The sequence below is a fragment of the Tateyamaria sp. genome, from assembly GCF_059783535.1.
Genome location: NZ_JBYNDP010000017.1, coordinates 1 through 45,798 on the forward strand (window position 1 = coordinate 1; position 45,798 = coordinate 45,798).

41 protein-coding genes are annotated in these 45,798 nt (G+C 58.7%); 27 read left to right on the forward strand and 14 right to left on the reverse strand.

Annotated features, from left to right (window positions below):
• From AC6RA8_RS05605 to AC6RA8_RS05630, 6 genes are all read right to left on the reverse strand, one after another.
• Nucleotides 1–1,270, reverse strand: a 1,270-nt coding sequence (locus AC6RA8_RS05605) for an NAD(P)/FAD-dependent oxidoreductase (RefSeq protein WP_500351138.1), incomplete at its 3' end; no start/stop codon positions are given.
• Nucleotides 1,271–1,403: 133 nt separating this feature from the next.
• Complete coding sequence (locus tag AC6RA8_RS05610) at nt 1,404–3,098, reverse strand: ABC transporter ATP-binding protein (RefSeq protein WP_500351139.1); 1,695 nt, start codon at nt 3,096–3,098, stop codon at nt 1,404–1,406.
• A gap of 5 nt (nt 3,099–3,103) precedes the next feature.
• Complete coding sequence (locus AC6RA8_RS05615; RefSeq protein WP_147112774.1) at nt 3,104–4,183, reverse strand: ABC transporter permease; 1,080 nt, start codon at nt 4,181–4,183, stop codon at nt 3,104–3,106.
• A gap of 246 nt (nt 4,184–4,429) precedes the next feature.
• Entirely contained in the window at nt 4,430–5,800 is a 1,371-nt protein-coding gene (locus AC6RA8_RS05620) for a CmpA/NrtA family ABC transporter substrate-binding protein (RefSeq protein WP_500351140.1), read from the reverse strand.
• Nucleotides 5,801–6,035: 235 nt separating this feature from the next.
• Entirely contained in the window at nt 6,036–7,214 is a 1,179-nt protein-coding gene (locus AC6RA8_RS05625) for a CmpA/NrtA family ABC transporter substrate-binding protein (RefSeq protein ID WP_500351141.1), read from the reverse strand.
• Complete coding sequence (locus tag AC6RA8_RS05630; protein ID WP_500351142.1) at nt 7,211–8,038, reverse strand: ANTAR domain-containing response regulator; 828 nt, start codon at nt 8,036–8,038, stop codon at nt 7,211–7,213. Before AC6RA8_RS05630 ends, AC6RA8_RS05625 begins: the two co-directional genes overlap by 4 nt.
• Between AC6RA8_RS05630 and AC6RA8_RS05635 the strand changes: the two genes are divergently transcribed.
• From AC6RA8_RS05635 to AC6RA8_RS05650, 4 genes are all read left to right on the forward strand, one after another.
• Nucleotides 7,998–9,206 (forward strand): NAD(P)/FAD-dependent oxidoreductase, encoded by a 1,209-nt coding sequence (locus tag AC6RA8_RS05635; RefSeq protein WP_500351143.1) that lies wholly within the window; start codon nt 7,998–8,000, stop codon nt 9,204–9,206. The two genes, AC6RA8_RS05630 and AC6RA8_RS05635, sit on opposite strands and share 41 nt — an antisense overlap.
• Before the next feature lie 23 nt (nt 9,207–9,229).
• Nucleotides 9,230–10,204 (forward strand): membrane dipeptidase, encoded by a 975-nt coding sequence (locus AC6RA8_RS05640; RefSeq protein ID WP_500351144.1) that lies wholly within the window; start codon nt 9,230–9,232, stop codon nt 10,202–10,204.
• A 63-nt stretch (nt 10,205–10,267) separates the two neighbouring features.
• Nucleotides 10,268–11,212, forward strand: coding sequence for an NAD(P)-dependent oxidoreductase (locus AC6RA8_RS05645; RefSeq protein WP_500351145.1), 945 nt, complete (start codon nt 10,268–10,270; stop codon nt 11,210–11,212).
• Nucleotides 11,213–11,252: 40 nt separating this feature from the next.
• Nucleotides 11,253–11,747, forward strand: a complete 495-nt coding sequence (locus AC6RA8_RS05650) for a hypothetical protein (RefSeq protein WP_500351146.1) — start codon at nt 11,253–11,255, stop codon at nt 11,745–11,747.
• Here the strand turns inward: AC6RA8_RS05650 and AC6RA8_RS05655 are convergent, their stop codons facing one another.
• Genes AC6RA8_RS05655 through AC6RA8_RS05665 form a run of 3 tightly spaced genes read right to left on the reverse strand, consistent with a single transcriptional unit; the run spans nt 11,748 to nt 14,160 of the window.
• Entirely contained in the window at nt 11,748–12,299 is a 552-nt protein-coding gene (locus AC6RA8_RS05655; RefSeq protein ID WP_500351147.1) for a TadE/TadG family type IV pilus assembly protein, read from the reverse strand.
• Nucleotides 12,299–12,835, reverse strand: coding sequence for a TadE/TadG family type IV pilus assembly protein (locus tag AC6RA8_RS05660; protein WP_500351148.1), 537 nt, complete (start codon nt 12,833–12,835; stop codon nt 12,299–12,301). The genes AC6RA8_RS05655 and AC6RA8_RS05660 overlap by 1 nt, the downstream gene beginning before the upstream one ends.
• A complete protein-coding gene (locus AC6RA8_RS05665) occupies nt 12,832–14,160 on the reverse strand; it encodes a pilus assembly protein TadG-related protein (protein WP_500351149.1) in 1,329 nt (442 codons plus the stop codon). Before AC6RA8_RS05665 ends, AC6RA8_RS05660 begins: the two co-directional genes overlap by 4 nt.
• A gap of 385 nt (nt 14,161–14,545) precedes the next feature.
• Between AC6RA8_RS05665 and AC6RA8_RS05670 the strand changes: the two genes are divergently transcribed.
• Nucleotides 14,546–15,976, forward strand: a complete 1,431-nt coding sequence (locus AC6RA8_RS05670; protein WP_500351150.1) for a Glu/Leu/Phe/Val family dehydrogenase — start codon at nt 14,546–14,548, stop codon at nt 15,974–15,976.
• 124 nt (nt 15,977–16,100) lie between these two features.
• On the opposite strand, the gene AC6RA8_RS05675 is transcribed toward AC6RA8_RS05670, so the two are convergent.
• The gene (locus AC6RA8_RS05675) at nt 16,101–16,994 is read right to left on the reverse strand and encodes an SGNH/GDSL hydrolase family protein (protein ID WP_500351151.1); all 894 of its coding nucleotides are present in this window, start codon (nt 16,992–16,994) and stop codon (nt 16,101–16,103) included.
• A 169-nt stretch (nt 16,995–17,163) separates the two neighbouring features.
• Here AC6RA8_RS05675 and AC6RA8_RS05680 point away from each other — a divergent pair, with 169 nt between their 5' ends.
• From AC6RA8_RS05680 to ribD, 13 genes are all read left to right on the forward strand, one after another.
• Nucleotides 17,164–18,417, forward strand: coding sequence for a sarcosine oxidase subunit beta family protein (locus AC6RA8_RS05680; RefSeq protein WP_500351152.1), 1,254 nt, complete (start codon nt 17,164–17,166; stop codon nt 18,415–18,417).
• An 85-nt stretch (nt 18,418–18,502) separates the two neighbouring features.
• A complete protein-coding gene (locus tag AC6RA8_RS05685; RefSeq protein ID WP_500351153.1) occupies nt 18,503–18,766 on the forward strand; it encodes a sarcosine oxidase subunit delta in 264 nt (87 codons plus the stop codon).
• Nucleotides 18,763–21,696, forward strand: a complete 2,934-nt coding sequence (locus tag AC6RA8_RS05690; protein ID WP_500351154.1) for a sarcosine oxidase subunit alpha family protein — start codon at nt 18,763–18,765, stop codon at nt 21,694–21,696. Before AC6RA8_RS05685 ends, AC6RA8_RS05690 begins: the two co-directional genes overlap by 4 nt.
• On the forward strand, nt 21,689–22,228 hold the full coding sequence (locus tag AC6RA8_RS05695; protein WP_500351155.1) for a sarcosine oxidase subunit gamma: 540 nt from the start codon (nt 21,689–21,691) through the stop codon (nt 22,226–22,228). Before AC6RA8_RS05690 ends, AC6RA8_RS05695 begins: the two co-directional genes overlap by 8 nt.
• A gap of 38 nt (nt 22,229–22,266) precedes the next feature.
• Complete coding sequence (locus AC6RA8_RS05700; RefSeq protein WP_500351156.1) at nt 22,267–22,569, forward strand: hypothetical protein; 303 nt, start codon at nt 22,267–22,269, stop codon at nt 22,567–22,569.
• Between the two features lie 36 nt (nt 22,570–22,605).
• Nucleotides 22,606–24,561, forward strand: coding sequence for a DNA primase (gene dnaG / locus AC6RA8_RS05705; RefSeq protein WP_500351157.1), 1,956 nt, complete (start codon nt 22,606–22,608; stop codon nt 24,559–24,561).
• A 128-nt stretch (nt 24,562–24,689) separates the two neighbouring features.
• A complete protein-coding gene (gene rpoD, locus AC6RA8_RS05710) occupies nt 24,690–26,675 on the forward strand; it encodes an RNA polymerase sigma factor RpoD (RefSeq protein WP_500351158.1) in 1,986 nt (661 codons plus the stop codon).
• Entirely contained in the window at nt 26,672–27,160 is a 489-nt protein-coding gene (locus AC6RA8_RS05715; RefSeq protein WP_500351159.1) for a hypothetical protein, read from the forward strand. The genes rpoD and AC6RA8_RS05715 overlap by 4 nt, the downstream gene beginning before the upstream one ends.
• A 10-nt stretch (nt 27,161–27,170) precedes the next feature.
• A complete protein-coding gene (locus AC6RA8_RS05720) occupies nt 27,171–27,581 on the forward strand; it encodes a secondary thiamine-phosphate synthase enzyme YjbQ (protein ID WP_500351160.1) in 411 nt (136 codons plus the stop codon).
• Nucleotides 27,582–27,645: 64 nt separating this feature from the next.
• Entirely contained in the window at nt 27,646–28,071 is a 426-nt protein-coding gene (locus AC6RA8_RS05725) for a hypothetical protein (protein ID WP_500351161.1), read from the forward strand.
• 208 nt (nt 28,072–28,279) lie between these two features.
• On the forward strand, nt 28,280–28,708 hold the full coding sequence (locus AC6RA8_RS05730; protein WP_500351162.1) for a hypothetical protein: 429 nt from the start codon (nt 28,280–28,282) through the stop codon (nt 28,706–28,708).
• A gap of 122 nt (nt 28,709–28,830) precedes the next feature.
• A complete protein-coding gene (nrdR, locus tag AC6RA8_RS05735; protein WP_500351163.1) occupies nt 28,831–29,298 on the forward strand; it encodes a transcriptional regulator NrdR in 468 nt (155 codons plus the stop codon).
• Nucleotides 29,295–30,392 (forward strand): bifunctional diaminohydroxyphosphoribosylaminopyrimidine deaminase/5-amino-6-(5-phosphoribosylamino)uracil reductase RibD, encoded by a 1,098-nt coding sequence (gene ribD / locus AC6RA8_RS05740; RefSeq protein ID WP_500351164.1) that lies wholly within the window; start codon nt 29,295–29,297, stop codon nt 30,390–30,392. Before nrdR ends, ribD begins: the two co-directional genes overlap by 4 nt.
• Here ribD and AC6RA8_RS05745 read toward each other — a convergent pair.
• The 3 genes from AC6RA8_RS05745 to AC6RA8_RS05755 all read right to left on the reverse strand — a co-directional run bounded on the left by AC6RA8_RS05745 (nt 30,389) and on the right by AC6RA8_RS05755 (nt 34,985).
• On the reverse strand, nt 30,389–32,401 hold the full coding sequence (locus AC6RA8_RS05745; protein WP_500351165.1) for a capsule polysaccharide biogenesis protein: 2,013 nt from the start codon (nt 32,399–32,401) through the stop codon (nt 30,389–30,391). The genes ribD and AC6RA8_RS05745 overlap by 4 nt on opposite strands.
• Nucleotides 32,402–32,406: 5 nt before the next feature.
• Nucleotides 32,407–33,543 (reverse strand): polysaccharide biosynthesis/export family protein, encoded by a 1,137-nt coding sequence (locus tag AC6RA8_RS05750; RefSeq protein ID WP_500351166.1) that lies wholly within the window; start codon nt 33,541–33,543, stop codon nt 32,407–32,409.
• Nucleotides 33,544–33,692: 149 nt separating this feature from the next.
• Entirely contained in the window at nt 33,693–34,985 is a 1,293-nt protein-coding gene (locus AC6RA8_RS05755; protein WP_500351167.1) for a capsule polysaccharide biogenesis protein, read from the reverse strand.
• Between the two features lie 153 nt (nt 34,986–35,138).
• Here AC6RA8_RS05755 and AC6RA8_RS05760 point away from each other — a divergent pair, with 153 nt between their 5' ends.
• From AC6RA8_RS05760 to plsY, 7 genes are all read left to right on the forward strand, one after another.
• Nucleotides 35,139–35,726 carry a riboflavin synthase gene (locus AC6RA8_RS05760; RefSeq protein ID WP_500351168.1) on the forward strand — a complete coding sequence of 196 codons (588 nt, stop codon included), beginning with the start codon at nt 35,139–35,141 and terminating at the stop codon, nt 35,724–35,726.
• A gap of 204 nt (nt 35,727–35,930) precedes the next feature.
• Nucleotides 35,931–37,052, forward strand: coding sequence for a 3,4-dihydroxy-2-butanone-4-phosphate synthase (gene ribB, locus AC6RA8_RS05765; RefSeq protein ID WP_500351169.1), 1,122 nt, complete (start codon nt 35,931–35,933; stop codon nt 37,050–37,052).
• Nucleotides 37,049–37,594, forward strand: a complete 546-nt coding sequence (locus AC6RA8_RS05770; RefSeq protein WP_500351170.1) for a 6,7-dimethyl-8-ribityllumazine synthase — start codon at nt 37,049–37,051, stop codon at nt 37,592–37,594. The genes ribB and AC6RA8_RS05770 overlap by 4 nt, the downstream gene beginning before the upstream one ends.
• Nucleotides 37,591–38,058 carry a transcription antitermination factor NusB gene (gene nusB / locus AC6RA8_RS05775; RefSeq protein WP_500351171.1) on the forward strand — a complete coding sequence of 156 codons (468 nt, stop codon included), beginning with the start codon at nt 37,591–37,593 and terminating at the stop codon, nt 38,056–38,058. Before AC6RA8_RS05770 ends, nusB begins: the two co-directional genes overlap by 4 nt.
• A 448-nt stretch (nt 38,059–38,506) precedes the next feature.
• The gene (locus AC6RA8_RS05780; protein ID WP_500351172.1) at nt 38,507–38,782 is read left to right on the forward strand and encodes an amphi-Trp domain-containing protein; all 276 of its coding nucleotides are present in this window, start codon (nt 38,507–38,509) and stop codon (nt 38,780–38,782) included.
• A gap of 411 nt (nt 38,783–39,193) precedes the next feature.
• Nucleotides 39,194–40,492, forward strand: coding sequence for a dihydroorotase (gene pyrC / locus AC6RA8_RS05785; protein ID WP_500351173.1), 1,299 nt, complete (start codon nt 39,194–39,196; stop codon nt 40,490–40,492).
• Complete coding sequence (gene plsY / locus AC6RA8_RS05790) at nt 40,493–41,107, forward strand: glycerol-3-phosphate 1-O-acyltransferase PlsY (RefSeq protein ID WP_500351174.1); 615 nt, start codon at nt 40,493–40,495, stop codon at nt 41,105–41,107. It abuts the gene before it with no gap.
• A gap of 92 nt (nt 41,108–41,199) precedes the next feature.
• Here plsY and putA read toward each other — a convergent pair whose 3' ends face one another.
• Entirely contained in the window at nt 41,200–44,613 is a 3,414-nt protein-coding gene (gene putA, locus AC6RA8_RS05795; protein WP_500351175.1) for a bifunctional proline dehydrogenase/L-glutamate gamma-semialdehyde dehydrogenase PutA, read from the reverse strand.
• Between the two features lie 82 nt (nt 44,614–44,695).
• Between putA and AC6RA8_RS05800 the strand changes: the two genes are divergently transcribed.
• Nucleotides 44,696–45,196, forward strand: coding sequence for an Lrp/AsnC family transcriptional regulator (locus AC6RA8_RS05800; protein WP_500351176.1), 501 nt, complete (start codon nt 44,696–44,698; stop codon nt 45,194–45,196).
• 43 nt (nt 45,197–45,239) lie between these two features.
• Nucleotides 45,240–45,794, forward strand: coding sequence for a tetratricopeptide repeat protein (locus tag AC6RA8_RS05805; protein ID WP_500351177.1), 555 nt, complete (start codon nt 45,240–45,242; stop codon nt 45,792–45,794).
• Nucleotides 45,795–45,798: the final 4 nt, after the last annotated feature.

Below are 45,798 nucleotides of genomic sequence, written 5' to 3' on the forward strand. Positions count from 1 at the left end.
TGCCGTTGCAGCCACAGATTTCCGCATCACGCGGTAAGGCTGCAACGGCTGCTAAAGGGTCCACGGGGGCACCCCCTTGGTAAGCAGGCCCAAAGATCACCGTATCGCGCATCTCGGCGATGTCGGTCTTGTCGCGGATCAGGCCAAAGAACCAGTTGCTGTCGGCGGTGTCGCCATACATGACGGTGCCGACAACTACGTTGTCCTCGATCACAAGCCTTCGATAGACCCCGCGCCCGGGATCTCGTAACACGATGTCCTCGCGCCCCTCGCCATTGGCAAAATCACCCGCGCTGAACAGATCACAGCCCGTGACCTTCAGCTTGGTGCTCAGTTCTTTCTGAACAAACGCGGCCTCTTCGCCCATGATTGTCTGAGCGGCGACTTTCGCCTGATCATAAAGCGGGGCGACAAGTCCAAAGATCGCGCCGTTGTGTTCGACGCATTCACCGACCGCGAGGATGTTTTGGTCCGAGGTCAGCATCTGGTCATCCACATGGATGCCCTTGCCCACGGCAAGACCAGCCTCTTGGGCCAGTTTCACATTGGGACGGATGCCCACTGCCATAACCAGCAGGTCGCACGGCAGTTCGGTGCCATCGTCCAAAAGTAGCGCCTTGACCTTGCCGTCTTGCCCAAGGATTTCCTTGGAGTTTGCCTGACACAGCACCGTAATGCCCTTGTCCACCAGCGCCTTGCGCAGCAGATAGCCAGCGGCCTCGTCCAGCTGACGCTCCATCAGGTGGCCCATGATGTGCACGACAGTGACGTCCACACCGCGCGCCGCCATACCAGCGGCCGCTTCGAGCCCGAGCAGACCGCCGCCAATGACCACAACCTTGTTCTGCGGCCCCATCGACATCATCAATTCGGTGTCTTCCAGATCGCGATAGGCGATCACGCCATCCAGATCATGGCCGGGCAGGGGGATCATGAATGGGTTCGAGCCCGTGCCAAAAATCAACTTGTCATAGGGAAGAACGTCGCCGTTCTCGGCGGTCACGGTCTTGGCCGCCCGATCCACCGCCATCACCCGTTCACCAAAGCGGCAGGTCACCCCGTTGTTTTCGTACCAGTCGGCATCGTGGGTCACGATCTCTTCGTAGGTCTTATCGCCCGCCAGAACGGGGCTCAGCATGATACGGTTGTAGTTCCCACGCGGCTCGGCGTTGAACAGGGTGACGTTCACGTCTGCGCCCGCATCAAACAGGTGCTCGAGCGCACGGCCCGAGGCCATACCAGCACCAATGACGATGATGTTCTGTGTCATATATCTGCTCCGCAATCTGCGTCCGAGGGAAGTCCCCGGCCTTGGGTGGGGGCGATAGCCCCCTTCCGTAGGAAGGGTTGGGGGCTGTCCGGCGATGCCAGGCGTGCCATGGGTATGAGGGCATGCATTGGCGTCACTCCGCTGCGATGGCTTTGCCACCATCAGCGGTCGATGATTTCGGCTTGGGTTTCGCGCCGTGCTCATATTCTTCAAGAAAATCAAGTACGTCCTGCCGGTAGGTGTAGTAGTCCGGATGCTCCAACAGCGCCTTGCGCGTGCGTGGTCGGGGCAGGTCCACATCCACGATCTTGCCAATGGTCGCCTGCGGTCCGTTGGTCATCATCACCACCCGATCCGCGAGCAGAATGGCCTCGTCCACGTCATGCGTCACACAGATTGCGGTCACCTTGGTACGCGACCACACCTCCATCAGTACTTCCTGCAATTCCCACCGGGTGAGCGAGTCGAGCATCCCAAACGGCTCATCCAAGAGCAGCAGTTTCGGCGACAGCGCAAACGCTCGCGCAATGCCCACCCGCTGCTTCATCCCGTTCGACAGGTCCGCGGCCTGCTTGTCCATCGCGTCAGCCAGCCCAACACGCTCAAGGTAGTACTCCACTACATCCTGGCGCTCCTGCCGCGACGCGCGGGGATAGACCTTGTCCACACCAATTGCGACGTTCTCCTTGGCGCTCAGCCACGGGAACAGGTTGGGGGACTGGAACACCACCGCACGCTCGGGATCGGCCCCCTCCACATGCCGACCATCCAGCTTGATAGCCCCTTTGGAGATCTCGTTCAGCCCCGCAGCCATGGTCAGCACGGTCGACTTGCCGCAGCCCGAGTGACCAATCAGCGAGATAAACTCGCCCTTGTTGATCTTGAGATCGAAATCCTCGACCACCGTGAGCGGCCCCTTCGGCGTCGGATACACCTTGTGCAACTGCGAGAAGTCGAGGAACCGGTTCTCGATCATCCCCTTCTGTGCATCGGCCACGGCAGAGGGCACACCGTGAATCGGGGTCACATCAGGCAAGGGCTTTGTGCCCTCGACCTTCGCCTCGATCCCCACATCCATCAGGTACTTGGTCACATCCGCTCGCAACCGCTTGAACTCGCTGTTGTGGTTCATCTCCATCCGGTCGCGCGGGCGGGGGATGGTGACTTTGAACTCCTCGCCCAAGGTCCCATCCGGGTTCAGCGCAATGATGCGGTCGGCTAGAATAATGGCCTCGTCGACATCATTGGTGATCAGCACACAGGTCTTCTTGTCGGCTTCCCAGATATGCTCGATCTCGTCTGCCAGATTGGCGCGGGTCAGCGCGTCCAGCGCAGACAACGGCTCGTCCAGCAACAGCACTTCCGGGTTCATCGCCAGCGCACGGGCCACATTCACCCGCTGCCGCATACCGCCCGACAACTCCGCCGGACGACGCGTTGTTGCGTGACCCAGGCCAACCATCTTCACATAGTGGTCCACCTTCTCGGCCCGCTCCGCCTTCGACAGGTTCGGGAAAATGGTATCGACCGCCAGACCCACATTCCCGTTTACCGTCAGCCACGGCATCAGCGAATAGCTCTGAAAGATCACCCCACGCTCCGGCCCCGGCCCGGTGATAGGCGCGCCCTTGAACGTCACCTCACCAGTCGAAGGGGTATCCAGACCCGCCATCAGGTTTATCAGGGTCGTCTTGCCAGTGCCCGAGAAGCCGAGGAGCACCAAAAACTCCCCCTCTTCCACGGACAGAGAGATGTCTTTCAGAACCTCCGTCCGCTCGGTGCCTGTCTCGAAATACTTCGATACGTTTTTGAACTCGATCATGCTCATTGGGATCACCGGTTGTTCGTGAAGGTGAACATGGACTGGATGGCGTACATCAGGCGGTCCAGCAGGAAGCCGATGATGCCGATGGTAAAGACAGCCACCATGATCTTGGCGAGGGATTGCGAAGACCCGTTCTGGAACTCATCCCAGACGAACTTGCCCAGACCGGGGTTCTGCGCCAGCATCTCGGCGGCGATCAGAACCATCCAACCAACACCCAAGCTCAGGCGCAGACCGGTAAAGATCAGCGGCAGGGCTGAGGGCAGGACTAGCTTGGTGATCTTGGTCCAGGTGTTCATTTTCAGAACTTTCGACACGCTCACCAAATCCTTGTCGATGCTAGCAACGCCAAGGGCTGTGTTGATCAGCGTCGGCCATAGCGAACACAGGGTCACGGTGATGGCCGAGGTGAGGAAGGATTTGGCGAAAAAGCCGTCCGCAGCATAGGTGGCAGACACAACCATGGTCACGATGGGCAACCACGCCAGCGGCGATACGGGCTTGAAGATTTGGATCAGTGGGTTGATGGCGGCATTGACCGTCGGACTCAAACCGGCAGCGATGCCCAAGGGGATGGCGACAACCGACGCGATCAGAAAGCCAAAGAACACGGTCTGGATCGAGGTCCAGATTTGATCGTAGTAAGTCGGCTTGCCGGTATAGACGCGCTCCTTCACGCGGTCGGCTTGACCATCCGCGATCAGCTTGGCGTTGCGTTCATCCTGCCGGACATAGAACGCCGCCTCTTTCTCCTTCTCGCGCTGCGCATCTTCATGCAGCTTTCCGACCTGCTCCCAAACCTGTGCGGGGCCGGGGATCGCACCCAGCGAAGTTTGCACCGTCGGTGCCAGCGAGGCCCATGCGACCAGGAAAAAACCGATGGCGACAAGCGGAACGCCCAGCAAGCGCCAGATTTCCTTGGTCTGCGCCTTGGGGTTGTCTCCTGCGGCGGCCTTCAGCACCGGGGTTAACCAGGCAAGGCCGAGAACCTGGAACCATTTGTCGGCGGCGTTGATGCGGGTGAATGTCCGCTGCTTGCGCTCTTCGCGCGCTGCGGCGTCCAGATCGGATGGGTCGATGGCGGTCATGTCAGGGCCTCCTCGGCGGGATCGGGCGGGGCGGTGAAAACCCCATATCTTGTGTCTGGCGGGCTATGCTGCACTGCGGCGGTGCATAGGGGGTGTACGGGGGGTGCACGCAGGGTGAGACCGGTATGTTGGGGGCTCTTGCGGCACAGCAGCGTGCCTGAGTTTTGAGCAAACGCCCCACCGTTGGGGCCGGATTGCTGCGAAGCAGCGTAGGGTGGGCATTGCTGCCCACCCCCGTCAGGGCTTTCAACCTTCGACTGCGTTGCCGATGACCTTCTGGTCACCCTTTAGGCCGATGGGCAGGCTATCGATGTAGGCGTTGGGAGTTTTGCCGTCATAGGCGATGCCATCGATGATGTCGGCGGCAGGCGTCGGTGCCTTGAACCCATCACTATCCCAGGGGAAGTCGGCTTCGTTCGCCAGGCCTTCGTCCACCAGCAGGCGGGCTGCTTCGAGGTAAATCTCGGGCTTGTAGACCTTCGCGGCCATGTCGAAATACCACTGGTCGGGCTTCGCTTCGGCGATCTGACCCCAGCGGCGCATCTGCGTCAGGTACCAGATGGCATCCGAATAAAACGGGTATGTCGCGTTGTAGCGGAAGAATACGTTGAAGTCGGGGGCCGGGCGGCGGTCGCCCTTCTCGAATTCAAAGAAACCGGTCATCGAGTTTGCAATCACGTCGTAGTCCGCGCCCACATATTCCGAGCGGCTCAGGATCTCGACCGCTTCCTCGCGGTTGGCGTTGTCGTTCTCGTCCAGCCAGATGGCCGCACGGATCAGCGCCTTAGTGATGGCCTTGGTCGTGTTCGGGTACTCTTCAGCAAACTCGTTGGTGATGCCGAACACCTTTTCAGGGTTGTTCTTCCACATGTCGTAGTCGGTGATAACCGGTACGCCGATGCCCTTGAACACGGCTTGCTGGTTCCATGGCTCACCGACGGCATAGCCATATATTGTGCCAGCTTCCATTGTGGCGGGCATTTGTGGGGGCGGGGTTACGCTCAGCAGCACGTCTGCGCCGATCTGGCCGGTGATATTGTCGGGGCTGTAGTAGCCCGGCTCCAGACCACCGGCGGCCAGCCAATAGCGGATTTCGTAGTTGTGGGTCGAGACGGGAAACACCATTCCCATGTTGAAGGGCAGGCCTTGGTCCTTGTAGTCCTCAACGACCGGCGCCAGGGCTTCAGCGCTGATCGGGTGCTGCGGGCGACCATCGTCCATCAGCGGGACGTGAGGCTTCATCTCTTCCCAGATTTCGTTTGAAACCGTGATGCCGTTGCCGTTCAGGTCCATGGAGAATGGAGTGATGATATGCGCCTCGGTGCCGTAGCCGATGGTGGCGGCAAGGGGCTGGCCCGCCAGCATGTGTGCGCCGTCCAGTTGGCCATCGATCACACCGTCCAGCAGCACTTTCCAGTTTGCTTGTGCCTCCAGAGTGACGAACAGCCCTTCGTCTTCGAAGTAGCCATTCTCGTAGGCAATGGCCAAAGGCGCCATGTCGGTCAGCTTGATGAAGCCGAACTTCAATTCATCCTTTTCCAGGTCAAGAAGTTCAGCGTGCGCCACGGTGCCTAGCAAGGCTGTCATGGCACCTGCAAAAGTAAAGAGACGGGTCATCCTGTCGGTCCTTTTTTAAACAAAAAAACCGCCCGTTCCACGATGCGCACGGGAGGAGGTGTACGCAGGCAGAACGAGCGGCTTTGCTCTTGATAGAGCCTCCGTCTTGGAGGCTGAGGGAAGCGTCTTTGCTTCGTTGAGAATGAATGTAGCGCTCGCGACCTTCAGCAAACAACAAGAAAGTGGCGATATGATCTTGAATCCTGCTGCGATGCAGCATCTGCCTAAAAACTAGTCAGTCAGACGGGGCGAAATCGAAAGTTTCGCCATCAAAAAAAGCATCCGGTCCAAGAATCATCTCGCCCCGAGTCGATGCAACAGCGGTTGGATGGGAGAGTGCGCCTTCGATCTTGGCGGATGCACCGGGCATATCGACGCCAATCGGGCCCAAGTGCTGGCGATAGCAATCTGGACGCATCGTGCGCTGCGCCACCGCAATGGCGTGCTTGCGATCAATACCGGCGAGACGGGCGATCTCTGCTCCGATCCAAGCAGCTTGGCTGCGCCAAGGGAAATTCGCTGCGCGGTTATGAAAGCGCAGGAATCCCGGTACTTCCACTGGCTCGGCGCCAAACTGCGTTGCGAAACTGCCCATTAATGCGTGATCCAACGCGGCATGCGGAAGGTCCAGATGCGCACTGCGGGCCAGGATTTCGATGGCGAGCGGGCGGTTTTTGGGCGTGTCCAGCCATGCTGCCGCGCGTGCCACCGCGCGCATCAGTGCGCCCACGGCATACGCGTTCTCTTCTATCCATTCGTGTCGGGCAGCCAGAACCTTTTCCGGGGCATTTGCCCATATTGCTGCGCCGGGCATGATCAGTTCGCCTACCTTGTCTGCCACGGCGACCGATCCCCACGGTTCACCCACGCAAAACACGTCAATCTCCCCCAGTGCCACGGCGTCGGCCATCAAAGGGGGCGGTGTTGTGATGATCCTTATGTTAGCGGATTGCAAAGCGCCGGTATGCGCAATCCAGTACTCGAATAGCAGGCGATGCATCGAGTACGGGAACGGCACACCGACCCGCAACGAACCATCAAGCGCCTTCGAAAGCGGAATAACGGTGTCATGCGGGGTTCCAAAGCCACCGGGCCATCCGCGGTCCCGCATGGCGGAAGCCGTTGCGTTCGACACACCGATGACGGTGCCGTTGACAGACAAGACCATGAGTGCGTCGATCCGAGCGACCGGTCCACTTAGGCCAAGTGACATGGCCGTCGGCATCGGGGCCAGCATATGTGCGGCATCAAGATGACCGAGGGCTAGCAAGTCGCGTAAGGCGGCCCACGAGGGTTGGCGCAACAGGTTGAGCGACAGGCCTTCATCCGCCGCAAAGTTGAGCTCTTGAGCGACGATCAACGGCGCACTGTCGACCAAGGGCACGTATCCCAGATTTAGCCGCGAGATGCTCATGTCAGAAGATCCGATGCGGTCAAAAGGGCTTGAGCCACGTCGATCACCTTACGGTTCTGCGACATCGCTGTTTTGCGGAGAAGGGCATAGGCTTCTTCCTCGCTCACACCACGGGCGCGCATGATCATGCCCTTGGCGCGATCGACGGTCTTACGGTCTGCCAGAGCCTGCTTGGCGGCTTCAAGCTCGTTGCGCATCTGGCTCATCATCTGGAACCGCGCGATGGCGGTTTGCAGCACAGGCTTGATACGTTCAGGCTGCAATTCGCCCACGACATAAGCGGACAACCCAGCGGCCACCGCCGCTTGGGTCATCTCGTCGTCAGAGCGATCAACAAACATGGCGACGGGGCGCGTTTGTGCTTCGGAAGCGACGCTGACCTGCTCCAATGCATCACGGCTCGGGTTGGCCAGATCGATTAGGACAAGGTCCGGGTCGAGGGCTGCCAGTTTGCGGGCAAGCCCCGTGACATCGCCCAGCACAACCACATCGGTCCAGCCGCCCTCCATCAGCGCGTCAATAATATCGCGAGCGCGGTCGGGGTCAGATTCAATGACGGCTATTTTCATGGTCTCGTTCACGGACCCCTCGTGGGTCAAGTCTTTGCTCTGATCCATTGACCGAGTGCTCAGACGCAGCGCCATGTCGCAGCCGATCAAGGCGTTATCCCAAGAGTTGGGCAATGCGATCAAAAAATGTGCAACCGTCAAACAAAGGTCTGGTGCGCTGTGCAATTCCGCCGCACAGTCGCCGTCGGTGGACTGAAAAGACGGAAACAGCCAGATGGCAAATGCACCGGAACACAGCAAATACGATGTGGTCATCGTCGGTGGCGCCATAATGGGCGCATCAACGGCATGGTTCCTGACAGACAATCCTGATTTCGATGGCCGCGTTCTCGTGGTTGAACGGGATCCGACCTATTCCGCGTGCTCGACCGCCCACACAAACAGCTGCATGCGGCAGCAGTTTTCCAGCGAACTGAATGTTCGTATCAGCCAATTCGCGGCCGATTTCGTAAAGAATATCCGCGAGTACATGGGAGGCGATGACCGTGTTCCAGACCTCGGGATCCGCAGCTTTGGCTATATGTACCTGGCTGATAACGCAGGATTCGCCGATACCCTGCGTGAAAACATCGAAGTACAGCGCGCAGCTGGGGCGGCAACGCAGTTGATGACACCGGATCAAATCAAGGCTGCTTATCCGTTCTATAACGTCGATGATATCGTGCTGGGGTCCATCAACACGGTGGATGAAGGGTATTGGGACGGTGCCGCTGTTTTTGACTGGTGGCGGAGGCTCAGTCGCGAACGCGGTGTTGAATACGTCGAAAACGAGGTTGTTGCGATGACCCGCAACACTGCGGGTACGCGCGTGGAAAGCGTCACGCTGGCCAGCGGAGAGGTCATCTCTTGCGGTCAGGTTGTCAACGCGTCTGGCCCACGGGCCGCGCGCACAGCACGTATGGCAGGGATTGATGTGCCAGTGGAACCGCGCAAACGCTATTCGTGGGTGTTCAAGGCTGAACAACCGCTGGACCGCGATCTGCCACTCACTATCGATCCTTCAGGCGTGCATGTGCGTGAAAACGGGGGTGGAACCTATCAGGCGGGGGGACATTCGGATGTTGACACTGCGGTCGCGTATGATGATTTCGCCATGGATCATGGTATCTGGGAAAGCCATGTTTGGCCCATTCTAGCCGCACGTATTCCGCAGTTCGAAGCCATCAAGGTCACCAGCGAATGGGCGGGCCACTATGCGATGAACACCTTTGACCACAACGCGATCATGGGACCGCATCATGAGGTCGAGAATTTCATTTTCCTCAATGGTTTCTCAGGTCATGGCCTGCAACAGTCTCCGGCGATGGGACGGGGAACAGCGGAGTGGCTGACGCATGGCGAGTATCGCAGCCTCGACTTGTCTCCGTTCAACTATGACCGGATTGCCGCAAAACGGCCAATCATCGAAAAAGCTGTCATCTGACGGACCAAATGCGGGGCCCACGTATGCGTATCGACAATCTTCAGTACTGCAACTGGTCCGAAAAGATATTTCGCCAGATGCGCGAGGGTGGCGTGGACGCCGTGCATGTCACCATTGCCTACCACGAGAACTTTCGGGAAACGGTGCTGAATTTCGAAGCATGGAACCGCTGGTTCGAGCTTTATCCTGATCTGATCATCAAAGGGTCTTCGGTGAGCGATGTCGATCGCGCCAAGGCTGATGGTAAGACAGCGATCTTCTTTGGTTTCCAAAACCCCAGCCCCATTGAGGATGATGTCGGGTTGGTTGAGATCGTGCATACGCTTGGCGCGCGCTTCATGCAGTTGACCTACAACAATCAGTCTCTGCTTGCGACAGGGTGCTACGAGGATGACGACACCGGTATCACGCGGATGGGGCGGCAAGTGATCAGGGAGATGAACCGCGTGGGTCTGGTGGTCGACATGAGCCATTCGGCAGATCACTCCACCATTGAGGCGGCGGATATCTCGGAGCGACCCATCGCAATCACGCATGCCAACCCGCACAGTTGGCATCCTGCGTTGCGCAACAAGCGCGACGACGTGATCCGGGCGGTGACGTCGAATGGCGGGATGCTCGGGTTCTCACTTTATCCACACCATTTGAAGGATGGGTCGAACTGCACTCTGCAATCCTTTTGCGAGGCGATGGCACGCACGGCTGACAAGTTTGGCACGGACAAGATCGGCATCGGTTCTGACCTCTGCCAGGACCAGCCCGACAGTGTGGTGAAATGGATGCGCGTAGGTCGTTGGTCAAAAGAGATCGACTACGGCGAAGGTTCGGCTGCCAATCCAGGTTTTCCGCCGCAACCAGACTGGTTCCGCGACAATCGTGATTTCGGAAACATCGAGCATGGCCTGCGGGCGACGGGCATGTCGGATGACGAAGTTGCCGGTATCATGGGCGGCAACTGGTACCGGTTTTACGCCGAGAATTTTGGTCCCCTGTCGTAAACAGGACGGACAGTATAGGCGCTCTCCTGTCCCTGTTGACAATACACACAGGGGAGGAAGGCCATGAAAATCGGATTCATTGGTTTGGGAAATGTCGGCGGGAAGCTGTCCGGCAGCCTGATCCGAAATGGGCATGACGTGAGTGTGCATGATCTGAATGCAAATCTTGTGGCGGACAAGGTAGCGGCAGGCGCACAGAATGGGCAAAGCCCTGCGGCGATGATGCAGGTCTGCGACGCCGTTATTACGTGTCTTCCAAGCCCGGCGGCATCGGCTGCAGTGATGGATGAGATGCTGCCCCATGTCGGTCCAGGCAAGATCTGGATGGAGATGTCGACGACGGACGAGGCGGAAGTAAAACGCATTGGCACGCAGGTCATTGAAGCTGGAGGCGCCGCTGTCGACTGCCCCGTATCCGGTGGATGCCACCGCGCGGACACTGGTAATATCAGCATTTTTGCAGGCTGCGAGCGTGCCACGTTCGAGCGTATCCTGCCGCTGCTGATAACGATGGGGCGCCGGGTGCTGCACACCGGCGATCTGGGGTCCGCGTCTGTGCTCAAGGTGCTGACCAACTACCTTGCCACTGCAAACCTTGTCAGCTGTGCCGAGGCGCTTACGGTTGCCAAGGGGGCGGGTATGGACCTTGGCGTTGCCTATGAAGCGATGACGATCAGTTCGGGCACATCCTTTGTCCATGAAACCGAAAGTCAGGTCATCCTGAACGGCAGCCGCGACATCTCATTCACAATGGACCTGGTGGCAAAGGATATTGGCCTGTTTCAGGACGTGGCGGATCGGGCCGGGGTGCCGCTCGACCTCAACCCGTTGCTGATCCGGCTGTTCAACGACGCCATTGAGCGCTTTGGCCCACGCGAGCTGTCGCCGAACATCATCAAGCGGCTCGAAGAAGCAACAGGTTTGGATGTGACGGCACCTGGATTTCCGGAAGAAATGATTGATGAAGAGCCTGAAGAGCAGGGTGCAGAGGTGATTGTGCGCCGCTGACCCCCTTGTCCACCTGCATCGGCCAAGCTAAGGGCGGATCATGCAAGGTCTGGATTTCAAAGAAGGCGAAGTGATCGCAACAATTGCGGCATCGCCAGGGCGACGCATCCTGGGCATCGGTTCGCTATGGGTGCTGTCATTGTTGGTGATCTACGTCGGTATCGTGCGCCCACCAGAGATCGGTTGGCAATTGTTCCTGTTCGCGCTTGGCGGCGGCTCAATCTGGATTGCGGAAAAGATGCGACGCGCGACGGCCCTGACACTGGAATTGACGCCAGAAGTGCTGCGAGACAGCTCAGGCGAGATTGTGGCCCGAACTTCCGACATTGAATCCTTAGATCGCGGCATGTTCGCCTTCAAACCATCAAATGGGTTTCTTTTGCGGCTGAACACCTCGGAAGGACGCGCTTGGCGTCCCGGTCTTTGGTGGCGGCTTGGAAATCGAGTTGGTGTCGGTGGAATGACACCCGGTCACCAAGCAAAATTCATGGCCGAGATGCTCTCGGCCATGATTGCAGAACGATCGTCAGATTGATTATTCGTTCGACCACAGCACGCGCGGAGCGTAGCGGGGGCGGGTGAACACGAAATTCTCAATCTCGCGGTCTTGTAGACCGGTCTCAAACGGCGCGTCGTACTTGACGAAGGTTTCGACCACCATGACCCGCTCGTTGTGGGGCATCACGGGCAGAAGAGTCTTCAACTTGCCGACGTCGTTGTTGCTCAGCGCGGGTTTCCATCCTTTGGCTTGGGACCAGTCGCGTTTGTAGACATCATTGACGCCATCGTACTTCACGCTTGTGACGCGGACCGCGACATTGCTTTCGACATTGGCTGTCAGATAGGCAAGAATTTCGCGGGTGCCATTTAAGTAGTCATTATCAAGCGGCGTCGTCTCGCGCGATATGATGTCACCGATCGTGTACGCTGCCTTCTGGTTGATCGAGTGCTGGCGATACGAGTCGAAGATGGCGAACATCGACAGATAGGCCCAAAACAGGACGGGGATGATCAGCACGGTTTCGACCGCAAGGCTGCCACGCTCGTCGTCGCGGAAGGACTGTAGTGTTGCGATAATGCGTTTCATCAGCTTGGCTCCTGCACAAATCCGGACATCGAGACCATCTTGACGCGGCCCGCACCATCTTTGGAGAACGAAGCGCCGAGACCTGTCATCGGGAAGACCGGTTCGAAGGTGTAGCATGCGCGCAGCATCATCAGCTGGTGCTCCGAGCCGTGCACGAATGTAGTCGACGGAGTGACGGCTAAAGACACGTCAGCGCAGTCGGGTGAGTTCGGGAAACCCGAAAAGTTGCGAGCCGATACCGGTTGCATTTCGAGCTTCAGTGCAGAGTCGCAATCCTCAAGAAACCCTGAATACTCGCATACCATTGCCTTGATATCGCCGTGTGTGTAACCGGCCCCCGTGTTCAGGCGGACGTTGCGGACCGCCATGTCCAAACCCCTATCCAGGAAGCCTTGACGTACCGAGTAGATGCCGAGTTCGACCGAGGTCATGAAGAGGGTGAACATGAGGGGGACTGCAAGGGCGAATTCCACCACCATCTGGCCGTCCTCTTCACGCCGGAAGCGGCGCAGGAATGATTTGGGATTAAAGGTCATTGGGTCAGCCTCAGTTGGTTGATTTGCTTGGCAATTGCCTCGAAGGCTTCGGTGATTTCGACGCCTTCCACCCGGAAGAAGTGGCTCGGTGAGGAAGCGCAGTTTTCCATCACACCGGCCGAGTAGTCAGTCACCTCGAAGCCGACGGACCACACCACAATGCCTTGGTCTTTGGCCGCGCTGCAGATGTTTGCGAGCATTGAGTCAGCTTGAGACGACGTGTATTTGGTGTAACGCCAGTTGGACCAGCTGTGGCCGACATAGTTGTTCAGGTACCAGTGCAGCGGATAGCGGCTCCAGTGTGCGTAGTGAGACGAATTGGCATAGTACCATGGCTGGATGCGGGTGGTGTCTACGTTCTGGCCATCCGTCATCAGAACCACTGTCTTCAGCGTTTCGACATCCGAGTAGGCGGCCGGACGGCTGGCAAATGCATCATCCACGACGTTTTCGTCAGGTGCGGCCAGATCTTGAATGATCGGGCGGAACGACGGGTCCAGCAGAGCCACACCCCATTTCATCCCAAGGTGGATCGACGTATTGGCGCGTGCCCGATAGTCGTCAATCGTGTTCTTGAGGGTCGTTGCATTCTGGCTGAACGGCACGATTTCTTCGAAATCACGCTTGGGGCAGCCGGGGTTGTTGACAGGGTTGGAATAATCCCAGCCTTCGTCAAAATGCTGCATCTGTTCATAGGGAGAATCCAGATCCAACCCGGTTGACGAGAAGTCATCAATCTCAAAGTCGACGCAGTACGAGTAGTTGTGCAGATGGTTCGTCTCCATCCGCGAGAAGATGTCGTAACCTGCATTCACCTGAGCCGTGTACGGGATCAGAGAGATTGAGATTAGGTCCTCATTCTCTGCGCGGACCACAGTGTCCACAAAGGTTTTGGCCGCGTCCTGAAGGTTCGCCATCTTGCTGTTCCAGCCCATGGAGCCGGAGATATCGAGAACCATCGAAATCTCTACGTTCGACACGCGCTCTTCCGCCTGGCCCAGTGCAGGTACAGGCAATTCGCTGACACCCATCAGGTGCATGAACTGCGTGGTTGTCGACCTGTTGGCGGATGCGGTCACTGTCCGATAGTTCAGACCTTGGTCCACGGTAACGGATGACAGATAGTCGGTCATTCCGGCCTTGTTGAAGTAGTCGCGTACCACTGCTTCAGGCTCGAGCGGCTGATCCAAGTCCGCAGCTGCCAGAACGGCACGGTCGACCGTTGCTTGCATACGCGTACGTTCCATTTCGTTGCGCATGAGGTCGACGCCGATACCGCCAACCAAAATCATCATGAAAAACATCGCGACGGCGAAAATGGTCATGGACCCCGAGTCGTCGCGCGCAAATCCGGCAACGCTGCTTTTCAGCCCCGCCTTCGTCGTCAATTTCCGTGTCCACATCATTAACATAATGCACCTTATTGTTTTTGGTCATCACAGGCTTTGACAGCCTTTTGTCCAACGTTCGGTGTGGGCTCTGAATGTGGCTGAAATCGGGCAAAAGGGGGAAACCTCTGGGGTGATTTCGATCCAATTGTCATCAATCCGTGCGCGTATGCCCCACTGTTTACAATTCATTAGGAAATGACGCGAAAGCGCGTGATGTATTGAATGCGCACAAAAAAGTCGCACTGATTAACGGAACCGTCATAGGCTGGCTTCAATGACTCGGACCCAAGTGAGTCGTGCCGGAAAAAGGAGATCCCGGATGAGCACCCCCAATGAGCCCAGTTTCCGTGAGAGTGTGGACATCATGTTCAACCGCGCTGTTGCACTGATGGACCTTCCACCGGGCTTGGAAGAGAAGATCAGGGTGTGTAACGCAACCTACACCGTTCGGTTCGGTGTGCGGTTGCGCGGGCAAATCCAGACGTTTACCGGATACCGGTCCGTACATTCAGAACACATGGAACCTGTGAAGGGTGGTATTCGCTTTGCGCTGGGCGTCAATCAGGATGAAGTCGAGGCTCTTGCCGCGCTGATGACATACAAGTGCGCCCTGGTCGAAGCTCCATTCGGGGGCTCAAAGGGCGGATTGCATGTTGATCCGCGTGAATATGATGAGCACGAGATGGAGTTGATCACCCGTCGTTTTGCATACGAGCTGATCAAGCGTGATATGATCAACCCGGCACAGAACGTGCCTGCCCCCGACATGGGTACCGGTGAACGCGAGATGGCTTGGATCGCGGACCAGTACAAGCGGATGAACACGACCGACATTAACGGGGTGGCATGTGTCACCGGCAAACCAACCAATGCTGGCGGCATCCAAGGCAGGACCGAGGCCACTGGCCGAGGCGTCCAGTATGCGCTGCGTGAATTCTTCCGCGATGCGACCGGCGTTGAGAAGGCGGGCATGTCCGGTACGCTGGACGGCAAGCGCGTCGTCGTACAGGGCCTTGGCAATGTGGGATACCACGCAGCGAAGTTTTTGGCGGATGAGGACGGTTGCAAGATCGTCGGCATCATTGAACGCGATGGCGCGCTTGTGGATGACCGCGGGTTAGACGTTGATGCGGTACGCAACTGGATTGGCGGGCACGGCGGTGTCTCCGGGTATCCCGATGGGACATATGTGGAAAACGGCAGTTCTGTTTTGGAAAAGGATTGCGACATTCTCGTGCCTGCCGCACTTGAAGGTGTGATCAACCTGTCGAACGCCGCACGTGTAACGGCGCCGTTGATCATCGAGGCGGCGAATGGGCCGGTCACAGCTGGTGCAGACGCGGTATTGCGTGAGAAGGGCACCGTCATAATCCCGGACATGTATGCCAACGCTGGGGGCGTTACCGTTTCCTATTTCGAATGGGTCAAGAACCTAAGCCATATTCGGTTCGGTCGCATGCAACGCCGTCAGGAAGAAGCGCGGCACCAGTTGGTGGTAGATGAACTGGAGCGGTTAAGCCGTCATTTGGGAGACGCATGGTCCATGACCCCCGACTTCAAAGACAAGTACTTGCGGGGTGCGGATGAGCTGGAACTGGTTCGCTCTGGCCTCGATGATACAATGCGGGCGGCTTATCAGTCGATGGCGTCGGTCTGGCATGATCGTGGTGACGTCGATGACTTGCGTACGGCCGCGTATCTTGTTTCGATCGGGAAGGTGGCCGACAGCTATCGCGCCAAAGGGCTGTAGGTCCAAGATGATGTGCCAGCGCGGTCAAAGCGGCGCTGGCATACCGCGCCAGGTTCTCACAAATCTATCGCGTACGTTGCCGTTTGTCTGGAGCCGAGTTAGTTACTTCATTGCTTTGACTTGTTTAGCGGGCAGCCAATTCGGGCATAGCGCCTTCGATCTGTTCGTAAACGGCCGTGCAGATGTCGTCCATTGCAATCATGAAGAAGGTCTTGGCTGCTTTTTCATTTGGATGATACGGATCCTTCACCTTGCCAGACTTCGAAAGACGAAAATACGTCTTGTTCCCCTGGTTTGCGGCAACCGTCTCGGGGGTTGCTCCTTCAACAAAGCTGCATTGGCTACCCGTTTCTGCAAAGGCGCGTTTCACATTCGCTTGCGCTTTGAGGCGCAGATCGGTGATCTTTTTTGAATAACTCGGCGCTGTTGTCATGAAGATGCAGGGAATGCCCGCAGGCAATTGCGCATTCATCTTCTCCACATCTTCTACTGCCTTTTTATAGCTGGTCGCCCAACGTTTTGCGGAGTTTCCCAAGAACGATAGAAGTATCAGCTTGGGTTCGTAGTAGCCGGGGCGGAACATCGTCTGAAATGCAGACATGTCCATCTTGCAAAACTGGTAGGCATCCCCTCGGCCGATTTGCTTGTACTTGTTTCCCGTCGTGTTGATGAAGCCGTAGGTGCCCGCGTTGACTTTCCACTTGGGATCAACGTCACAGATCGCGCCTTTGGCCTTGCCCATCTTGGCGGTCCACGAGTGCAGAGACGTCGAACGCACACCGATGACAGCAACCTTCATATCCGCCAGCACTTCCAAGTTAGCAGCCTGCTTCCGGGTTGGTGGGCAGTGGGTTTTGATGTTTTCGAAAAATTCGAGAAAGGCCGGGCCGGAGCCAAAGGGGATTTGACTGTCGCCAAGGATGACAATCGATGGCGACACAAAGTCAGAAGGTTGTGCAGAAATCTGGACAGGCAGGGCTATCGTGAACGCCAAGGCAAGTGTGCGAAATAGTGTCATGGCGACATTCAACGCCAAAACAACGCCACATGACATGAAAAACCCCATGAGCATCGCAATTCGTCGCTGGGAGACCAGCCCGTGTCGAAAAGCACCGGAAGTTGCCGCCTCCCTCTTGCTACACCCGGTGGGATGTTGAAGGTGGTCCCATGAAAGGGCGGAGGTGCGTATGCGCTTTTCAGGGCTGAAAGTGTTGACCGAAGGGTTGACCGGCAACAAAGGCTGGGGACCGCATTGGCGCAGCCCTGAGCCGAAGTCCGAATACGATATTGTGCTGATTGGGGGTGGTGGCCACGGTCTGGCCACAGCTCACTACCTGGCCAAAATACACGGTTTGACCAACGTTGCTGTACTCGAAAAAGGGTATCTTGGTGGCGGGAATGTCGGTCGGAATACGACAATTGTTCGTGCCAACTACATGCTACCCGGCAACTCCGAATTCTATTCCCATTCTCTGAAGCTGTGGGAAGGGTTGGAAGAAGACCTGAACTACAATGTCATGCACTCGCAGCGCGGTATCATCAACCTCGTCCATTCGGATGGGCAGCGCGATGCATTTGTTCGCCGAGCCAATTCGATGTGCGGGCAGGGGGATGACGGTGCGATGCTGGACCGGGCAGGGGTAGAAAAACTGTTGCCGTTCCTGGATTTCGACCAGACCCGCTTTCCGATCTATGGTGGTCTATATCACAGGCGTGGCGGCACAGCTCGGCATGACGCGGTTGCTTGGGGGTTTGCGCGCTCGGCCAGCGACCGCGGTGTCGATCTGATCCAGCAATGCGAAGTGACCGGCATTGACGTCGTCAACGGGGTCGTCAAAGGGGTCCAGACCACAAAGGGGCCAATCCGGGCCAAGAAAGTCGGCATGGTTGCCGCTGGGCGCTCCAGCCAAGTCGCTGCCATGGCCGGACTGCGCCTTCCCATTGAAAGCCATGTGCTGCAGGCCTTTGTCACGGAAGGGCTAAAACCCTGTCTGGATCACGTCGTCACCTATGGCATGGGACATTTCTACATCAGCCAGTCGGACAAGGGCGGTCTCGTGTTTGGGGGTGATCTTGATATGTACGCAAGCTATGCCGCCCGCGGGAACCTGCCGCTGGTCGAGCATGTGGCCGAAGCGGCGATGACACTGATGCCGGCGATTGGCAAGGCCAAGGTGCTGCGCAGTTGGGGTGGTGTTATGGACATGTCGCCCGATGGTTCTTTCATCATCGACAAGACGGATATCGAAGGGCTCTTCGTCAATACCGGTTGGTGTTACGGGGGGTTCAAGGCGACACCCGCCTCCGGTCACACTTTTGCACATCTGCTTGCCACAGGCCGTCCGCACCCGACCACCGTACGCCACCGCCTTGACCGCTTCCGTACAGGGCGCGGCATCATGGATGAAGAGGCGACTGGGTCACAGCATAATCTGCACTAAGGGAGGGTGAGATGACAGGAGCCTCCGGTGGGGATTTTTTTGAAACAGGGATGGGGTCGAATGAGCGCCCCAATGGAGACGTCTGATGCGGCTGCAATGTCCGATTTGCGGAGAGCGTGACCGGCGCGAGTTCTACTACCAAGGGGCTGCGGTCATGCTGGATCGACCCGCGCCGGATGCAGGCGAGGCAGCATGGGACAACTATCTGCATCTGCGCGAGAACCCCGCAGGGGAACTCGACGAATTATGGAGCCATGATGCAGGCTGTGGCGCATGGCTCAGGGTGACGCGCAACGTTTCGACGCACGAAATCAAAGCCGTCGTGTTGGCACGGGAGGTCAAGCGATGAGGGTTGATGGCAAAGGGCTGATCGACCGATCGCAATCGGTTTCGTTTCGTTTTGATGGCCACGTCTATCGCGGGCTTGCAGGGGACACTCTGGCGTCGGCTTTGTTGGCCAATGACGTGCGACACGTGGCGCGGTCTTTCAAGTATCACCGCCCACGCGGCATCCTCACCGCCGGATCAGAGGAACCCAATGCGTTGATGACCATCGGGCGCGGGGCGGCAATCGACCCGAACGTCCGCGCCACGGTGCAGGAGCTCTATGATGGGTTGGAGGCGCGCAGCCAGAATGCGTGGCCTTCGTTGGCATTTGATCTGCTCAGTGTGAATGATCTTGCTGCGCCATTTCTGGGTGCGGGTTTCTACTACAAGACCTTTATGTGGCCGAAGGTATTCTGGGAAAAGGTCTATGAACCCTTCATCCGCCGTGCCGCAGGCTTGGGTGCATTGGGTGGAGAAAAAGACGCTGATCACTATGAAAAGGCGTATGCGTTCTGTGACATATTGGTGATCGGTGCGGGGCCTGCGGGCCTGATGGCTGCGTGGACTGCGGCGCAAGCCGGAGCGCACGTGATCCTCGCGGACGAGGATAGCTTGATGGGCGGCCGCCTCAATGCGGAAACTCTCGCAGTGGGCGGCAGGCCGGGTACCGAATGGGCAGCTGACATGATCGCCAAACTGGCAGCGATGGACAATGTCCAGCTCATGCCGCGAACAACGATTACGGGTGCGCATGACGGCGGCACATTTGGCGCCCTCGAGCGCGTCTCGCATCACATGAAGGATGTGCCCCGCGGCAGGGTCAAAGAAACCTTCTGGCGTATCGTTGCCAAGCGCTCGGTACTGGCCGCAGGGGCCATCGAGCGTCACATCGCTTTTCAGAACAATGACCGCCCCGGTATCATGGCTGCGGGCGCAGTGCGCATCTATCTTAATCGCTTTGGAGTTAGCCCAGGAAAGGCAGTGACCGTCTTTGCCAACAACGACGACGCGCATCGCACCGCCATGGACCTGCAGGAGGCAGGCGTTCACGTCGCTGCCGTTATTGACAGCCGTGCAGATGCGGTGGCCTTGGGGGACTACCGCCTGATGAGCGGTGCAATCGTCTCGGGTGCTTATGGGCGCCGTGGGCTTGATGCCATTAACGTCCAGACAACCTCTGGCACAGAAAAGATTGCCACTGATTGTCTTGCGGTGTCGGGCGGGTGGAACCCGACTGTGCACCTCACCTGTCACATGAATGGTCGGCCCACATGGCGTGACGACATTGCCAGCTTCGTACCGACGGCCGGTGCAATCCCGGGGATGGAAACGGCAGGGGCGTGCAATGGTACTTTTTCGACGGCGAACTGCCTGACTGAAGGCGTTGAGGCAGCCAAAAGGAGCCTTGAAACGCTTGGCTTGACGCCCGTCGACACTGATCTGCCCGATGCTGACGACAGCGCCTATGCCATTGACCCGCTCTGGGCCGTGCCTGGCAAAGGTCGCGCGTGGCTCGATTTCCAGAACGATGTGAGTGTGAAGGACGTCAAGCAGGCCGCGCAAGAGAACTTCACCTCCGTCGAGCATATGAAACGCTACACGACCCAAGGCATGGCGACCGATCAGGGTAAGAATTCCAACGTCGCGGCGCTCGCCCTTCTCGCGGATGCAACGGGCCGCGGCATCCCCGAAACAGGCACGACGACATTCCGCCCTCCCTACAGCCCCGTGGCGCTCGCAGCGCTGGGCGCCGGGGCGCAAGGCAAAGGGTTCGCGCCGGAACGCAAGACCACCAGCCACGCGGCCACCGTCGCTGCGGGTGCTCCGATGATCGAGGCAGGGCTCTGGTACCGCCCGTCCTACTATCCGCTCCCGGACGAAAAGACATGGCGCCAATCCTGCGACCGTGAAGTGGGTTGTGTCCGAAACGCGGTGGGCATCTGTGATGTTAGCACGCTGGGCAAGATCGACATTCAGGGGCCAGACGCCGCGCAGCTGCTCGACTTTGTCTACACCAACATGTTCTCAACCCTGAAAGAGAACCGCGTGCGCTATGGACTCATGCTGCGCGAGGACGGGTTCGTCATGGATGACGGCACCACCGCGCGGCTGGGGCCAAACCACTATGTGATGACCACCACCACGGCTGCGGCCGGGCAGGTCATGCGACACCTCGAATTCGTGACCCAAGCCCTGCAACCCGCGTGGGACGTGCGCATCATGTCGGTCACCGAACAGTGGGCGCAGTTTGCCGTGGCCGGGCCGAAGGCGCGTGAGCTGTTGAACGGGCTGCTCGATCAACCCATCGACGACGATACATGGCCCTTCATGTCCTGCGGTCCGGTGGATTTGCAGGGGGTCATGGGGCGGCTCTTCCGCATCTCATTCTCGGGCGAACATGCCTATGAAATCGCGGTGCCGTCCCGATATGGCGACAGCCTGTTCCGGCTTCTGGTGGCAAGGGCCGAGGCACTGGGTGGGGGCGCGTACGGCATGGAGGCGTTGAATGTCCTGCGCATCGAAAAAGGATTCATTACCCACGCCGAGATTGATGGCCGTGTGACGGCTCAGGATATCGGGATGGAACGTATGCTGTCGAAGAAAAAGGATTTCATCGGGGCAACCATGGCGCGGCGGCCCGGACTGATCGAAGAGGGACGCGAACAGCTGGTTGGTCTGAAACCCGTGGGACCTGTCAAACAGCTGACAGCAGGCGCACATATCTACACCGATGGGGAAGACCCCGGGCGCGCGCATGATCAGGGCTATGTCACGTCAGTGGGCTTTTCCCCGACCCTGGGACATTTCATGGGGCTTGGATTTGTGCGGGATGGGCTGACCCGGCATGGTGACGTGCTGAACTTGGTGGATCACGTGCGTGGGATTCAGACGCGGGTGGAGCTCTGTGATCCGGTGTTCTTTGATCCAGTGGGAGGGCGCACACGTGGCTGAGCTGATTGCAAAAACACCGCTGGATGACATGGCGCCGCTCACAATCGGTACCGTTACGCTGGCCGAGGTCGATTTGGGCATTCTGACTTCGATCGCGCCCTATGCCGATGCAAAGATTGCCGAACCCTTCAAGGCGGCACATAGCATGCCGTGGCCCGCCCCGAACCGGGCTACGGGCAAGGCAGGTGCGCGTGCCATCTGGTTCGGGCGCGACATGGTTCTCTTGGCGGGTCCAAAGCTTGATCCGGCACTTGCAGATCATGCCGCGCTGACGGATCAGTCTGATGCCTGGGCGGCAGTCACGCTGTCCGGGGACGATGTCGAGAGTGTTTTGGCCCGCCTCGTTCCGCTTGACCTGTCAGCTGCACAGTTCAAGCGTGGGCATACAGCGCGCAGTCAAATCCAACACATGGCCGGGTCGATCACCCGCATCGGTAATGACACATTCCTTCTCATGGTGTTCCGGTCCATGGCAGGCACGCTCTTACACGATCTGGAAAGGGCCATGGCAAGCGTCGCGGCACGGCGATAAAAACGTTGAAACTGATTCCCTAGTGACCGGAGCCATCCATGATCCGTTTTGCCGTTGTCGCCGCCTTCGCAATGTCTGCAGCCCCTGCCTTTGCCCAAGACAGCAAAGAGGAAAGCTGTGGCTACCAGGCTCAGGTGGTTGGTGCGATCCAGCAAGCCCGCCTTGATCGGGTCAAAGAGCGCGACGTGCAGGATCACATTCTCGCTCAGGACCCTGAATGGCCCGCGCAATACAACAACGCGATCCCTCTAATCACACCGTGGGTCTATGAACAGAAGCGCCGCGTGCTGCGCAATGAAAGCTTGTCGGATGCCTGGAGCGAGCTTTGCTTGCAGCAGTGACTCGACTCCCGGGGCCACAGAACCAATATTAAGGGCATGAGCCTGCCCCCCGGATTTCTTGATGAATTGCGCACACGCCTGTCTCTCGGGCAGGTCGTTGGGCGCAAGGTTATGTGGGATGCGCGCAAGTCCAATCAGGGCAAGGGTGATCTATGGGCGCCATGCCCGTTCCACCATGAAAAGACCGCCAGCTTTCACGTCGATGATCGCAAGGGCTACTACTATTGCTTTGGCTGCCACGCCAAGGGCGATGCGATCTCCTTTGTTCGAGAGACGGAGAATGTGGGCTTCATGGAAGCGGTCGAAATTCTGGCAGGCGAGGCGGGTATGCCCATGCCCGAACGCGATCCGCGGGCGCAGGAAAAGGCCGACAAACGCACGCAACTTGCCGATGTCATGGAAATGGCCGTCCAGCACTTTCGCCTGCAACTCAAAACCGGCGTGGCCGGTCCGGCGCGTGACTATCTCGAACGGCGTGGCCTTGATCCGGCAGCGCAAGACAGGTGGGAGATCGGCTTCGCGCCTGACGCGTGGCAAGGCTTGTGGGACGCGCTCAAGGGCAAGGGGATCGAAGATGATCTGATCCTTGACGCGGGCCTTGCCAAGCCAAGCCAGAAGAGTGGCAAGCCTTATGACACCTTCCGGGGTCGCATCATGTTCCCGATCCGCGATGCGCGTGGGCGCTGCATCGCATTTGGCGGGCGAGCGATGGACCCGAACGACAATGCTAAGTACCTGAACTCACCCGAGACGGAGCTATTTGATAAGGGGCGCAGCCTCTACAATCATGGACCGGCAAGGACGGCGGCGGGCAAGGGTCAGCCTCTGATCGTGGCCGAAGGCTACATGGATGTGATTGCGTTAGCGGAGCATGGGTTTGGCGCGTCTGTAGCACCTTTGGGCACAGCCGTGACCGAAAACCAGCTTGCGATGCTCTGGCGCATCGCAGACGAGCCGATCATCGCACTGGACGGGGATAAGGCGGGCGTACGGGCGGCGATGCGTCTGATTGATCTTGCATTGCCAATGCTGGAGGCCGGAAAGTCCCTGCGCTTCGCGCTCATGCCCGACGGGCAAGACCCCGATGATCTGCTCAAGGCCCAAGGCGCTCCGGCTCTCCAAAAGCTGCTAGATGCGGCGATGCCAATGGTTCAATTGCTTTGGCAACGTGAGACCGAGGGCAAAACGTTCGACAGCCCTGAACGCAAGGCGGCGCTGGACAAAGCGTTGCGTGACAAGATCAAACTGATCCAGGACCCATCGATCCGCCAGCACTATGGTCAGGCAATCAAAGACATGCGCTGGCAGCTCTTCCGCCCGCAACGTGGGGGCAGCGGGCAAAAGCGCAACTGGCAACCCGGGCGTGGCTGGCAAGCAGCACCGGTGCCGATGCCCAGCACCAAAACATCCGTGCTCGCGTCGGGCGATGCTCAGGTCACGGATCATCTGCGAGAAAAGGTGATCCTTGCTGCGCTGATATGCACGCCCGAAGTGGCTGAAAACTTTGAAAGCGGGCTGGAGAGCCTCGCCTGCGCCGATCCGGACCATGCCGTATTGCGTGACCTGATTCTTCAACACGGGCATGCCGGTACCGAGGTGTTGCGTGAAAAGATTTTCAACGCACTGGGGCCGGAAGCCCTTGATAACCTGCTCACTTCACGCCATGTGGCAATTGTCCCATGTATCCGCACACCCGGCGATGCCGACATGGCCCGCATGACCGTGGCCGAAGAGCTCGCAAAACTCAGCGCGGCGAAGGGACTGGATGCCGAGATCGCGGATGCGGTGCAGGACCTGGAAGGTGTGGCTGATGAAGGCGTGACATGGCGCCTCAGCCAAGCGGCTCAAGCCGCAGCTCAGGCCAGCCGCAGCGGGAAAGAAGATGATTCGGAATATGAGACGGGCGACAACGGTGCCCGAATCAGTCGCAGTGAGCGGGACGCTTTTGCGGCGCTCATGGACCAGATCAGCTTCTCAAAACGCCGCAACTGATGCGATTTGGTCTCAAAACATAAAGAAAATGCACGTACATGGGTGGCCGAATCACCCAAAGCACTAAATGTTCCTGGGAGTGATTCGCGGGGACGAATCACCAAGGAGCCCCGATAAAGGAGCCCAGTATGGCCGCAAAAGACACGAACGAAGACGCCAAGACCGAGGACCAGGACAGCGCCCACTCGCTGGACATGAGCCAGGCCGCCGTCAAAAAGATGATCTCGGAAGCCCGTGAAAAGGGTTACATCACTTATGATCAGCTCAATACTGTGCTGCCACCTGATCAGGTAAGCTCTGAGCAGATCGAAGATGTGATGTCGATGTTGTCCGAGATGGGCATCAACATCATCGAAGACGAAGAGGCCGAAGAGGAAGAGCAAAAAGGCTCGACCGAGGTCACGACCACCGAAGGCACCCGCGACCTGACGCTGGGCGCAACGGGCCAGGAAAAACTCGACCGTACCGATGATCCCGTGCGCATGTACCTGCGCGAGATGGGCAGTGTCGAACTGTTGTCCCGCGAGGGCGAGATTGCCATCGCCAAACGGATTGAAGCCGGCCGGAACACCATGATTGCGGGGCTGTGCGAAAGCCCACTTACCTTCCAGGCGATCACCATCTGGCGCGACGAACTTCTCGGCGAAGAAATTCTGCTGCGCGATGTGATCGACCTCGAAGCCACCTTTGGCAACCAGATGGGCGAAGATGGCGAGGAGGTGTCTGAACCTGTTGTCGACACCAGTGCCAAGCCCGAGGAAAAGGCGGATGCCGGGCCTGAGCTTGACGCCGACGGCAACCCCATCGCCAAAGACGACGACGATGATGAAGACGAACAGGCCAACATGTCGCTTGCAGCGATGGAGGCTGCGCTCAAGCCTCAGGTGTTGGAAGCGCTGGAAGTCATTGCACATGATTATTCCCTGCTGTCCGAAATGCAGGACAGCCGGATCTCGGCAACGCTGAACGAAGACGGTTCGTTCAGCAAAGGCGACGAAGAGACCTATCAGAAACTGCGGGCCGAGATTGTTCTGTTGGTGAATGAACTGCACCTGCACAACAACCGGATCGAGGCGCTGATTGACCAGCTATACGGCATCAACCGCCGGATTATGCAGATCGACAGTTCCATCGTGAAGCTTGCCGACCAGGCGCGGATCAACCGCAAGGAATTCGTGGATGCCTATCGCGGGCGTGAGCTGGATCCCAACTGGCTGGATGAGATGGGCGAAAAGTCCGGTCGCGGCTGGCAGATGTTCATCGAACGCTCGGCTGAGAAGGTTGAAGAGCTGCGCGCGGACATGGCGCAAGTTGGCCAATATGTCGGCCTCGATATTTCTGAATTCCGCCGCATCGTGCAGCAGGTTCAGAAGGGCGAAAAAGAAGCCCGTCAGGCCAAGAAAGAGATGGTCGAGGCCAACCTGCGCCTCGTGATCTCGATCGCCAAGAAGTACACGAACCGCGGCCTGCAATTCCTCGACCTGATCCAGGAAGGGAACATTGGGCTTATGAAGGCGGTCGACAAGTTCGAATACCGCCGTGGCTACAAGTTCTCGACCTACGCCACGTGGTGGATCCGGCAGGCGATCACCCGGTCCATCGCGGATCAGGCGCGCACCATCCGTATCCCCGTGCACATGATCGAAACGATCAACAAGCTGGTCCGTACGGGCCGACAGATGCTGCACGAGATCGGTCGCGAACCCACGCCCGAAGAACTGGCCGAAAAGCTGCAAATGCCACTCGAAAAAGTGCGCAAGGTGATGAAAATCGCCAAGGAGCCGATTTCGCTTGAGACCCCCATAGGGGACGAGGAAGACAGCCAGCTTGGCGATTTCATCGAGGACAAGAATGCCGTGCTGCCCTTGGACAGTGCCATTCAGGAAAACCTCAAGGAAACAACCACACGCGTCCTTGCCTCGCTTACGCCTCGAGAGGAACGGGTGCTGCGCATGCGCTTTGGTATCGGCATGAACACCGATCACACCCTCGAAGAAGTGGGCCAGCAGTTCAGCGTGACTCGCGAACGGATCCGCCAGATTGAAGCCAAGGCGCTGCGCAAGCTCAAACACCCAAGCCGCAGCCGCAAACTGCGCAGCTTCCTCGATCAGTGAGGGGGCTATCCGCCGCTCTTGCGCTGGTGTTGACCCCCGGGTTGGCAGCGGCGCAATGCGGCGGTCAGGACGTTGTTCTGAATTGCCAGATCGGAAGTAAATCTCTCACGGTCTGCGTGGGTGACGGTCAGGCCACATATGCTTTCGGTCCTACAGGATCACCGGAATTGTCCCTGACTCGTTCCTTGGGTCAGGTGCAAGCTACGCCCTGGCCCGGCGTCGGTCGTTCGATCTGGGAGGACATCACCTTCGAAAACATCGGCACGCGCTACACGGCTTGGATTTCTGTAGATCGCATGACCGAGGATTTTCTCGCAACAGGCGGCGTGATCGTTGCGCGGGGTGATCAAAAACTGGCCGATCTGGACTGCAATACGGGGACGGCAGAGGTCGGCGTTTTTGCCATCGCGGATGCCATGCAAGCGGCAGGCTATTGCGTGGATCGCAACAGCGGGCTCTATACAAGCGCGGCCTGCACCGACTGAGATCGCCGAAATGCAAACAACCCTCGAAATCGCCACGTACGGTCAGGGCTTGTACGAATTCACCCGAGACGTGAATGATTGGTGCGATGGTGATGGCCTGCTGACCCTCTTCGTGCAGCACACTTCCTGTTCCCTGCTGATTCAGGAAAATGCCGACCCAGAGGTCCAGACTGACCTGCGTAACTTCTTTGCGCGCCTTGTGCCGCCCGGGACGGACCCGTCCATGTCCTACCTGACCCACACCTACGAGGGACCGGACGACATGCCCGCGCATATAAAGGCGGCGTTGCTGCCGGTTAGCCTGCAAATTCCGGTGCAGTACGGACAACCACAATTGGGAACTTGGCAAGGGATCTATCTGTTCGAGCACCGAGATGCGCCTCACCATCGCCGGGTCATTGCGCACCTAAGCCGCGCATGACCTAAGGTGATTTGGGGTCAGGTTTTCGCTGGTCTATACTGACCGCGCAAAGCGGAGAAGCACCATGCGCCGGCGGACCCTGATCCTGATCTTTCTCGCCATCCTGCTACCCACCACTGTGCTGGCACAACGGTTTCTCCTGCGCGAAATCATGATCATTCCTGTGCGCCCCATCGACACTCACACATTCGAAGTGGTCGAAAACGACGGCGCGGGCGGAACCCAAATGTGGTGTGCCGCAGGAAAATACGTGCGCGATTACCTTCGGCAGCGCGGAGGCAGCATCACTGTACTCACCCCGCGGGCGTCCTCCGTCGCGTACCCCGGTCGCAAGAGCGTGATTTTCACCACGCAGCCCGTCGAAAGCAGCATCAGCTTGACTTCGCAGGGCGTGCGCACCGCAGGTCAGACTTTCAGCACAACCCATGCGCACGCTCTTTGCCGATCCGATTATGAACTGTACATCAAAGTGCGTGTGCTTGTGCCCTGACCTCTTAGGTAAGGCCCAGAGACACGCATGGCGCAGTTTGTCTCGTCGAAAAGCGGCGTAGATGTGCCGCCCTCTCTGAGCCTCTGTTGGCGTACGTGCTCATCGGAACTCAGGCAAGGGGCTCCCGACAGTTAACATAGTCGTCTCTGCAAGGTGATTTCCATTTCAGCCTGCGCTTCCTACATGCTTTGGGTAAAGGAGATATCCGATGTTCAAACCTATTGCCCTTGCTATTGCCGTAACACTGCCAACGTTAGGACATGCGCAGGATTTCGCACGCCGCGAAAGATTCACCATCCCGGTCAATCAGATCGACAGCTCAACGTTTGAGGTGATCGAGGCTGACGCCGCTGGCGGCACGCAAATGTGGTGTGCTGCTGGAATTTATGCCCGCAATGTATTGGGTTTGCGTGGAGGCGACCTGTACATCGCGCAAGGACGGACCGACGCCCAGACAGAACCAGGGCGCAAAGGCGTGACATTCAGCACGCAGGCAGTCCCGAATGCTTTCTCATCCGTCAGCCAGGGTGTGCGTCGTACTGGCAAAGTGTTTTCCATGGCCCACGCCTATGCACTCTGCCGCAACCTGCCATTCCTGAGGGTGCAAACCTCGTCCAACCAGCTTGTACGTCGCTAACAGGGCACCGCTCATGTAGCGGTGTCATTTCCCCTCTACCCAAAACCTAGACAAGCGCCTATAGTTTCGCGGAACGGGGGAAAACCCCCACTACAGGCGGGACTAAAACGAGGGGATGGGCGATGCGCTGTCCGTTTTGCGGCAATATCGACACACAGGTAAAAGACAGTCGACCAGCGGAGGATCACGTTTCGATCCGCCGCAGGCGCTTTTGCCCGGCATGCGGTGGACGATTCACCACCTATGAGCGCGTACAACTGCGTGATCTGGTGGTTATCAAATCCAACGGCAAACGCGAGGACTTTGATCGCGACAAGCTCGAACGCTCCATCCGCATCTCGATGCAGAAACGACCCATTGATCCTGAACGCATCGATCAGATGATCTCAGGCATCGTGCGGCGGCTGGAAAGCATGGGCGAGACCGACATTCAGTCCAAACAGATCGGTGAGATCGTGATGGAAGCGCTCAATCGCATCGACACGGTTGCTTATGTCCGCTTTGCCAGCGTTTACAAGAACTTCCAGGCGGCGGACGACTTTGACAAGTTCGTGGCAGAGCTGCGACCAGATACCCCGTCAGGCGAGTGAGTAAAGCGGAGGATATCCGCTTTATGTCACTGGCGCTGTGCCTCGGGCGGCGCGGAATGGGGCAAACGGCCCCAAACCCGGCCGTGGGCTGCGTCATCGTCAAGAACGGACGTATCGTAGGGCGGGGCTGGACACAGCCCGGCGGCAGACCCCACGCGGAAACCGAGGCGCTTGCGCAGGCGGGTAACGATGCAGCGGGCGCCACAGCCTATGTCACCCTCGAACCTTGCGCCCATCACGGTAAGACGCCCCCTTGCGCCGAGGCGCTCGTGGTTGCTGGCATCCGCCGCGCCGTGATCGCCATGCGCGACAGCGACACGCGGGTGGACGGGCAGGGCATCGCGATCCTGCAAGCAGCGGGTATCGAGGTGACCACCGGCATCTGCGAGGCCGAGGCCGAGGCTGATCATATCGGCTTCACCCTACGCATCGAACAGGGCCGTCCGTTCGTGACGTTGAAACTCGCCAGCAGTTTCGACGGGCGTATCGCCACCGGCACAGGTGAAAGCCAATGGATCACTGGGCCGCAAGCGCGCAGGTATGTTCACGCCATGCGTGCGCGGCACGACGCGGTGATGGTTGGCGGCGGCACTGCGCGGCATGACGACCCGTCCATGACGGTGCGCGGCTTCGGCGATGTGCCGCAGCCCGCCCGTGTGGTGGTGTCACGCAGGCTGGACCTGCCGCTCATGTCCACATTGGCCCGCACGGCCAAGGACGTGCCCGTGATCCTGTGCCACGGGCGCGACGCTGACCCGATGCTTCAGGACACATGGCGCGATCTGGGCGCAACCTTGCTGCCGTGCGGCACATCCGGTGCTCAGCTTGATCCGCGGGACATTTTGCAGCAACTGGGCAGTCATGGCACCACCCGCGTGTTCTGCGAAGGCGGCGGCGCACTTGCCGCGTCGCTGATTGACGCGGACCTGGTGGACGAACTTGTCGGCTTCACGGCCGGGTTGGTGATCGGTGCCGAAGGGTTGCCGAACATCGGTGCACTGGGGCTGGAAACGCTCGCCGCCGCGCAGCGCTACACCCTGAAATCAGTGTCCCGGATGGGGCCGGATGTGTGCCACAGATGGGCGCGCGTCTAACGCCACAGATGCGCGCGACTGGCCAGCAGGCCCTGCAGCTTTGACAGCACCCTGTTGGCAAATCCCGGGTTTGGCAAAGATCCGCTGCGCAGCCGGTCGACAACGACTTCAACCGGGCAGGCAGTGCCGGTCACGGGGTCGAAATAGCGCGGATAGTCAATCAGGGTGGCATGGACCAAACCGCTGAGAGGAATGTCCTCGCGCCGCCTTGGCGGCACATCGCCAAGATCCTCTGTCAGTCCCCAACCGGCATAGAAGGGCGCACCCGTTGTCACGACGCGCACCCCACGCAACAGCGCCTCGAAACCGGTCAGCGATGTCATGGTCCACAACTCGTCCACGCGCACCAACAGGGCCCCGATGTCGGCCTGTGTGGCAACCACATCAGCCAGCGCACCAGCGTCGCAGGCACCCTCACGCAGACCGGCCTCCACATCCGGGTGGGGCTTGTAGATCAGGATGTCGTCTGGCCGCGCGGCCCGCGCGGCCTCAAGCAGTGCTGCATTGGTGCACAACTGACCGGCCCCCAACCGTATTGAGGCATCATCCTCGACTTGCCCGACCACCAGAATACGCCGCCCAGCGGGCAAGTCTGGTACGTCACCCGACAAGTTGTATTTGCTCAAACCCTCCTCGGTCAGACTGCGTATCAGCCGTTCCACGCGCTGCGTCTGGTCCGGTCGCAAGCTGCGGCGTGTGCGGATCAAATGCTCCAACCGGCTGAGGCGCGCAGGGTCATAGTAAATCCCCAGGTCATCCGTGACCAAGGACAGCGGCGGGATCAACTCGGCGCCCAAACCACGCGAGCGCAGGAAGCCATCCTCGACCCGAACTGCATCCTCGTGACCCACATCCGCCTTGCCCGCCCACACCATCCAGGGGCGGTCCATCGCACGGGCACGACCGGGATCATCCTGAAAGCGCACGGGCACATAGCGACCAAAGGCATTCTGCAACGGCCGCCGCTTCCACAGCCGCATGCCGCTGGCGACCCACCCCTGATGGTCAGCACGCCACGCGCGCGTCTCTGCGGCCAACGCTTCCATCGTTGTGGCAAGGTCGCACAAACAATCACGGTGCGGATCGTACCATGTCGGGTAGAGCATCATGGCCCCCGTGAACAGTTGTGCACGGGTCAGCGTGCGCTGGCGGCGCTGCACAGGAAATTCATCCGCAGTCAGCCCCCAACCCGCATAGAAGGGCTGACCGAACACACGCGGTTTGTGGCCCGCGATGATCGCCTCGAACCCCAACCCGGACGACACGGTGTAGACGGCCACCGCCCCCTCCATCAGGGTCCATGGGCTGACCGGGTGCAAAAAAAGCGATACGCGATCGTTGCAATCATCCGGGCTGAAATATCCCTCGCGTAAACCCTGTACAGTTTCCGGATGCGTCTTGATCAGGATGCGTGCGCCGGGGTGCTCATCCTGCGCGACAAACAGCATTTCGAGAAACCGGTTCCGATCAGCCCCGCAGGCCGTCACCGATGCGTCACCTCGCGTCTGGTCGATCACCAGGACATAACCAGGATCAGGCACAGCGGCGCTGGGATCAAAGCCGGTGTATTTGCTCAGATGTGCCTCCTGCATCCGCGCCATTGCCCCGCGTGCAATGTTCAGGATGGCCGTATCGTCCAGTGGATCTGTGGCCAAGATCTCTTCGAGGTCGGACGGGCAGGATGGATCAAAATGCACCCCCCTGTGATCGACCAGAAGCCCCATTGGTGGACTGCCCGCACGACCGGGTAGGACAGAGCGCAAGAACGCATCCTCAACCCGCACTAGGTTGGCATCGCGCCGGTTAGCGACGGTTTCGCCTCGGTGGGCTGTTGGCGAGTTACCCCAAACACCCACCATCCCGTCGGGCTGGGGCAGACCAAGCGAGATGTCGTAGCCTGCAAGCTCGACAATACGCCGTACACGCCCTCGGGCCAGGAAGCCGCCATTGTAAACGTAAAGCCGCCGGGCCTTTTCGGGTCCGGCGGCGGAGTCGTTTGACCGTGTCATCGGTGTCAGTTGCCGGTCACACCATTGGCAAGCGTGTTGACGCTTGTGACCGGTGTCGTGATCGACGTGATGATCTTGGCGAACTGGGTGTACGGCGCTTCGGTGACATACAGCGTGTCGCCGTCGCGGATCACGAAATCACGGGCCTGGAACATGCCGTTGGGCTGCGTGAGGTCTAGCACATATACCAACCGCTGCGCACCGATCAGGTCATCGCGGCCCAGTACAACATTGGCGACTTCAGCAGGCTCGTTTCGGAACACGAAGATGCCCGTCGGGTCCGAGGTGTTCGTTTGCAACCCGCCCACTTGCGCAAGGGCCTCAAGCGCACTGAGTGTCTGGCTTTCAAACGGCACGCGTGCCTGTCCGCCGGTTGCGCCCAGAGCAGTAAAGGCGCGGGTGTCTTCTTCGACCAGCACGCGGTCCCCGCCGCGCAGGGCGATGTCCAGTTCGGGATGGTCATAGATGTCCTGAAACCACACTTGGCTGCGCATACCGCCGCGAATAATTGTGACGCGCGCAATCTCGGGCACGATGGTCACGCCACCGGCGCGGGCTAGCATGGTAGACAAGGTGCGTGTAGGCCGTTCAATGGCGTAGACACCCTGTGCGCCCACCGAGCCGATCAGCGAGACGGTGGATCCATCACCGGCAACCCGGCGGACCTGAACCTGTGGGTCGGGCGTTTGATCTTCGAGTTTCGTGGTGATGATCCGACGAATAGCGTCCGGTGTGTTGCCGGCGGCGCGGATTCTGCCCGCATATGGGACGAAGATGAAACCGGCACCGTCAACCTGCACTTCTTCCAAGATGGTTGAATTCAGGGATTCCCCGGCCAGCAGACCATCGTCAACGTTTTCCCAGATGGTCAGGCCCAGAACGTCGCCCGGTTGGATTGTGTCCGATCCCAGAACGCCTGCATTCCGAAACGAGTCCGAAAAACCGAGAGCGGGGGTGACAGCGGTGGCTTCGGTCACTCGGTCATTGACCGACACGACGAACGCATCGCCCTCACGCTGGACCGAGCCCGAGAAAATCTGACGTTTGTTCGGGCCAATCTGCGGCAACCCGCAAGAGGCCAGAATCCCCAAAAGGGCCAACGACGCAGCCACGCGCGCCCAGCGGAACGGTTGGAAAATCACTGCTCGGTCTCCTCGACCTATTCTTGTTCTGCCTCGAGTGCAGGTTGATCCGCACTCATTTTTTGTATGTCGCGACGGTTTTCCGCCGCTGATTTGTCGTCAAGCTACCGGAGTCCGTTAGTAAAATCTAGCCATAGGGGTTGTGGTGATCAGGTTACCAACCGCAACTGTTGCCTTGGGGCCGCGGTGCCTGACGCCAGCGCATCGTAAGGATCGTCTGGCGAAAGCATCATGTCGACAACCTGGCGCAACAATTGGCGTCGGCCTCGGGCTGAATAGAAACCGCCGGCGATTTGACTGGTTTCCAGCAGGTAGCGGCGATAGTCACGGTATGCGCGGTTGTCGGGACGGCTCGCCCCGGCAAAGAATGCTGGCAAGGGCTGGTCACTCACAAATTCCGGCTTTGCAAAGACGGCTTTTCCAAAAACCTTCAGCGGAATACCGCGCCACAGCACCTGTTGTGCCGCCGTTGAGTTCACGGTGACCGCGCTGCGGGCATCGTTCAGAAGCTGCGCCAGCTTGCCGCCACGCACGTAGTGAATTCGTCCCTGCAGGCCCAGTTCCCGCGCAAGTGTTCGAATGGTTTTGCGGATCGGCGCGCGCCCGTCTTCAAGGGGGTGCGCTTTAATGACAAGGTGATGATGGGCCAGAGCGCCTTCGGCAAAGCCGCGGATCACAAGGTCCAGGAACTCTGGCATGGTTTTGAAAGGCGAGTGTTCCTGAAAGCTGCTGTCATGCTCCAGTTGAAGTAACGCGAGGTGATACGGGAACCCACCGTACCGGATGCGCAACGTGGCTTGTACCCTATCCATTGTTTGGATCGGCATCAGAAACAGGCGCTTGAGATATAGCTGAAATTCACGCGACACGCTTATTGCGCGATGGGGTTGAAAGTTGCGATAACTCCCGTTTCGGAACATCACAAACCAATGATACAGCGCGCCGTAAAATATGTGCTGCCGCATGTCGCCCCAAGTGCTGGGAGGCAATGGCGCCTCCATGTCCGATAGGGCCAGAGCGTCTTGCATCTGGGCTACTGACATGTCCATCAGGCGCGAATGGCCATTGGAGCCACCACGTTCGTAGGTGACCCAGTAGGGGCGCATGTACCCTTCCTCGAAAACGTGAACAGTGATGCCGCGCCGCTTGGCCTCGGCCACAGCCTGAGCATGGATGGGGCGTACGTCACCGTAAAGGACGATGTCCGTCACCCCCTTGTTGTTCAGCAGTTGGGAAAACGCGGAGGGCCACTCGGCAGCCGTGCCGGTGAAGGGGATGTAGCTATCGCGATGAAACCAGAACGCGCGATCACCGGCATTGAAGCCGACACGCCACACAGTCGTACCTGCGCGCCGAAGCATCGCGCCAAGGCGGTTGAAAAATGGGCCATGGGGTCCCTGCAGAAACAGGAACACCCTGTCTTCGGGGGCGTGCAGCGTCATCTGGTCCCTGATACCTGGCAATGTCTTGACCCATGATGAACACCTGACTGAGGCAGATTTATGGCTCAGGCAGCATAAATCCGCAACGTCTGTGACACTTGCCCTTGGTGATATGCACAGTTACCTCAGGTCAGAACGGCAAGGAGCGCAATCATGTTCACGGGCATCGTCACCGATATCGGCACCATCACGGATCTGCAGCAAGAGGGCGACCTGCGGGTCCGCATCCAGACCGGGTACAACACGTCCAGCATTGACATGGGGGCGTCCATTGCCTCGGACGGTGTTTGCCTAACTGTCGTAGACCTTGGTCCGGACTGGTACGATGTGCAGGTCAGCGCCGAGACGGTCTCCAAAACCAACTTGTCGGCCTGGGCCGTTGGTCGCCGCGTGAACCTGGAACGTGCGCTGCGCGTCGGCGACGAACTGGGCGGGCATATTGTGTCCGGCCATGTGGACAGCGTGGCAGAGGTGGTATCTGTTGTCGACGAAGGCGACAGCACGCGGGTGCAGCTGCGCGCTCCGGATGATCTGGCCCGTTTCATCGCGCCCAAAGGGTCCGTCGCGCTGAATGGCACGTCCCTGACGGTGAACGAGGTGCAGGGGGCGGTATTTGGCATCAATTTCATCCCGCATACCAAAGAGGTGACGACATGGGGCGACGTGGCCGTGGGGGATGCCGTCAATCTCGAGATAGACACGCTCGCCCGTTATGTTGCGCGGCTGGCAGAGGCGGGTTGATCCAAAGGACAGGCTGCGCCTGACGCCGCTTCTGGCGTTTTTCCGGTGTGCTCGCATTATGGGAGGCGAGAGCGCGGTGGCGTACATCGCCTTCTCAGATGATTTTTCTGAAACAAGAAAGAGCGCAGGTTCTGTGCGCACCGTAGTACTGGTATTGATATGCTCGATCCTCTATGTCGCGCACAATGCTGCCACAGGTGACCCATGAGCTTTGAAACCCCCGGGCCGGTCGAGACTGACCTCGCTGCTGCCATTTCGCCGATCGAAGAGATCATCGAAGAGGCGAAGTACGGCCGGATGTTCATCCTGGTCGACCATGAGGACCGTGAGAATGAAGGCGATTTGGTGATCCCCGCCAATTTCGCTGATGCAGCCGCCGTGAACTTTATGGCGACCCACGGACGCGGGCTGATCTGTGTGACCTTGCCCGCCGAGCGGATCGACGATCTGGGCCTGCCCATGATGGCAATGCACAATTCCTCGCGCCACGAGACGGCCTTTACAGTGTCCGTCGAGGCACGGGAGGGCGTCAGCACAGGTATCTCCGCAGGCGACCGTGCGCTGACCATTTCGACGCTTGTGAACCCGCAAGCTACCTCTGCCGATCTGGCGACGCCAGGGCACGTGTTTCCGTTGCGTGCCCGCAAGGGTGGTGTCCTGGTCCGCGCGGGGCATACGGAGGCAGGCTGTGACGTGTCGCGGCTGGCGGGGCACTACCCGAGCTCCGTCATCTGCGAAATCATGAACGAAGACGGCACGATGGCTCGGCTGCCCGATCTCGTGGACTATGCAGCTAAGCATAAGCTCAAGATCGGTACGATTTCTGATCTCATCGCCTATCGCCGCCGCCACGACAACCTCGTGGTAGAAACGGATCGGCGCATGGTGACCTCTCAGCATGGTGGCGACTGGGATATGCGGATTTTCACCGACCAGACCTATGGCATTGAACACGTCACCTTGTCCAAGGGCGATCTGACAACCGATGAGCCGGTGCTGGTGCGCACCCATGCTCTGGCGGAGGTGACTGATATTCTGGGCCTCAGCGACAAGCCTGTAGGCGACTTGCCACGCGCGATGGAACTGATCGCCGCCGAAGGGCGTGGTGTCGTCTGCCTGTTCCGCGAACCGCGCAAGTCGCTTTTTACCGACGAAGAGCCGGGCCCGCGCATCGTCAAGAATACGGGACTTGGCGCGCAGATGCTTTCCAATATGGGCCTGTCGCGCCTGATCCTTCTGACCGACAGCCCCCGTACCACCTATATGGGCATCGACGCCTACGGGCTTGAGATCGTCGGCACCCGCCCCATCCTCGGAGAGAAATGATGGCATCCATAGACCACCACGTGCTGGACCGCCCCAGCTTTGACGAGCCCACCAAGTTGCTGATCGTCGTGTCGCCCTACTACAAGCAGATCGCCGACAACCTCGTGTCCGGCGCTAAGGCCGAGATCGAGGCCGCAGGCGCCACCTGGGATCTGGTCGAGATGCCCGGTGCGCTGGAAATTCCCACGGCCATCGGCATTGCCGAACGGATGTCGAACTTTGACGGCTACGTGGCGCTGGGTTGTGTGATCCGGGGTGAGACGACGCATTACGAAACGGTCTGCAATGACAGCTCCCGCGCCATCCAGCTTCTGGGCCTTCAGGGCCTCTGCATCGGCAACGGTATCCTGACGGTGGAGAACACCGACCAAGCCGAAGTGCGCGCCGACCCCGCCAAGCATAATAAAGGTGGCGGGGCTGCGGCTGCGGCCTTGCACCTGATCGCGCTCAGCCGTAAGTGGGGCCGCTCCAGCAAGGGGGTTGGGTTCAAACCGGCCACCGAATACCAGCTGGCAGGTAAGACAGGAACCACCACCGCATGACCCTTTCGGGCAACCAGAAACGCAAGATGCGCTCTGCCGCGCGGCTCTATGCCGTGCAGGCCCTGTTCCAGATGGAGCAGACGGCGCAGACCGTCGACCAGATCAAGGTCGAGTTCATGGACCACCGCTTTGGCGCGTCCTATGAGGGCGAGGAGATGGCCGAAGGCGATCCGGACCATTTCGCGCGGGTCATGGATGACGCGGTGAATTACCAGGCACCGATCGACCAGATGACGGATCGGGCGCTGGTGGCGAAATGGCCGATTGCGCGGATTGATCCGACACTGCGAGCCTTGTTCCGTGCGGCAGGGGCCGAATTCCGCGATACGGGCACGCCGCCCAAGGTGGTGATCGTTGAATATGTGGACGTTGCGCGGGCGTTTTTCCCCGAGGGGAAAGAGCCGAAATTCGTGAACGCGGTGCTCGACCACATGGCGCGAGAGGCACGACCGGAAGCGTTTTGACACAGGCATTTCAAACGCGAGTGTTTGAAATGAATTCGATCTTGGGCGCGCGGAAACACATTTGTTTCATAGAATAAAGTTGCTGAACGGCTGCATCGAAGTATTGTGGTCAATCGCGTGTCGCGCTGGCGCTTGCTAGCCGAAGGTCGAAGTAAACTCCTACAGCACGTTAGGGTGAAGGGCTGACCCTTTTAGGAGCTTCAGCAACGAGTGGGGCCTTGCAGAGTCCGCGAAAATTGCACGCCGCTGCCTGGTGCAAGGGTGTCCAGACAAGCTCGTTCTCGGTGGCGCGTCCGAATTGTGTCAGTTTAAGGGTGCATGTGTCGCACCGCGAGTCGCTTGAAGCACACCTTTCAAAATCCCAACTCACATTAGAGTTTAATTGCCTTACTCGACGCAATGAACTCGCAGTCTCTTAGTCGCCCCAAGACATATCTAGGAGTAAATCATGGGCCGTGAAGTAACTCTCTTCAGCAGTAAGGAAACAAAGAGCCGCAGCGACGTCGCGACGTTCCTGCGCAGCCTTGCCGATCGCCTCGATGCAGCCGAAGTGATCCTGCGGAAAGGTCAGGAAGAAATCGTGCTGAGCTTGCCTGATCGAATGATGCTCGAGTTGAAGGTCGAGGATGAGGAGAAGCGCCATAAGGGTATTCAGCATAGCCTTGAGGTCGAGATGAAGTGGTATGATGGTGACGCTCCAACCGGTCCCGTCGAGTTGGGTTAGAGCTGCGCAGCAACGCAATGCGGGCCTAGGTTCATTGCATGCGTCAGTTGCGAGGCAAAAATCAGTGTCAGTTCCATGGACGCGATAGTCCGAAGCTGACGGCTGGGTCGGACGGTACCATACGCCTTTGGCAAACGATGACCTTGTAGATGCCACCTTCGCGCATACAATCCGACCATACAGCCAGATACCCTGCGTCGGTACGGCGGGCACCTTTGGGGACCGCTCCTGCGCAGTTCACTGGACAAAATGGTTGCATTGTCCGACAAGGCAATCGGGGTCTTGGTTTCGGAGCATCATGCCAGTCTGTCTCTATGTCAAAGCGGGCTTCAATGCGTTGTTCGCAAGGAGAAGTGGTTGCATTCTTCGACTGCCGAACCGGGATCAAGCCACACTGACGCGGGGCCCAGCATGACAGACATCCTGTTCAAAAACGCCAAATTGGTGGATCCGGAGGCGGGCACAGTGACGACAGGCGCGCTTGTCGTGCGTTCTGGAAGGATCGCTGAGCGTCTCGCGCAAGACGTTGAATTGAACTCGGACAAGACCGCAGACTTCTCCAGGATTGTCGATTGCCAACGCAAATTCCTGGCACCGGGCATCGTGGATGTCGGTGTGAAGGTGTGCGAGCCCGGAGAAAGGCACAAGGAAAGCTTTGGCTCAGCGGGGCTTGCAGCGGCGGCTGGTGGGGTGACGACAATGGTCACCCGTCCCGATACTGACCCGGTCATCGACAATCCTGAGACCTTGGAATTTGTGATCCGCCGTGCCCGCGAGGCTGCACCAGTCAATGTTCTGCCCATGGCTGCCCTGACAAAAGGGCGACAGGGACGCGAGATGACCGAGATCGGCTTTCTGCTGGATGCTGGCGCTGTCGCTTTCACCGATTGTGATCGGGTAGTTGCTGAAAGCAAGGTATTCGCTCGCGCTTTGACCTATGCCCGTTCGTTGGGTGCGCTGGTGCTTGGGCACCCGCAGGATCCTGGTTTGAGTGCAGGCGCAGCGGCCACGTCGGGCAAGTTTGCGTCACTACGGGGCCTTCCCGCCGTGTCACCCATGGCAGAGCGCATGGGGCTTGATCGGGATATCGCAATGGTGGAGATGACTGGTGCGCGCTACCACGCTGACCAAATCACAGTTGCACGTGCACTGCCGCCGCTGGAGCGGGCGAAAAACAATGGATTTGATATCACCGCAGGGACGTCCATCCACCATCTCGCGCTGAATGCGTTGGACGTGTCCGACTACCGCACTTTTTTCAAGATCAAGCCGCCCTTGCGCGACGAAGAGGATCGCGTGGCGATAGCCGAAGCAGTTCGGACAGGTCTGATAGATGTCATCAGCTCGATGCACACGCCCCAGGATGAAGAAAGCAAACGGTTGCCCTTCGAAGCAGCCGCGTCTGGTGCGGTTGCACTTGAGACACTGCTGCCCGCTGCGATGCGCCTGTTTCACGCCGATCAAATCGACCTGCCTACATTGTGGCGTGCCATGTCGTTGAACCCCTCCCAACGCCTTGGGCTCGAGACTGGGCGGCTGGCAGTGGGGGCGCCTGCGGACCTTGTGATGTTTGACCCGCATGCACCCTTTGTGATGGATCGTGCCACACTGCATTCCAAATCTCGCAACACCCCATTTGACGGCGCAAGGATGCAGGGTAAGGTTTTGGAAACCTTTGTCGCTGGACGATCCATATATAAAAGAGACTGAATGCCCCTTCTTGAAAGCACACAAGCAACACTGGCCCTTTGGGCAGTGGTTGGTTACCTTCTTGGGTCGATCCCTTTCGGCATGGTATTGGCGCGGGTGATGAACCTTGGAAACCTGCGCGAGATTGGCTCCGGCAATATTGGCGCCACCAACGTCTTGCGGACAGGTAACAAACTGGCTGCTGCGCTCACATTGGTGTTGGACGCGGGGAAGGGGGCAGCCGCCTTGCTGCTCGCTCGAGTGATTGCCGGAGCAGAAGACGCGGCACAGATAGCTGGGCTCGCGGCAATGCTGGGCCACTGCTATCCGGTCTGGCTTGGCTTCAAGGGCGGCAAAGGTGTTGCAACCTTTCTTGGCCTGCTGACTGCTCTGCACTGGCCCGTTGGGCTGGGCGCCTGCATTGCGTGGCTTGTCGGTGCAGGCCTGTCCCGCATTTCGTCGATGGGTGCGCTGGTTGCGGCTGCGGCATCGACCTTCCTGATGATGTTTCTGGGTGCGCCTGATGGACTGTTGCTCGGGGTTTTCCTCACGCTCCTGGTCTTTTGGCGGCACCGCGAAAATATCCGTCGCATCAAGGCGGGCACGGAACCCAAGATCGGTCAAAAAAGCGCCTGAGAGATGTCGCTGCTTTGCATGCGTCTGCAGATGCGATCATTCTAGCTGACCGAACGCGATTATGTGCTCGCCCGAAAAATTCGTCTGTTTACTCAACTGGCTGCACCAAGCAATGCCGCGTTCCCACCGGAAGCGGTGGTATCCACGCAAACATGCCGTTCAACGAAGACATGTGCCTTGTCTGGCTGCCCTTTGATCAACGGGATGATCGGTCCGTTGCGCTTGGCGAGCGCCTTTTCCAAGTTGCGGCCCGTTGGTTCCATTTCACCCCACCAAAGTACACCGCCATAGGCGGGGCCGTCGGTCAGCGCTTTGGCGTTAATCTCACCGGTGGCCATAACTGCATGACCTCCCAATGCCGTCACTGCCGCCATCTGGGCGGCCGCTGTTTCGGGGCCTGGACCGGCGCAGAGCAGGGCAAGCCGCGGGGAGCGGCTGTGTACGTTTGACTCACCTGTTGGACCGGGAAGTGTGGTGCTGTCCTGAACCGCGTTCGAATTCTGTGGCAGCGGCGGCAACGTGGAGGGACCAGACCAAGTCTCAGATGAGTTTTCGGATACTTTCGCCCTGAAACGCAGCAGATAATCGGGCCCACCTGCCTTTGGTCCTGTCCCCGATAAGCCATGTCCGCCAAAGGGCTGACTGCCCACGATGGCTCCGATCTGATTGCGGTTAACATAGACATTGCCTGCCGCAATGCGGTCCGTCACATGTTGTACCCTGTCATCAATGCGGGTGTGGAGGCCGAAAGTCAGACCGTACCCCGTGTCATTGATGGCGTCGATCACGGCATCAAGGTCGGCAGCTTTGTAGGTCGCAATATGTAGAACCGGACCAAACACTTCCCGCTCGATATCTTCGATACCGTCTACGCGGATCAGAGTTGGCGCTACAAAATACCCATGGGTCAGGGTTTCAATTTGATGTAGTAACCACCCCTTAGCCCGCGCGGTGGCAATATGTGCATCTATGTCCGTCTGCGCTGCAGGGTCGATGACGGGGCCTATGTCGGTTGCAAGCTGCCAAGGAGTGCCGATGCTCAAAGCGTCCATAGCCCCCATCAACATCTCGGTCAGCCCTGGTGCGATATCCTCTTGCACGTAGAGACAGCGTAGGGCGGAACAGCGTTGACCCGCGGATTGAAAGGCGCTCTCGACGATGCTGCGCACAACCTGTTCGGGCAAGGCGGTGCTGTCGACGATCATCGCGTTCAGTCCGCCGGTTTCCGCGATCAAGGGTGTGCCGGGTGCTGCATGATCGGCCAGGTTGGCGCGAATGCGCAGCGCGGTTTCGGTTGAGCCGGTGAAGGCGACGCCATTGACCTCCGGATGGCGGGTCAGAGCCGCGCCAATGTCGCCCGCGCCCAAAAGCAGCTGCAGGGCGGTGTGCGGAACACCCGCTTGGTGCAATAACTCTATCGCTCGGAACGCGATCAGCGATGTCTGTTCGGCCGGTTTGGCCAGAACGGCATTGCCGGCGGCCAGCGCTGCCGCAATCTGCCCCGTGAAAATCGCCAGAGGAAAGTTCCATGGCGAGATACAGACAAAATTGCCCGCGGGCGCACTGCCGTCCGCGTGTGTTGCGTAGTAGCGGAGGAAATCCACCGCCTCCCGCAGTTCAGCCACGGCGTCCGGCAGCGTTTTGCCTGCCTCGCGGGCGAGAAGAGCAAAGAGCTCGCCAAACGCCGCCTCATAAAGATCGGCAGCAGCGTTCAGGATGCGGGCGCGTTCTTCCGCAGAGACGGACCACGCCCCGGCGTCTGCGAAAGCATTCTTCGCGACGTCCGGTGTTGCCCAAAGGGCGGTGCCTACAACGTCCTCCGGATCGGCTGGATTCAGTACTGGTGTTTCAGCACCATCGCCCGTTCTCACAGTGAGCGAGTGCGCGCTCCACTGATGCGCAGCAAACTTTTGACGCGCTCTTTCAATCTGCGACAAGGTCGGCGTATGGGTCAGGTCAAACCCTTGCGAATTGCGTCGCTTGGGGGCGAATAGCGCAGGCCCGTCTGGAATGGTGATCGCGCTGTCTTCCAAGGCGGCGAATGGATCGGCGGCCACCGCCTCGGGCGGCACATCCTCATCCACGATCTGGTTCACGAAGCTGGAGTTTGCTCCGTTTTCAAGAAGCCGCCGCACCAGATAGGCCAAGAGATCGCGATGGGCGCCCACTGGCGCATAGATCCTGCACCGTGTCCCATTTTCGCGGAGAACCATGCTATGCAACGCCTCACCCATTCCGTGAAGACGTTGAAATTCAAAAGGTTGGTCGTCAGCCATGTGGAGGATCGCTGCGACTGTATGGGCGTTGTGCGTTGCAAATTGCGGATATATGCAGTCGGTCAGGCTCAGTAGTTTACGTGCATTTGCAATATAGGACACGTCGGTTGCGGCCTTCCGTGTGAAGACGGGAAAGCCCGCAACGCCCTCGACCTGCGCGCGCTTGATTTCTGTGTCCCAATAGGCGCCCTTGACCAACCGCACCATCAGTTTGCGATCGTGGTGTATGGCCATGTCGTGGATTGCGTCGATAGTGGCCCCGGCACGGGGGCCGTAGGCTTGAACTACGATGCCGAACCCGTCCCAGCCTGCCAGTGCCTTTTCCCGCAGAACCGCATCAATGATCTGTAAGGACAAGGACAAGCGATCGGCTTCTTCCGCATCCACGTTCAGGCCCATCCCGGCCGATGCGGCAAGAAGGGCGAGTGACCGCAGGCGCGGCACAAGATCCCGCATCACCGCGGCCTCTTGCGCACGTTCGTAACGAGGATGCAGGGCGGACAGCTTGACCGAGATACCTGGATTTTCGCGGATATCTGTGTTGGTGCACGCCCGCGCGATGGCAGAGATGGCGCGTGAATAGCTCAGATGGTAACGCCGCGCATCGGCGTCGGTCATCGCTGCCTCTCCAAGCATATCGTAGGAATATGTGAACCCTTCAGCCTCCATTCCCGCAGCGCGTTCCATCGCGCTGTCGATGTTCTCGCCCAGCACGAATTGTCGTCCCATCTCTTTCATTGCGCGGGAGACGGCAGCGCGGATCACAGGTTCGCCCAATCGCTTGATCGCTCCGCGCAAGTGCCCAATGGGGCCGGGCTGATCATCATCTAATACGCGCCCGGTCAGCATCAACGCCCATGTCGATGCATTTACCAATGATGACGTCGAATGACCCAAATGCTTGCCCCAGTTCGACGGCGCGATCTTGTCTTCGATCAGCGCGTCGATGGTATCGGCATCCGGCACGCGTAACAGAGCCTCTGCCAAGCACATGAGAGCGATCCCCTCATCGGTCGACAAACCGTATTCAGCAAGGAAGGTTTCCATCAGACCCGGTGCCGCTTGGGTGCGAATTGCAGTGACCAAACGCGCGGCACTGTCGCAGATCGCATTCCGGTCCTTGGTAGACAGATTTGCTGTTTGGATCAGGGCCGCGAGAACGGCTTCGGGTTCGCCATACTTGCCTTGGTCAAGCTGGGTCGCCAGTTCACGGTTCATTTCTCGTACCATGGCACTTTCCTTTTCCATTTAGGCAAGTGTATCATCCCTTGATCAGGTAAAATGATCGAAATTGGGGAAAACAGCAGAACAAATGAATATCTTGACGCAGGGTACGCAAGCGAAGAAACCAAAGGCATTGGACAAGCTGGATCAATCGATTCTGACCGCTCTTGCCGAGGATGGACGGATCAGCATCACCGATCTTGCGGTTCGGATTGGTCTGTCCAAATCTCCCACGCAAGCGCGGTTGCGGCGATTGGAGAAAGCCGGGATCATTATGGGATACCGTGCGCTGCTTGATCCGATCTCACTGGGGCTTGATCATGTGGCCTTTGTGGAAGTGCGGTTGAGTGACACCCGTGAAGCAGCATTGCGAGCCTTCAATACGGCGGTTCAGCAAATTCCAGAGATTGAGCAAGCCCATATGATCGCCAGCCATTTCGACTATCTGTTGAAGGTCCGCACTCGGAACATGGCGCAGTATCGTCAATTTCTCGGAGATGTGATTTCAAGCCTGCCCCATGTTGCGTCAACATCGACCTATGTCGCCATGGAAGCCGTCAAGGAGGTTATGTTGCCCGGGTTGGAGTAGCGCGAGACTTGACTGGTCGGCGCCGGGCATCATTCTTTTGATTATGAGATATGCTATTGTTGCCCTTTTGTTATCCAGTCCGGCACTGGCGGAAACATGTCCGCCGACACCAGATATTTCTGCCGATTTGCAGGCGTTGATTGCCGATGCGAACGCTGCATCGGACGAACGCAATGGACAAGCCGCCTCTGACCAGATGTGGCAATTGTGGTTGCGGGCACCTGATGCCGCTGCTCAGGAGGTTCTGGATCGTGGCATGCGCCAACGAAGCAGTTTCGACTTTGCCGGTGCGTATGACAGCTTTGATACGCTTGTGAGTTACTGTCCCGACTACGCGGAAGGTTACAACCAACGTGCATTCATCAGCTTTCTGCGCGAGGATTTTTCTGCCGCACTCATTGATCTGGACCGGGCGTTGGATATCTCTCCTGACCATGTAGGGGCGCAGTCTGGACGAGCGCTGACGCTCATGAATCTTGGCCGACGGGAAGAGGCCCGCGCGCAGCTTAAGCAGGCGTTGGTGAACAACCCGTGGCTGTCCGAACGTCATTTGTTGGCAGATGGGGCGCCGCTTGGCCCGGAAGGTCAGGAATTGTAGTTCC

Coding starts and splice junctions, on each gene's coding strand:
- AC6RA8_RS05650 (WP_500351146.1), top strand. CDS start 11,253: ATGCAAGGTCTGGATTTCAAAGAAGGCGAAGTGATCGCAACAATTGCG.
- AC6RA8_RS05625 (WP_500351141.1), bottom strand. CDS start 7,214: ATGAGCATCTCGCGGCTAAATCTGGGATACGTGCCCTTGGTCGACAGT.
- AC6RA8_RS05680 (WP_500351152.1), top strand. CDS start 17,164: ATGCGCTTTTCAGGGCTGAAAGTGTTGACCGAAGGGTTGACCGGCAAC.
- AC6RA8_RS05670 (WP_500351150.1), top strand. CDS start 14,546: ATGAGCACCCCCAATGAGCCCAGTTTCCGTGAGAGTGTGGACATCATG.
- AC6RA8_RS05690 (WP_500351154.1), top strand. CDS start 18,763: ATGAGGGTTGATGGCAAAGGGCTGATCGACCGATCGCAATCGGTTTCG.
- AC6RA8_RS05730 (WP_500351162.1), top strand. CDS start 28,280: ATGTTCAAACCTATTGCCCTTGCTATTGCCGTAACACTGCCAACGTTA.
- AC6RA8_RS05675 (WP_500351151.1), bottom strand. CDS start 16,994: ATGACACTATTTCGCACACTTGCCTTGGCGTTCACGATAGCCCTGCCT.
- ribB (WP_500351169.1), top strand. CDS start 35,931: ATGAGCTTTGAAACCCCCGGGCCGGTCGAGACTGACCTCGCTGCTGCC.
- AC6RA8_RS05645 (WP_500351145.1), top strand. CDS start 10,268: ATGAAAATCGGATTCATTGGTTTGGGAAATGTCGGCGGGAAGCTGTCC.
- rpoD (WP_500351158.1), top strand. CDS start 24,690: ATGGCCGCAAAAGACACGAACGAAGACGCCAAGACCGAGGACCAGGAC.
- nusB (WP_500351171.1), top strand. CDS start 37,591: ATGACCCTTTCGGGCAACCAGAAACGCAAGATGCGCTCTGCCGCGCGG.
- AC6RA8_RS05805 (WP_500351177.1), top strand. CDS start 45,240: ATGAGATATGCTATTGTTGCCCTTTTGTTATCCAGTCCGGCACTGGCG.
- plsY (WP_500351174.1), top strand. CDS start 40,493: ATGCCCCTTCTTGAAAGCACACAAGCAACACTGGCCCTTTGGGCAGTG.
- AC6RA8_RS05620 (WP_500351140.1), bottom strand. CDS start 5,800: ATGACCCGTCTCTTTACTTTTGCAGGTGCCATGACAGCCTTGCTAGGC.
- AC6RA8_RS05780 (WP_500351172.1), top strand. CDS start 38,507: ATGGGCCGTGAAGTAACTCTCTTCAGCAGTAAGGAAACAAAGAGCCGC.
- AC6RA8_RS05720 (WP_500351160.1), top strand. CDS start 27,171: ATGCAAACAACCCTCGAAATCGCCACGTACGGTCAGGGCTTGTACGAA.
- nrdR (WP_500351163.1), top strand. CDS start 28,831: ATGCGCTGTCCGTTTTGCGGCAATATCGACACACAGGTAAAAGACAGT.
- AC6RA8_RS05610 (WP_500351139.1), bottom strand. CDS start 3,098: ATGAGCATGATCGAGTTCAAAAACGTATCGAAGTATTTCGAGACAGGC.
- AC6RA8_RS05800 (WP_500351176.1), top strand. CDS start 44,696: ATGAATATCTTGACGCAGGGTACGCAAGCGAAGAAACCAAAGGCATTG.
- AC6RA8_RS05655 (WP_500351147.1), bottom strand. CDS start 12,299: ATGAAACGCATTATCGCAACACTACAGTCCTTCCGCGACGACGAGCGT.
- AC6RA8_RS05725 (WP_500351161.1), top strand. CDS start 27,646: ATGCGCCGGCGGACCCTGATCCTGATCTTTCTCGCCATCCTGCTACCC.
- AC6RA8_RS05770 (WP_500351170.1), top strand. CDS start 37,049: ATGATGGCATCCATAGACCACCACGTGCTGGACCGCCCCAGCTTTGAC.
- putA (WP_500351175.1), bottom strand. CDS start 44,613: ATGGTACGAGAAATGAACCGTGAACTGGCGACCCAGCTTGACCAAGGC.
- AC6RA8_RS05615 (WP_147112774.1), bottom strand. CDS start 4,183: ATGACCGCCATCGACCCATCCGATCTGGACGCCGCAGCGCGCGAAGAG.
- AC6RA8_RS05665 (WP_500351149.1), bottom strand. CDS start 14,160: ATGACCATTTTCGCCGTCGCGATGTTTTTCATGATGATTTTGGTTGGC.
- AC6RA8_RS05700 (WP_500351156.1), top strand. CDS start 22,267: ATGATCCGTTTTGCCGTTGTCGCCGCCTTCGCAATGTCTGCAGCCCCT.
- AC6RA8_RS05755 (WP_500351167.1), bottom strand. CDS start 34,985: ATGACGCTGCACGCCCCCGAAGACAGGGTGTTCCTGTTTCTGCAGGGA.
- dnaG (WP_500351157.1), top strand. CDS start 22,606: ATGAGCCTGCCCCCCGGATTTCTTGATGAATTGCGCACACGCCTGTCT.
- AC6RA8_RS05685 (WP_500351153.1), top strand. CDS start 18,503: ATGCGGCTGCAATGTCCGATTTGCGGAGAGCGTGACCGGCGCGAGTTC.
- AC6RA8_RS05760 (WP_500351168.1), top strand. CDS start 35,139: ATGTTCACGGGCATCGTCACCGATATCGGCACCATCACGGATCTGCAG.
- AC6RA8_RS05630 (WP_500351142.1), bottom strand. CDS start 8,038: ATGACCACATCGTATTTGCTGTGTTCCGGTGCATTTGCCATCTGGCTG.
- AC6RA8_RS05640 (WP_500351144.1), top strand. CDS start 9,230: ATGCGTATCGACAATCTTCAGTACTGCAACTGGTCCGAAAAGATATTT.
- pyrC (WP_500351173.1), top strand. CDS start 39,194: ATGACAGACATCCTGTTCAAAAACGCCAAATTGGTGGATCCGGAGGCG.
- AC6RA8_RS05660 (WP_500351148.1), bottom strand. CDS start 12,835: ATGACCTTTAATCCCAAATCATTCCTGCGCCGCTTCCGGCGTGAAGAG.
- AC6RA8_RS05745 (WP_500351165.1), bottom strand. CDS start 32,401: ATGACACGGTCAAACGACTCCGCCGCCGGACCCGAAAAGGCCCGGCGG.
- AC6RA8_RS05635 (WP_500351143.1), top strand. CDS start 7,998: ATGGCAAATGCACCGGAACACAGCAAATACGATGTGGTCATCGTCGGT.